Annotated in this window: 57 protein-coding genes and 1 pseudogene (1 of these 58 only partly in view); 30 read left to right on the top strand and 28 right to left on the bottom strand. The window is 72.7% G+C overall.

Features of this window, described 5'->3' with window-relative positions; translation table 11 throughout:
- Positions 1 to 128 precede the first annotated feature (128 nt).
- Positions 129 to 365, bottom strand: coding sequence for a hypothetical protein (locus PV364_RS31460; RefSeq protein WP_319663882.1), 237 nt, complete (start codon positions 363 to 365; stop codon positions 129 to 131).
- A 9-nt stretch (positions 366 to 374) separates the two neighbouring features.
- Here PV364_RS31460 and PV364_RS31465 point away from each other — a divergent pair, with 9 nt between their 5' ends.
- Both PV364_RS31465 and PV364_RS31470 read left to right on the top strand, forming a co-directional pair.
- Positions 375 to 1,397, top strand: coding sequence for a S66 peptidase family protein (locus PV364_RS31465; RefSeq protein ID WP_319663884.1), 1,023 nt, complete (start codon positions 375 to 377; stop codon positions 1,395 to 1,397).
- A gap of 164 nt (positions 1,398 to 1,561) precedes the next feature.
- Positions 1,562 to 1,939 carry a hypothetical protein gene (locus PV364_RS31470; RefSeq protein ID WP_319663885.1) on the top strand — a complete coding sequence of 126 codons (378 nt, stop codon included), beginning with the start codon at positions 1,562 to 1,564 and terminating at the stop codon, positions 1,937 to 1,939.
- A 243-nt stretch (positions 1,940 to 2,182) separates the two neighbouring features.
- Here PV364_RS31470 and PV364_RS31475 read toward each other — a convergent pair whose 3' ends face one another.
- Positions 2,183 to 2,821, bottom strand: a complete 639-nt coding sequence (locus tag PV364_RS31475; RefSeq protein WP_319663887.1) for a TetR family transcriptional regulator — start codon at positions 2,819 to 2,821, stop codon at positions 2,183 to 2,185.
- Between the two features lie 264 nt (positions 2,822 to 3,085).
- Between PV364_RS31475 and PV364_RS31480 the strand changes: the two genes are divergently transcribed.
- Positions 3,086 to 3,847: an SDR family NAD(P)-dependent oxidoreductase gene (locus tag PV364_RS31480; protein ID WP_319663888.1), complete on the top strand. Its 762-nt coding sequence runs from the start codon at positions 3,086 to 3,088 to the stop codon at positions 3,845 to 3,847.
- 182 nt (positions 3,848 to 4,029) lie between these two features.
- A complete protein-coding gene (locus PV364_RS31485) occupies positions 4,030 to 4,503 on the top strand; it encodes a cupin domain-containing protein (protein WP_319663889.1) in 474 nt (157 codons plus the stop codon).
- Positions 4,504 to 4,569: 66 nt separating this feature from the next.
- Here PV364_RS31485 and PV364_RS31490 read toward each other — a convergent pair whose 3' ends face one another.
- On the bottom strand, positions 4,570 to 6,234 hold the full coding sequence (locus PV364_RS31490; RefSeq protein WP_401978385.1) for a dolichyl-phosphate-mannose--protein mannosyltransferase: 1,665 nt from the start codon (positions 6,232 to 6,234) through the stop codon (positions 4,570 to 4,572).
- A 66-nt stretch (positions 6,235 to 6,300) separates the two neighbouring features.
- On the bottom strand, positions 6,301 to 6,477 hold the full coding sequence (locus PV364_RS31495) for a hypothetical protein (RefSeq protein ID WP_319663890.1): 177 nt from the start codon (positions 6,475 to 6,477) through the stop codon (positions 6,301 to 6,303).
- A 162-nt stretch (positions 6,478 to 6,639) separates the two neighbouring features.
- Here PV364_RS31495 and PV364_RS31500 point away from each other — a divergent pair, with 162 nt between their 5' ends.
- A complete protein-coding gene (locus PV364_RS31500; protein ID WP_319663891.1) occupies positions 6,640 to 7,227 on the top strand; it encodes a CGNR zinc finger domain-containing protein in 588 nt (195 codons plus the stop codon).
- On the opposite strand, the gene PV364_RS31505 is transcribed toward PV364_RS31500, so the two are convergent.
- The gene (locus tag PV364_RS31505; protein ID WP_319663892.1) at positions 7,224 to 7,634 is read right to left on the bottom strand and encodes an SsgA family sporulation/cell division regulator; all 411 of its coding nucleotides are present in this window, start codon (positions 7,632 to 7,634) and stop codon (positions 7,224 to 7,226) included. The two genes, PV364_RS31500 and PV364_RS31505, sit on opposite strands and share 4 nt — an antisense overlap.
- Before the next feature lie 197 nt (positions 7,635 to 7,831).
- On the opposite strand from PV364_RS31505, the gene PV364_RS31510 reads away from it, so the two are divergent.
- On the top strand, positions 7,832 to 8,302 hold the full coding sequence (locus PV364_RS31510; RefSeq protein WP_319663893.1) for a DUF5709 domain-containing protein: 471 nt from the start codon (positions 7,832 to 7,834) through the stop codon (positions 8,300 to 8,302).
- Between the two features lie 57 nt (positions 8,303 to 8,359).
- On the opposite strand, the gene PV364_RS31515 is transcribed toward PV364_RS31510, so the two are convergent.
- Positions 8,360 to 9,241, bottom strand: a complete 882-nt coding sequence (locus PV364_RS31515; RefSeq protein WP_319663894.1) for an SDR family oxidoreductase — start codon at positions 9,239 to 9,241, stop codon at positions 8,360 to 8,362.
- 204 nt (positions 9,242 to 9,445) lie between these two features.
- Between PV364_RS31515 and PV364_RS31520 the strand changes: the two genes are divergently transcribed.
- Positions 9,446 to 9,871, top strand: coding sequence for an ATP-binding protein (locus tag PV364_RS31520; RefSeq protein ID WP_319663895.1), 426 nt, complete (start codon positions 9,446 to 9,448; stop codon positions 9,869 to 9,871).
- On the opposite strand, the gene PV364_RS31525 is transcribed toward PV364_RS31520, so the two are convergent.
- The 3 genes from PV364_RS31525 to PV364_RS31535 form a co-directional block, all read right to left on the bottom strand.
- Entirely contained in the window at positions 9,846 to 10,637 is a 792-nt protein-coding gene (locus PV364_RS31525) for an NUDIX hydrolase (protein ID WP_319663897.1), read from the bottom strand. The genes PV364_RS31520 and PV364_RS31525 overlap by 26 nt on opposite strands.
- Positions 10,634 to 11,407, bottom strand: a complete 774-nt coding sequence (locus tag PV364_RS31530) for a hypothetical protein (protein WP_319663898.1) — start codon at positions 11,405 to 11,407, stop codon at positions 10,634 to 10,636. Before PV364_RS31530 ends, PV364_RS31525 begins: the two co-directional genes overlap by 4 nt.
- 83 nt (positions 11,408 to 11,490) lie before the next feature.
- The gene (locus PV364_RS31535; RefSeq protein WP_319663899.1) at positions 11,491 to 12,738 is read right to left on the bottom strand and encodes a PP2C family protein-serine/threonine phosphatase; all 1,248 of its coding nucleotides are present in this window, start codon (positions 12,736 to 12,738) and stop codon (positions 11,491 to 11,493) included.
- Between the two features lie 594 nt (positions 12,739 to 13,332).
- Between PV364_RS31535 and PV364_RS31540 the strand changes: the two genes are divergently transcribed.
- From PV364_RS31540 to PV364_RS31555, 4 genes are all read left to right on the top strand, one after another.
- Complete coding sequence (locus PV364_RS31540) at positions 13,333 to 14,211, top strand: alpha/beta fold hydrolase (protein WP_319663900.1); 879 nt, start codon at positions 13,333 to 13,335, stop codon at positions 14,209 to 14,211.
- An 89-nt stretch (positions 14,212 to 14,300) separates the two neighbouring features.
- A complete protein-coding gene (locus tag PV364_RS31545; RefSeq protein WP_319663901.1) occupies positions 14,301 to 15,179 on the top strand; it encodes a helix-turn-helix transcriptional regulator in 879 nt (292 codons plus the stop codon).
- Between the two features lie 78 nt (positions 15,180 to 15,257).
- A complete protein-coding gene (locus tag PV364_RS31550) occupies positions 15,258 to 15,803 on the top strand; it encodes a cupin domain-containing protein (protein ID WP_319663903.1) in 546 nt (181 codons plus the stop codon).
- A complete protein-coding gene (locus tag PV364_RS31555; RefSeq protein WP_319663904.1) occupies positions 15,800 to 16,573 on the top strand; it encodes an SDR family NAD(P)-dependent oxidoreductase in 774 nt (257 codons plus the stop codon). The genes PV364_RS31550 and PV364_RS31555 overlap by 4 nt, the downstream gene beginning before the upstream one ends.
- A 39-nt stretch (positions 16,574 to 16,612) precedes the next feature.
- On the opposite strand, the gene PV364_RS31560 is transcribed toward PV364_RS31555, so the two are convergent.
- Positions 16,613 to 18,538: an FHA domain-containing protein gene (locus tag PV364_RS31560; RefSeq protein WP_319663905.1), complete on the bottom strand. Its 1,926-nt coding sequence runs from the start codon at positions 18,536 to 18,538 to the stop codon at positions 16,613 to 16,615.
- Between the two features lie 564 nt (positions 18,539 to 19,102).
- Positions 19,103 to 19,693, bottom strand: coding sequence for a TetR/AcrR family transcriptional regulator (locus PV364_RS31565; RefSeq protein WP_319663906.1), 591 nt, complete (start codon positions 19,691 to 19,693; stop codon positions 19,103 to 19,105).
- 150 nt (positions 19,694 to 19,843) lie between these two features.
- Between PV364_RS31565 and PV364_RS31570 the strand changes: the two genes are divergently transcribed.
- The 3 genes from PV364_RS31570 (at position 19,844) to PV364_RS31580 (ending at position 22,208) form a co-directional block, all read left to right on the top strand.
- Complete coding sequence (locus PV364_RS31570; protein ID WP_319664019.1) at positions 19,844 to 20,767, top strand: NAD(P)-dependent oxidoreductase; 924 nt, start codon at positions 19,844 to 19,846, stop codon at positions 20,765 to 20,767.
- Between the two features lie 44 nt (positions 20,768 to 20,811).
- Positions 20,812 to 21,630, top strand: coding sequence for an SCO6745 family protein (locus tag PV364_RS31575; RefSeq protein ID WP_415924630.1), 819 nt, complete (start codon positions 20,812 to 20,814; stop codon positions 21,628 to 21,630).
- A gap of 62 nt (positions 21,631 to 21,692) precedes the next feature.
- Positions 21,693 to 22,208, top strand: a complete 516-nt coding sequence (locus PV364_RS31580; RefSeq protein WP_319663909.1) for a protein phosphatase — start codon at positions 21,693 to 21,695, stop codon at positions 22,206 to 22,208.
- 2 nt (positions 22,209 to 22,210) lie between these two features.
- Here PV364_RS31580 and PV364_RS31585 read toward each other — a convergent pair.
- The 3 genes and pseudogenes from PV364_RS31585 to PV364_RS31595 form a co-directional block, all read right to left on the bottom strand.
- Positions 22,211 to 22,669, bottom strand: a pseudogene (locus tag PV364_RS31585) (zinc-binding dehydrogenase); the annotation flags it as partial.
- A gap of 198 nt (positions 22,670 to 22,867) precedes the next feature.
- The gene (locus PV364_RS31590) at positions 22,868 to 23,737 is read right to left on the bottom strand and encodes an alpha/beta hydrolase (RefSeq protein ID WP_319663911.1); all 870 of its coding nucleotides are present in this window, start codon (positions 23,735 to 23,737) and stop codon (positions 22,868 to 22,870) included.
- Positions 23,738 to 23,763: 26 nt separating this feature from the next.
- A complete protein-coding gene (locus tag PV364_RS31595) occupies positions 23,764 to 24,156 on the bottom strand; it encodes a hypothetical protein (RefSeq protein ID WP_319663912.1) in 393 nt (130 codons plus the stop codon).
- 329 nt (positions 24,157 to 24,485) lie between these two features.
- On the opposite strand from PV364_RS31595, the gene PV364_RS31600 reads away from it, so the two are divergent.
- The 4 genes from PV364_RS31600 (at position 24,486) to PV364_RS31615 (ending at position 29,475) form a co-directional block, all read left to right on the top strand.
- Positions 24,486 to 25,706 carry a helix-turn-helix domain-containing protein gene (locus PV364_RS31600; protein ID WP_319663913.1) on the top strand — a complete coding sequence of 407 codons (1,221 nt, stop codon included), beginning with the start codon at positions 24,486 to 24,488 and terminating at the stop codon, positions 25,704 to 25,706.
- Positions 25,707 to 25,808: 102 nt separating this feature from the next.
- Positions 25,809 to 26,051: a DUF2180 family protein gene (locus tag PV364_RS31605; protein WP_319663915.1), complete on the top strand. Its 243-nt coding sequence runs from the start codon at positions 25,809 to 25,811 to the stop codon at positions 26,049 to 26,051.
- Positions 26,048 to 26,518, top strand: a complete 471-nt coding sequence (locus tag PV364_RS31610; RefSeq protein WP_319663916.1) for a Fur family transcriptional regulator — start codon at positions 26,048 to 26,050, stop codon at positions 26,516 to 26,518. The genes PV364_RS31605 and PV364_RS31610 overlap by 4 nt, the downstream gene beginning before the upstream one ends.
- Positions 26,519 to 27,345: 827 nt before the next feature.
- Positions 27,346 to 29,475, top strand: a complete 2,130-nt coding sequence (locus PV364_RS31615; RefSeq protein ID WP_319663917.1) for a SpoIIE family protein phosphatase — start codon at positions 27,346 to 27,348, stop codon at positions 29,473 to 29,475.
- A 37-nt stretch (positions 29,476 to 29,512) separates the two neighbouring features.
- Here PV364_RS31615 and PV364_RS31620 read toward each other — a convergent pair whose 3' ends face one another.
- Both PV364_RS31620 and PV364_RS31625 read right to left on the bottom strand, forming a co-directional pair.
- Positions 29,513 to 30,505 (bottom strand): alpha/beta hydrolase, encoded by a 993-nt coding sequence (locus tag PV364_RS31620; RefSeq protein ID WP_319663918.1) that lies wholly within the window; start codon positions 30,503 to 30,505, stop codon positions 29,513 to 29,515.
- A gap of 371 nt (positions 30,506 to 30,876) precedes the next feature.
- Positions 30,877 to 31,713, bottom strand: a complete 837-nt coding sequence (locus tag PV364_RS31625; protein ID WP_319663919.1) for a polysaccharide deacetylase family protein — start codon at positions 31,711 to 31,713, stop codon at positions 30,877 to 30,879.
- A gap of 119 nt (positions 31,714 to 31,832) precedes the next feature.
- Between PV364_RS31625 and PV364_RS31630 the strand changes: the two genes are divergently transcribed.
- The 5 genes from PV364_RS31630 (at position 31,833) to PV364_RS31650 (ending at position 36,884) form a co-directional block, all read left to right on the top strand.
- The gene (locus PV364_RS31630; protein WP_319663921.1) at positions 31,833 to 32,357 is read left to right on the top strand and encodes a PadR family transcriptional regulator; all 525 of its coding nucleotides are present in this window, start codon (positions 31,833 to 31,835) and stop codon (positions 32,355 to 32,357) included.
- A complete protein-coding gene (locus PV364_RS31635; RefSeq protein WP_319663922.1) occupies positions 32,354 to 33,040 on the top strand; it encodes an ABC transporter ATP-binding protein in 687 nt (228 codons plus the stop codon). The genes PV364_RS31630 and PV364_RS31635 overlap by 4 nt, the downstream gene beginning before the upstream one ends.
- Before the next feature lie 65 nt (positions 33,041 to 33,105).
- Positions 33,106 to 35,403 (top strand): ABC transporter permease, encoded by a 2,298-nt coding sequence (locus PV364_RS31640; protein WP_319664020.1) that lies wholly within the window; start codon positions 33,106 to 33,108, stop codon positions 35,401 to 35,403.
- Between the two features lie 114 nt (positions 35,404 to 35,517).
- Positions 35,518 to 36,195: a hypothetical protein gene (locus PV364_RS31645; protein ID WP_319663924.1), complete on the top strand. Its 678-nt coding sequence runs from the start codon at positions 35,518 to 35,520 to the stop codon at positions 36,193 to 36,195.
- 95 nt (positions 36,196 to 36,290) lie between these two features.
- Positions 36,291 to 36,884: a hypothetical protein gene (locus PV364_RS31650; protein ID WP_319663926.1), complete on the top strand. Its 594-nt coding sequence runs from the start codon at positions 36,291 to 36,293 to the stop codon at positions 36,882 to 36,884.
- On the opposite strand, the gene PV364_RS31655 is transcribed toward PV364_RS31650, so the two are convergent.
- The 5 genes from PV364_RS31655 to PV364_RS31675 all read right to left on the bottom strand — a co-directional run bounded on the left by PV364_RS31655 (position 36,844) and on the right by PV364_RS31675 (position 43,363).
- Positions 36,844 to 37,854: a LacI family DNA-binding transcriptional regulator gene (locus tag PV364_RS31655; protein ID WP_319663928.1), complete on the bottom strand. Its 1,011-nt coding sequence runs from the start codon at positions 37,852 to 37,854 to the stop codon at positions 36,844 to 36,846. The two genes, PV364_RS31650 and PV364_RS31655, sit on opposite strands and share 41 nt — an antisense overlap.
- Positions 37,855 to 37,899: 45 nt before the next feature.
- Positions 37,900 to 40,176, bottom strand: a complete 2,277-nt coding sequence (gene yicI / locus PV364_RS31660) for an alpha-xylosidase (RefSeq protein WP_319663931.1) — start codon at positions 40,174 to 40,176, stop codon at positions 37,900 to 37,902.
- A 174-nt stretch (positions 40,177 to 40,350) separates the two neighbouring features.
- Positions 40,351 to 41,115, bottom strand: a complete 765-nt coding sequence (locus PV364_RS31665; protein ID WP_319664021.1) for a carbohydrate ABC transporter permease — start codon at positions 41,113 to 41,115, stop codon at positions 40,351 to 40,353.
- A gap of 53 nt (positions 41,116 to 41,168) precedes the next feature.
- A complete protein-coding gene (locus tag PV364_RS31670; RefSeq protein ID WP_319663933.1) occupies positions 41,169 to 42,071 on the bottom strand; it encodes a sugar ABC transporter permease in 903 nt (300 codons plus the stop codon).
- A complete protein-coding gene (locus PV364_RS31675; protein WP_319663935.1) occupies positions 42,068 to 43,363 on the bottom strand; it encodes an extracellular solute-binding protein in 1,296 nt (431 codons plus the stop codon). Before PV364_RS31675 ends, PV364_RS31670 begins: the two co-directional genes overlap by 4 nt.
- 305 nt (positions 43,364 to 43,668) lie before the next feature.
- Here PV364_RS31675 and PV364_RS31680 point away from each other — a divergent pair, with 305 nt between their 5' ends.
- Positions 43,669 to 44,463, top strand: coding sequence for an SDR family oxidoreductase (locus PV364_RS31680; protein WP_319663936.1), 795 nt, complete (start codon positions 43,669 to 43,671; stop codon positions 44,461 to 44,463).
- 13 nt (positions 44,464 to 44,476) lie between these two features.
- Here PV364_RS31680 and PV364_RS31685 read toward each other — a convergent pair whose 3' ends face one another.
- The 3 genes from PV364_RS31685 to PV364_RS31695 all read right to left on the bottom strand — a co-directional run bounded on the left by PV364_RS31685 (position 44,477) and on the right by PV364_RS31695 (position 46,814).
- Complete coding sequence (locus tag PV364_RS31685) at positions 44,477 to 44,719, bottom strand: hypothetical protein (protein WP_319663937.1); 243 nt, start codon at positions 44,717 to 44,719, stop codon at positions 44,477 to 44,479.
- Between the two features lie 165 nt (positions 44,720 to 44,884).
- The gene (locus PV364_RS31690) at positions 44,885 to 45,985 is read right to left on the bottom strand and encodes an NADH:flavin oxidoreductase/NADH oxidase (RefSeq protein ID WP_319663938.1); all 1,101 of its coding nucleotides are present in this window, start codon (positions 45,983 to 45,985) and stop codon (positions 44,885 to 44,887) included.
- Positions 45,986 to 46,199: 214 nt separating this feature from the next.
- Positions 46,200 to 46,814 (bottom strand): TetR/AcrR family transcriptional regulator, encoded by a 615-nt coding sequence (locus PV364_RS31695; protein WP_319663939.1) that lies wholly within the window; start codon positions 46,812 to 46,814, stop codon positions 46,200 to 46,202.
- Positions 46,815 to 46,940: 126 nt separating this feature from the next.
- On the opposite strand from PV364_RS31695, the gene PV364_RS31700 reads away from it, so the two are divergent.
- From PV364_RS31700 to PV364_RS31715, 4 genes are all read left to right on the top strand, one after another.
- A complete protein-coding gene (locus PV364_RS31700; RefSeq protein WP_319663940.1) occupies positions 46,941 to 47,525 on the top strand; it encodes an ester cyclase in 585 nt (194 codons plus the stop codon).
- 85 nt (positions 47,526 to 47,610) lie between these two features.
- On the top strand, positions 47,611 to 48,075 hold the full coding sequence (locus PV364_RS31705) for a MarR family winged helix-turn-helix transcriptional regulator (RefSeq protein ID WP_319663941.1): 465 nt from the start codon (positions 47,611 to 47,613) through the stop codon (positions 48,073 to 48,075).
- Between the two features lie 160 nt (positions 48,076 to 48,235).
- A complete protein-coding gene (locus PV364_RS31710) occupies positions 48,236 to 49,255 on the top strand; it encodes an aldo/keto reductase (protein ID WP_319663942.1) in 1,020 nt (339 codons plus the stop codon).
- A gap of 66 nt (positions 49,256 to 49,321) precedes the next feature.
- Positions 49,322 to 49,741 (top strand): SRPBCC family protein, encoded by a 420-nt coding sequence (locus PV364_RS31715; RefSeq protein WP_319663943.1) that lies wholly within the window; start codon positions 49,322 to 49,324, stop codon positions 49,739 to 49,741.
- 87 nt (positions 49,742 to 49,828) lie between these two features.
- Here the strand turns inward: PV364_RS31715 and PV364_RS31720 are convergent, their stop codons facing one another.
- Positions 49,829 to 50,836 carry an aldo/keto reductase gene (locus PV364_RS31720; RefSeq protein ID WP_319663944.1) on the bottom strand — a complete coding sequence of 336 codons (1,008 nt, stop codon included), beginning with the start codon at positions 50,834 to 50,836 and terminating at the stop codon, positions 49,829 to 49,831.
- Positions 50,837 to 50,930: 94 nt separating this feature from the next.
- Complete coding sequence (locus PV364_RS31725) at positions 50,931 to 52,154, bottom strand: MFS transporter (protein ID WP_319663945.1); 1,224 nt, start codon at positions 52,152 to 52,154, stop codon at positions 50,931 to 50,933.
- A gap of 292 nt (positions 52,155 to 52,446) precedes the next feature.
- Between PV364_RS31725 and PV364_RS31730 the strand changes: the two genes are divergently transcribed.
- Complete coding sequence (locus tag PV364_RS31730; RefSeq protein ID WP_319663946.1) at positions 52,447 to 53,274, top strand: aldo/keto reductase; 828 nt, start codon at positions 52,447 to 52,449, stop codon at positions 53,272 to 53,274.
- A gap of 168 nt (positions 53,275 to 53,442) precedes the next feature.
- Here the strand turns inward: PV364_RS31730 and PV364_RS31735 are convergent, their stop codons facing one another.
- Both PV364_RS31735 and PV364_RS31740 read right to left on the bottom strand, forming a co-directional pair.
- On the bottom strand, positions 53,443 to 53,586 hold the full coding sequence (locus tag PV364_RS31735; protein ID WP_319663947.1) for a hypothetical protein: 144 nt from the start codon (positions 53,584 to 53,586) through the stop codon (positions 53,443 to 53,445).
- A 157-nt stretch (positions 53,587 to 53,743) separates the two neighbouring features.
- The gene (locus tag PV364_RS31740) at positions 53,744 to 54,013 is read right to left on the bottom strand and encodes a hypothetical protein (RefSeq protein WP_319663949.1); all 270 of its coding nucleotides are present in this window, start codon (positions 54,011 to 54,013) and stop codon (positions 53,744 to 53,746) included.
- Positions 54,014 to 54,212: 199 nt separating this feature from the next.
- Between PV364_RS31740 and PV364_RS31745 the strand changes: the two genes are divergently transcribed.
- Positions 54,213 to 54,732, top strand: the 5' portion of a protein-coding gene (locus tag PV364_RS31745) for a YihY/virulence factor BrkB family protein (RefSeq protein WP_319663951.1). It continues 422 nt past the right edge of the window; 520 of the gene's 942 nt are visible here — the first part of the coding sequence; it begins with the start codon at positions 54,213 to 54,215; its stop codon lies off the right edge, out of view.

Genomic DNA, 54,732 nt, shown 5'->3' on the forward strand with positions numbered 1-54,732 from the left:
ACCTCTCTCTGCTCTCGTTCTTTCCCCGAGCCCCGTCTCCGCGCCCCTCCCGCCCTCCTCTTGCAGCTTTTGCTTTCCTGCCGGGTTCCCCCCCCCCCCCCCCCCCCCCCCAACGGACTCCGTACGCGCTAGGAGCCCGCCCACCCCGCGGTGTTGGAGGAGGACTCGTACGAGTAGCGCGTCCGGCGTTCCCACTCCTCGCCGGTGATGTGCTCGTACGCCCGATCCGGGACGTACAACAACGCCTCCGCCCATACATGGCCAGTGACGAACGGCACGAACTCCGCCGGATCCCGAAGGACGGGGCTGTACGTGTCCCGTCCGGCGGGCAGATATGCGTGGCGCGTCGTCAGGCGTGTCGGCATACTGCATCGGTGATCGGTTCAGCGCTGCCTCACCTGCTGCGCCCTCGTGCTCTGCGGCCTGGGGATCTCGTCGTGATCGCATCCCTTTCCGGACCGCTCCACGCCGGGTACGAGCCCGACCTCGAGCAGGCCGTAGCCGTGCTCGAGGGGATGGGATTCCGCGTGCGCCGGGCACCGCTTCTCGAAGCAGGGCGGCACCGCTGGTGGAGCGCGGCTGCGCCGGCGGAGATCGCCGGCGAATTCAATGCGCTTCTGCGTGATCCTGAGGTGCGCGCCATCATCGCGCATGACGGCGGCCAGACGGCGCTCGGCTACCTCGACCTGATCGACGTCGAGGCGATCACCGCCGACCCCAAGCCCATCCTCGGCTACAGCGACATCTCGTTGCTGCATCTGGTGCTCTACGCGCGCACGGGCCTGGTCGGATTCCACGCCGACTTGGCCACCCCCGGACTCGGTGGCCACTGGCAGGCCGCGCCCGCCGCGCGCAGAGCGGAACTCGAGAAGCTCTACTCGACGCTGCTGACCGGTACGGAGCCGATCGGGGCGCTGCCGACCACACCGTCCTGGGAGTGCTGGCGTGCCGGTCGGACCGAAGGCCGGCTGATCGGCGGGGTGATCAATCGCATCGTGCTGGCGCAGGCGACGCGTTTCGCGCTGCCGCTCGAATGGTTCGACGGCGCGGTGCTGTTCTGGGAGGAGACGGGCGGCCAAGCGTCGTATGTGTGGAGCTATCTGCAGGTGCTGCGGCACTGCGGCATCCTCGATCGGATCTCGGGCATGGTCGTGGGCGTCCCGTACGCAATCGACGGACTCGACTCGCCCGACGCGTCCCCGACCCTGCCCGACCTGGTCCTCGACGTCCTCGGCGACCGTGACATCCCGGTGCTGGGCAACGTCGAGTTCGGGCACGCCGGCCCGAATCTGCCGATGCCGGTCGGCATCCGCGTCGCCCTCGATGCGCGGCAACGGAGTTTGTCGCTGCTCGAACCGGCGGTACGCCCGCTCATCGTGAGCGGACCGGGCGGCTGAGCACCGCGGATCAGGGCGCCGACGGCCTCGGCAGCGGCACGTCCAACCGCGGCAGGGGCGGCCGCAGTCGGCGCTGCAGAGGCGTCGCGCCGAAAACAGAAGCCCGAAGGCCTCTCCGTCGACATACTGAGAACGGCTGTCCCGTCGCCGAGGGAGAAGTGTCCATGGAGGACCCAGGGTTCACCGTGCTGGTGACCACATCCGGGAACGGCGGACAGCAGGCCCTGCGGGCGGTCGGAGCGGTGACCGGACTGAGCCTGTGGCGCAGCAAGCTTCTTCTGGGCAGCACCCCTGCGGTGGTTGTGGAGATGGTCCCGCTCGACATGGCCGTCGTCGCGGCCGGACGGCTGCAGGAGGCCGGCGTGTCCGCGGCCGTCCGCTGCACCTGGTGCGACAGGACAGTACCCAACGACGGGACACCGCTCGACCCGGGCCCCTGCACATCTCGCTACTGGCCGACCGCCCATTGCCGCGCGAACTCCATGACCAGTTGTGATGGCGATTTCTGCGACACCTACGGGCCCGTCGGCCTCACCCTCTGACACCGCGCCGGCGGAAGCGGCGGCGGCCGGAAGCCCAAGCCCTGGGCACAAGGGAGGCGAGGCAGCAGAGGCGAAGGCTCAGGAGCCTTCCGGCAGCCACGTTCCGAGTCGCACAACTGCGCTTCCACGGGCCGCACGCATCCAGCGTTGCGACGCACCACCTCGCACCCCTCAGGACGGGTAACCGCTGTCGCCAGGGGGTGCCAGGGGGCGCCATTGCCTGGGCCCCACGGATTCGTTCGCCTACCAGAGCGGGCCGGTGCACATGTGCTGGATGGTGGACGCCAGCGCCCGCTTCAGTACGTCGGCGTCCGCCCCGGCGATCGCGTCGAACACCAGCAGGTAGCGCCCCACGTGCAGGCCCAGCAGGTGGCTCGCCACCAGGGAAGCCCGCAGTTCGGCCCGCTCGGGGGCGATGGCCGTGACGATCGGATCCACCACGCAGGTGGTGAAGAGCTCCCGCATGAGTGTGGCCGCCTCCGGGCGCTCACACGCCGCGTGCAGCAGGGTGAGCGCGGTATTGGGGCGGCCGTCCTGCTCCCAGGTCTCCAGGAACACGTCGGCGAGACGTTCGCCGATGTGGTCGGGGCCCGTGGCGAGGACCTCGCGGACGACCGTGTCGGGGTCGAAGGGCCATTCGACGGTGGCGGCCAGCAGGCCCGCCTTCGAGCCGTAGAAGTGCACGACCAGCGAGGGCCTGACCCCCGCGTTCCTGGCGATCTCGCGCAGCGACGTCTGCGCGTAGCCCTTGTCGTCGAAGGCCGCACGGGCAGCCGCCAGGATCGTGGCGCGTGTCGCCTCGCCGTCCCGCGAACGCGTCGCACCGGGCGCCTGCGCTGCGGGGACGCCGGCGTCGGGAGGCGGGGTCTTCGTCGCTGCCATACCGGCAGTCTGGCACCGCCCGACTGAACATGTACAGTTGCTGTAGCCTACAACTGTACATGTACAGCAAGATGCGATCCCGGTGAACGCCTCCACTGATCGCCTGCTCCCGGTTGCCGGACGCGTCCGGCCGCGACGCGGCCGGCCTCCGTCGAGGCACGGCCGGCGTGGCCGTGTGCGTGGTGCCGGTTCCCCACGGCGGAACTCCGGACCGGGTGCACGTCCGTCCGCGCCGAACACATCCACGACCCCTGGGAGGTCTTCATGACAGTCAGTCAGCACAGCGGCAGGATCGCTCTCGTCACGGGCGCCGGCAGGGGGATCGGTGCGGCCACCGCCCGGTTGCTGGCATCCAGAGGCATGCGGGTGGTCGTGAACTACCTCAACAGTGAGCGGGACGCGGAAGCGGTGGTCGCGTCCATCAGGTTCGCCGGAGGCGAGGCGATGGCCGTCCAGGCCGACGTCCGTGACGCGGACGCGGTGGCCGGCATGATCGAGCGGGTCCGCGCCGAGATGGGCGAGGTGGACGTGCTGGTCCACAACGCCCTGATCCCGTTCGCCGTGAAGTCGTTCGAGCAGATGTCGTGGGACGAATTGGGCACCAAGCTGAACGAGGAGATGCGGGCCGCGTTTGTGGTGACCAAGGCCGTCGTCCCCGGCATGACAGCGCACGGCTACGGCCGGATCGTCTTCATGAGCACCGGGACGAGCCGGCAGCCCCGGGAGCGGATGATCGCGCTCGGAACCTCGAAGGCGGCCCTGAACCAGTTCGCCCGCTACGTCGCCCAGGAGATGGGCCCCCGCGGGATCACCGTCAACGTGGTGGCCGCAGGCCCGGTGGACGAGACCAGCATCGCCGAAGCCCTCGGCGACCTGCACAGGCAACGCCAAGCGGCGCAGACCGTGCTCGGCCGGATGGCCAAGCCCGACGACGTGGCCCGGGCCGTCGCCTTCTACGCGGGTGAGGACAGCGGCTTCATCACGGGCACGATCGCGGGAGTCAACGGCGGCGGGGCTTGGGACTGACCCTCGGAAAGAGCCCCCGGCGTGAACCGGTCATTCGATTGCACGGGGAAACTCCCGGACGTCCGGCCCCGACGCCGTTCCGTCCGGTGCCACAGCCTCGACCGTTTGCCACTGAACTCCGCCCGGTGACCGGCGCCCGCCGGACCGACCACCGGGCGGCACGTCCGATCGAAGGAGTCACTATGAAGCCCACGCACACCGCGCTGGTGGTGCAACCCGGTGAGGCGGCCGGGGCGTCGCTCACCGACGGCGCGTTCGAGCTGCTCGCCGACGGGGGTGCGGTCAGCGCCAGCAGGCTCACCCTCGCCACCGGTGCCGACGGGGCACCCCCGCACCACCACAAGCTGTCCCACGAGCTCTTCTATGTACTGGACGGGACGATGCTGTTCCGCCTCGGCGACACTCTGACCACGGTGGCAAAGGGCGGACTCGTCGTCGTACCGCCCGGCCTGCCGCACGTGTTCGGGGCCGCGGAGGGTGAGGTGGCCGACGTGGTCGTCGTGCTGAGCCCCGGTATCGAACGCTTCGGCTACTTCGAACAGCTGGCCGCCATCAGCCGCGGCGAGGCGGAGTTCGCGTCTCTTCTCCCCGAACAGCACCACTACGACGTGCACTTCGAGGACCTTCCCGACTGGCGGTCGGCTCCCTCGCGGTGATCCGGATCTCCGGCGCGTCGGCCGGGCCGGGCCGGCCTCGCGCCGCCGCGGGGCCGGCCCCCCAGGTCAGATCCAGGAGTCGAGCCACATGCGGGCGTGCCAGGCCGAGTAGGGGATCGTCTGCCCGGTGTAGATCGGGAAGAAGTAGATGAAGTTCCAGACGACGAGCAGGCCCAGCGTGCCCGCGGCGACGGTTCCCACGACGCGGCGTCGTTCGTCCGCGCCCGGGGGGCCGATGAGCGCGCCCAGGGCCATGGCGACGGCCAGGCACAGGTACGGGACGAAGGCGACGGCGTAGAAGGTGAAGATGGTGCGGTCCTGGTAGTTGAACCAGGGCAGGTAGCCGGCCGCCACCGCGCACAGGACGGCGCCGGCGCGCCAGTCCCGGCGCAGGGCCCAGCGGAAGAGGAGGTAGGCCAGCGCGAAGCAGGCCGCCCACCACAGTGCGGGGGTGCCGAGGGAGAGGATGGCCCGGGAGCAGCCCTCCGCGGCGCTGCAGCCGTCCTCGCCGAGTTTCGGGGACTGGTAGTAGAACGAGGTGGGGCGGCCGAGTACCAGCCAGCTCCAGGGGTTGGACTGGTACGGGTGCGGGGTGTGCAGGCCCACGTTGAACTGGTAGACCGCGTGCTCGTAGTGCCACAGGCTGCGCAGCGGGGCGGGGATCCACGACCAGGTGCCGCCGCGGCCGTCCGCCCAGTGGCGTCCGTAGCCGTCGTCGGTCATGAACCAGCCCGTCCAGGTCACCAGGTACGTCGCGACGGCGACCGGCAGCAGGGACAGGACGGAGGGGACGAAGTCCCTGCGCAGCACGGCGGCGTAGGGGCGTCGGGACCCCGCCAGGCGACGGGAGCCGAGGTCCCAGAGCAACGTCATGATCATGAAGAAGGCCAGGAAGTACAGGCCGTTCCACTTGACGGCGGAAGCGAGGCCGAGGAAGACGCCGGCCGCGATCCGCCAGGGCCGTACGCCCGTGCCGGTGCGGTCCCCTGTCGCGGCGTCAGGACCGGCGGAGCCGTCCGCGCCCACCGGGAGTGCGGCGGCCAGCCGGGCCCGCGCGCGGTCGCGGTCGATCAGCAGGGACCCGAAGGCCGCCAGGACGAAGAACATGACGAATATGTCGAGCAGGGCGACACGGCTCATCACGAAGTGCAGGCCGTCCACCGCCATGAGAGCGCCCGCGAGACAGCCCAGGGCCGTCGATCGGAACAGGCGCCGGCCTATTCGGCACAGCATCAGCACCGACACCGTGCCGACCAGGGCCGACATGAAGCGCCAGCCGAACGGGTCGAGACCGAAGCCCCATTCGCCGAGCGCGATCATCCACTTGCCCATCGGCGGGTGGGCGACGAACGTCCCGGGGTCGGTGAGCGGCAGGTTCGCGGAGTGGCCGAGGATGTCGGGGTCGGCGATCTTGCGGTCGGGCCAGGTGCCCTCGTACCCCAGCCGCAGCATGGACCAGGAGTCCTTGGCGTAGAACGTCTCGTCGAAGACCACGTCGTGCGGCCGGCCGAGGTTCCAGAAGCGGAGCAGCCCGGCGAACACGGCGACGAGCAGCGGCCCGAACCAGCCGGCCCGGGCCGTTCCGAACGGCGGCACCAGCCGCTCCCGGATGTCCGTCCAGGGGCGTGCCTCGTAGCCGAACGGCCTCAGTCCCCGCAGCCAGGCAGCCGGCCACCCGCCTCCGGCGGGACCCTGTCCGGCACGGGTCTGTGTCGCTGTGTGCGTCGTCACTCGGCCATCGTAGGGATCAGGAGCGGCACGGACGCCGCCGCCCCCGGGGACCGGGGACGTGACGGGTCACCAGACCTGGGCGAAACAGCCGATCATCGTCGCCACGGCGACGAGGCCCACGAGCACGGCGGCGAAGGTACGGGGCATGGTCATGGGGACTCCTTCTTCGGCGGGGGCTCCGGGCCGGTGCGCGGCCGCCTCGGACGAGGCGCCGCGCCGTCTCCCCGTGCTCCGCCGGTTCACGGTGCATCTCGGTTCCTGGGTGGCTCACAAGCCAGACATAACCAGTTGGACTGGTGACGATGCTGCGTCACGTCCGGCTTCCCTGTCAAGCGGTCGATGCGCGAGAATGCCGGTCGGCGCGGGGTGCTTGCCCGGAGCAGCATCACCTGTCAGAATGGTGACATGCTACACCGCTTCCCGTGCGGGACTCCGGCCCTCGACTTCGTCGGCACGCTGCGGGCCCGCCGCAACCCCGAACCCCGCGAGATGCTCACGACACCGGAGAGTCTCGACGCCTGGTTCAGCGAGTCCGGGATGGTGCACGCCGAGACGCGGTGCGATCAGGCCGATCTGGACGCCGCGGTGGACCTGCGCGAGGCGGTGTACACCCTCGTCCGCGCGGGCCTGCTGGGCCAGGACCGTGACGCCGCCGCGGTCGCCCTCGTCAACGACACGGCGCGGATGCCCTCCGCGGTCCCGCAGCTCACGGGCGAGGGACGGCGTGTGGAGGCGACCCCGCGGCAGGCCCTCTCCTCGCTGGCCCGCCAGGTGATCGACATCCTCAGCGGTCCGGAGGGGGCCCTGCTCAAGGAGTGCGGCCGGCCCGAGTGCACGCAGGTCTACATCGACCGCTCCCGCGGCTCCCGGCGCGAGTGGTGCGCCATGGAGACCTGCGGCAACAGGGTGAAGGCCGCCGCCTACCGGGCCCGCAAGAAGGCCTCCGGCGATCCGGTCGTGGCCGGCGCCGACCGCCGGGCGGACAGGGTCTAGGCCGACAGCAGCCCGCTGATGCAGGCGTCCCAGTCGATGTACCCCGACTCGGCGCCGAGGGGGACGAGAGCGATGGCGGCCGCCAGGAACGCGGCCAGCGCCCCCGTCGCCACCCGCAGCACGGCCGTGCCCGACTCCCCGCCCAGTCCGATCAGGGTGCATCCGTCGGCCCCGGGGCGTACGTGGACGTCGCCGGATCCGGAGGGCACGCGCAGGCCGGCGAGCAGCAGCTCGCGGGAGACCACCCACACCGCCTCCCCGGTGCCGGGCACCCTGCCGAAGCGCATGCGCACCGCGTAGGGCTCGTCGGCGCCGTACCGGCACTCGACGGACAGCTCCAGCGTCGGCCCGGGGCCCGCTCTCAGGCGCATGGGCAGCCGTTCGACGATCGATTCCGTTGCTTCCATGGGATGCCCCGTCTCCCGTGCCGGCACCGGCCGACGTCCACCACGACGATGGAATGCGTCTGCCCCCGCCGCCCGGCCACCGCGATGGAGGAACGGCGGGGATCGTGGGGAGGAACCGCGTGTGCCGCCCGGTGCGAGGGGTAGGCGCACCCACTCCCCCGGAACGGAGGAGATCGGCGGATGCGGAGGAGGCGGTCATGACCGACGACCCGATGGCGGACGACGTGTACCAGCCCACCGGCGGCAACGAGGAGCAGCAGGACGCGGCGCCCCTCGACCTCGAGGACGCGCTCGACGAACGCGACTACGACGACATCCTGGACGAGGGGTACTCCCCGCCCGAGCGGCCGCTGGGCCTGGACAAGGTGGGGGTCACCGCCGCCGAGCAGCGCGCCGGGGAGAGCCTCGACGAGCGTCTTGCCGAGGAGGTCCCCGACGACACGGTCTACCCCGGGGACGGGATCGGCGACCTGGCCGGAGGCGACGGCGAACCGGTCGACCCGCAGGCCGGGGCCGGGCGGGCGGGGCGTCTCGTCGCACCGGGCACGGGCACGGACGAGGACCCGGATTCCGACCTGTTCGCCGAGGACGTCGGCATCGACGGCGGTGCGGCCGGCGCCGAGGAGGCCGCCGTGCACATCGTCCCGGAGGACGACCCCTGGGAATGACCGGGGAGAGCGAGTGAGCGGCTCGGCAGCCGGTCTCACGCCGGACGGCGGCCCGCCTCAGGATGCGGTGCCGGCGTCCGGCATGTCGGCCCGGCCGCCGGGCCCCAGGACACCCGTGGCCCGGAACGGAGTCCGCTCGGCCAGCCGCGGCAGTTCCCGGCGGGAGAGCCGCAGGACGACGGACGGCAGCATCGCGCGCACCGGCTGGGCGGCCCGCAGCCACGGCGGCGCGTAGACCGCGGGGCCGCGGCGCTCGACGGCGTCGGTCAGACGCGCGGCCACGGACTCGACCGAGTACACCTTCCGCGCCGGTGGCGGCATGTGGGCCCGCAGCTCGCGCAGCACCGGGTGCTCGTCGGCGTCGCGGATCATGTCGGTGTCCGTCCAGTTCAGGTACGCGATGCCGACCGCCATTCCCTCGTGCGCGACCTCGGAACGCAGTGACTGCGCGAAGGACTCCACGCCCGCCTTGGAAGCGCAGTACGCGCTCATCAGGGGTGCCGCGCCGATGGAGGCGAGGGAGGCGACCTGGAGGAAGTAGCCCTGTGTGCGCAGCAGCGAGGGCAGGAAGACGCGGGCCGTGGTGGCGCTGCCGATGAGGTTGACCTCGATGACGCGGCGCCAGACGGCGGGGTCGGACTCCACGAAGGGACCGCCCTCGGCGATACCCGCGTTGGCGATCACGATCGCCGGATCCCCCATCCGCTCGGCCACCTCGACGGCGACGCGGCTCATGGTGGCGTCGTCGGTGACGTCGGCCTCCCAGCACAGCGCCTGCGTGGGCAGCGACGTGGCCACGGCCGCGAGGGCGTGCTGCTCGCGGCCCAGCAGGGCGACCCGGGCGCCGCGCCGGGCCAGTTCCCTGGCCAGGCCGGCACCGAGGCCGCGTGCGGCGCCGGTCACGACGGCGACACGGTCGTGCAGTACGGACTGCTTCACCGGTACTCCCCCGTCCTCGCCGCGGCGCACCGCCCGGCCGGATCACCTCGCCCGCGCCGTGCGGCCCGCCTGGGCGTCGTCGGTCGGTCCCCACCCACGATCCGCCTGCGGGTCGCGCCGCGCATCACGGGCCCCCCGGTGGGCCCTGTGCGGTGGCGAAAGCGGGGTAGACGGAAGGTAAGGACCCTCGAAGGGAGACGCGCGGTGGCCGACACATCGATGAAAGCCGTGGGCTGGGCGCGGTCCTTCCCGGTGTCCGGCGGGGTACGGGCGGGCCGGCGCTGGACCCGCGAGCATCTGGACACCCTGGAGTGGACCGAGGACGCCCCGGGCACGGTCGACGACATCCTGCTCACGGTGTCCGAGCTGATCACCAACGCCCATGTGCACGCCCGCAGCGACGCCGAACTCGTACTCACCTGGGACAGCCGGTGCCTGCACGTCAGCGTCCACGACTCGGGCGGTGAGATGCCCGCCCCGCGCCAGGCCGACGCGACCGCGACCGGTGGCCGCGGGCTGGCCCTGGTGGACGCCGTGGCCGACCACTGGCACACCCACTCCCGGCCGGACGGCAAGACGATCACCGCCTGCTTCACCCCGCCCGTCAGGCCGGAGGGTCCTGACTCCTGAGACGGCCGGCCCGCTCCCCCTCGCGGTCGGCCCAGCGGCGTACGACCGGGGCCAGGTAGTCCACCGCGCGGTCGCCGAGGGCAACCACGTCGCCCAGGGACCCGACGAACCCGATCCCGTCGAACTCCGGCTCCAGGCCCAGCGCGGTCTCGGACGCCACCAGGGCCGCGAAGCGTTCGCGCAGCAGGGCCTCGGGCCTCGGCGGGGCGAGGAACAGCACACCGACCGTGCCGTTGGCGGCGCGGGTGACGGCCCAGAGCGCCAGGTCGCCGGGCGGGACGACGGTGCCGGTCTCCTCGGCGAGTTCGCGGGCGGCGTGCCGGCGCAGCGCGGCCAGGTCCAGCGTCTCGTCAGCCGCCGGCGGTTCGGCGGATCCGCCGGGCAGCTGCCGACGGCGGAGGGCGGCGGTCCACGGCGCCATCCGGCCGATCAGCAGGCGTCCGTCCTCGTCGGGCTGCATCACGGCGACGAACAGCGAGGGAAGCCAGCCGGCCGCCCCGGGGAACCGGCGCAGGACGTGCCGCCGGTAGGTCGTCCTCGCCCAGGACAGGACGAGGGAGTCCGGACCCTCGCGGTCCAGCCCGACGCATGCCGCGACCGGCCCGTCGAAGAGCGCCGGTGCCGCCGCGACGGCCGCGTCCCAGGCACGGTCCATGGCCGACCGCAGGCCGGGCGGCAGCGCGGGGGTGTCGACCTCGACCATGCGGATGCGACGGGCCTCCAGCAGCACGACGCCGCGGGCGGGCGGCGGCACCGGCCCGGTCACGAGGCGGCCGCGGGCACCCGGACCGGGACCGGCCCGGCGAAGCCGGTGAACGTCATGACGCTCCGGTAGCGGCTGCCGTCGGGGTAGGCGAGGTCCTCCTCGAAGCGGGTGACCCGCCCTCCGGCGTCCACCCAGGCCGTGCACGAGACGCCCTTCGTCCCCGGGACGTCCTCACGTGGCGCGAGGATCGCGTAGGTGTGGGGGTCGACGTCCGCGAACGCCCCGGCGGCGATGAACCCGGAGAGCCGGTACAGCGGCCGGCCGCCGGCCCCCGCGCGGAGCCGGCGGCGGGCGTTGGCGGGCTGGCGGGCCAGCAGCTGGGCGACGGCGTGGACCTGCATGATCTGGTTTCCCGGCGGCGCCTTCGCGAGCGGGTCGCGCCACCAGCCCCGCACGGTCCGTCCGCGGTCGTCGACCTCGCGCACCCAGGCCCCGGTGGGCAGCAGCACCTCCTGGGCCTCCTTGTACCGGTCGGGTTCCACGGAGGAGATGGAGAACGCGCCGGTCGTGCGGGCGCCGAGGTTCAGGGTTCCCTCGACCCGCTGGGCCGGCGCGGACGGCGCGCCGGGGGCCCTCTCGGTGCGGAAGCGGGCCGAGTAGGGATGCGCGGCACGCCGGGCCAGGGCCTGTCCCACGGCGGAGTCCGGCAGCGGCGCCACGGTGCGCGGCGGGCGCGGGTCCGCCGTGTCCGGCGGACCGTCGCAGCCGGCCAGGACGAGCAGTGCGGCCAGGGCCGCGGGGCCGGTGAGGCGCAAGGCCGGCGGTGTCATGCGCGCAGTATGGCGCGCGCGGGTGTGCGGGAGGTGAGCCGCGGGCAACGGTTCCGATCCGGTCGCCGGTGGAGGCGTGCCGCTCAGGCCGGTCCCCGGCGGGCGGTCTGTTCCTCGCCCCGCCGGTGCGGGACGCCGGCTCGGGCCGCGGTCCTGGTGCCGGTCGCGTGCGCTGCGGGGACGCGCCGTTCCCGGGAAACACTGGTGGGTGCCCCCAGCTGCCGTTCGGCGGCACGGGCGTCGGAGCAGCGGCGGCGCACCGCCACCAATGCCACGTCGTCGTGGAGTTCCCCGTCCGTGTACGCGGTGAGGTCGGCCAGCAGGCGCTCGATGACCCGGTCCGGGCCGCCGTCCTTGGACAGGGAGGCGAACCGGTCCAGGGCCGGGTAGAAGACGCCGGCGGGGTCACGGGCCTCCAGGAGACCGTCGGTGTGGAGGAGCAGGATGTCGCCGACCTCGAAGCGGAAGGTGTCGACGCGGAAGTCCTGTCCGGGGTTCGCGACGCCCAGCGGGGGCGCCGGATGGGTCAGGTCGAGCACGTCCACCTCGTGGCCGCGCGCGAGCATCGGATGCGGGTGGCCGCAGCTGATGACACGGACGACCGGGACGTTGTCGGGGATCTCGGCCACGAGCACGGTGACGAAGCGCTCGCCGGCATGGGCGTCCCGTTCGCCGGCCTGCTCGAAATGGCGGGCCATGCTCGCCTCCAGCGCGATGGCGACCCCCTTGAGGAAGGTGTCGCGGTGCGCCGCCTCGCGGAAGGCGCCCAGGACGGTGGCGGCGTCGTCGACGGCCGCCAGGCCCTTGCCCCGGACGTCGCCGATCAGCAGGCGGACGGCGCCCTCGACCCGCTCCGCCGCGTAGAGGTCGCCGCCGATGCGCGCGTGGGCCGCGGCCGAGCGGTAGGCGGTGGCCATGTCCACGCACCCCACGCGGCACGGAAGCGGCCGCAGCAGAGCGCTCTGCGCGGTCTCCGCGACCGAGCGGACGGCCCTCAGCGTCTGCCGGTCCGTGTGCCGCATGCGCCAGAAGGCCAGCACGAGTCCGCACACCACGAGCAGGTCCAGCACGTGGATGGGCAGGATCGGCGAGTGGCCGAGGCCGTCGTGGAGGTCCACCGCCACGGAGCCGGCGCACGCCAGGACGGTCATGTGGATGGTGGCGAGCGCGCTGTAGAGCGTCGCGGTCAGGGCGGGCACCGCCACGAGCAGCGAGGCCAGGTGCACGTCCATCGGGATGAGCAGGCTCAGGAGGGTGATGACGAGCAGCACGGCCGCGGCGAGGGCGAGGGGCGCCTGCCGTCGCAGGAGCGGTCCGAGGGCTCTGTACACCGGTTGCCGCGGCGCGGCGGGCTCTGCCCAGGCCGCCGCGGGTCGTGACCGACCCGAACTCGTCATCGGAACCTCCGACCGCGCCGTCGAGGCGCTGTTCCCTTGGTCAGCACGGTGGAATGTCGGAAATATTTCCCTTTGCGGATTTATTCGGCATCCAGTGCCGAAGTCGTCCCGGTGCGGGCACCGTCTTCCACCCGGCCCGTCCGGCGGGCCGTCCGCGGATCCGCTGCCTGGCCTCACGGTGTGATCGCGCCCTGGGACCGCAGACGTTTCCTGGAAGGGGTGTCGGCAGTGGGCGCGGCGGCCTTCGCGGGTGGCTGCTGGGCCTCGCGGCGCCCGCCGCACCTGGGCGCGGGCACGGGTCTGGACGTACGCGCCGAGAACGCGCGACCGGGTGACCGCGACTGGGAGCTAGCGCCCACCTGTCGGCTGTCGTCAGCCGCGCGCGCGTCCCGATCCCACCGGGTTCCCGTCGGCCCGCGTGATGCGCCGCCCGGGGCGGCGACCCCTGCCGGGCGGTTCCCGGGCCGGTACCGTACCGACTGGACGGTACCCCGCCTGATGGTCCACGACCCGACCGAGGAGCCCCGCATGCCGCGTGCGAAAGCCAACGGGATGGAGATCGAGTACGACACCTTCGGCAGCCCAGGGCATCCCGCCCTGCTGCTCGTCATGGGTCTGGGCGCACAGATGACCACATGGCGGCCGGAGTTCTGCACCGCCCTGGCGGAGCAGGGCTTCTTCGTCGTCCGCTTCGACAACCGCGACAGCGGGCTGTCTACCGGCCTCGACGGGCACGGTGTGCCGGACATCGGCGCGGTCCTGCGCGGCGACACCTCCGGCGTGCCGTATCGGCTCGCCGACATGGCACAGGACGCCGCCGACCTGCTCGGTGCCCTGGACATCCCGGCCGCCCACGTCGTCGGGGCGTCCATGGGCGGCATGATCGCCCAGCAGTTGGTGATCGACCACCCGGAGCGCGTGCTGTCGCTCTGCTCGATCATGTCCACCACCGGGGACCGCTCCGTGGGCCGTGCCTCCGAGCGGGCCCGGGCCGTCATGCCCGGCCCCGACGCCGCGTCCCTGGACCGCGACGGGGTCATCGCCGCCGGCGTCCGGCGCGCCGCGGTGATCGGCTCGCCCGGCTACCCCGTCGCGGAGGACGCGCTCCGCGAGCGCGTCACCGCCGCCCTCGACCGCGCGCACCGCCCGGACGGCTACACCCGCCAGTACGCGGCCATCCTCGCCTCCCCCGACCGCACCGCCGGGCTCCGCTCCGTCACCGTCCCGACCCTGGTCGTCCACGGCGAGGACGACGGCCTGGTGGACCGCAGCGGGGGCGAGGCGACGGCCGCCGCCGTCCCCGGCGGCGAACTCCTGCTCTTCCCCGGCATGGGCCACGACCTGCCCGAGGCACTGTGGCCGTCGATCATCACCGCCGTCGCCCGCAACGCCTCCCGGGCGGGGTGAGGCCAGGCCGCCCCGGGGTGCCGGCGAGGGGGTCCGGCAGTACCCCTTTGCCGCCGGGGCGGCCGGAAGGCGCGGCGTAGCGTGGAGACATGGACGACCAAGCGGACCCCCGCGGGGGCGAACTCGGCGAGTTCCTGCGCTCCCGCCGGGCGAAGATCTCCCCCGAACGGGCGGGCCTGACGCCGGCACCCACGGCGCGGCGGGTGCCGGGACTGCGCCGTGAGGAAGTCGCCCAGCTGGCGGGGGTCAGCGTCGACTACTACGTGCGGCTGGAGCGCGGCCGTGCCGTCAACGTCTCCGAGAGCGTGCTCGACGCGATCGCCCGCGCGCTGCAGCTGACCGGCGACGAGCGAGGCCACCTGTTCCGGATCGCCAAGCCGGTGCGCAGCCGTCCGCGCCCCGTACCCGCGCAGCGGGTGCGTCCGGGGCTGTACCGGATCCTCGACACGCTGACGGAGGTCCCGGCCCTGGTCGTGGGGCGCCGCACGGACGTCCTGGCCACCAACCGGCTGGCCCGTGCGCTCTACACGGACTTCGACGCGCTGCCGCAGCGCGAGCGCAACATGGCGCGGTTCATCTTCCTCCACGACGAGGCACGGACGCTGTACGAGGACTGGGAGGGCGTCGCCCGCACCACCGTCGCCGCCCTCCACCTCTACGCGGGGGAGCACCCGCACGACGCCCGCCTCACCGAACTGGTCGGCGAACTCTCCCTGCGGGACAGGGACTTCCGTACCTGGTGGGCCGCGCACGACGTGGAGCGCCGCACCTTCGGCAGGAAGCTGTTCCACCATCCGGTGGTGGGCGACCTCACCCTCGACTACGAGGCCCTCGCGGTCACCGGTGACGCCGATCAGGTCCTCGGCATCTACACGGCCGAGCCCGGTTCCTCCTCCGAGCAGGCCCTCGCCCTCCTCGCCTCATGGAGCGGCGACCCTGCCCCGCGGCCCCGGTTCACGGGTTCCTGACCGCACGCGCGCCGCGCTCGCGGGCGCTCCTTCGTCTCGTAGGGTCGGCACAGCAGACCGGCAGGGGGCAGGGAAACGATGCCGCAGCACCGCGAGGACGAGAGCGCCGACGAGGTGGCCGCCCGCTACGGGCTGGAGCCGCTGCCGTTCGAGGGCGGCCGGTTCCGCCGCACATGGGCGGGACCGCCGGACGGAACAGGGCGCCCGGCGGGCTCCGCGATCCTGTTCCTGCTCAGTCCCGACGAGGACGGCTTCTCCGCACCGCACCGGCTGCCCGCCGACGAGGTGTGGCACTTCTACCGGGGCGACCCGGCCGAACTCCTGCTGCTCGCACCGGACGGGCGCTCGCGCACCCTGCTGCTCGGCGACGAGGCCGACCGCCGGGTGCAGTGGGCGGTGCCGGCCGGGACGTGGATGGCGGCACGGGTCGCACCCGGCGGACGCTGGTCGCTGTGCGGGACGACCATGGCACCCGGTTTCGTCCCCGCGGACTTCGAGGCCGGCGACCCCGGCATGCTGGCCGCCCGCTATCCCGCGCACGCCGCACTGATCCGCGCTCTGAGCCGTCCGGCGGGCGCCGCCGGACGCGCGGCAGCCGACAGCACGCACAGGGAGCAGGAATGACCGGAAGCCCCGGCTTCGGCCTCACCGGACAGGTCGCCCTCGTCACCGGGGCCAGTGGCGGCATCGGGACGGGCGTCGCCCGGTGCCTCGTGGACGCGGGCGCGTCGGTCGTGCTGCACGCCCACCGCCGGGCCGACGCCGTCAAGGCCCTGTCCGCCGGCATCACCGCCGCGGGCGGCAGCGCCCGCACACTGAGCGCGGACCTGACCCGGCCGGACGAGACGGGTGAACTCGTCGCGGCCGCGGCCGCCTGGGGCGGACGGCTGGACGCGGTCGTCCACTGCGCGGGCATCCAGCCGGTGCGGGAACTCGCCGGGATGGACGACGCCGCATGGCGCGAGGTCATCGACGCGAATCTCCACGCGGCCTTCGGGGTGGTGCAGGCCGCCGCCGCGCACATGTCCCGGCAGGGCGGCGGTTCGATCACCGCCATCGCCTCCGTCGAGGGCGGCCGCCCCGCCCACGGTCACGCCCACTACAGCGCCGCCAAGGCCGCGCTGATCATGTTCACCCGGGCGGCCGCCGGCGAGTACGGGCCCATGGGAATCCGCGTCAACACCGTCTCCCCCGGTCTCATCGACCGCCCGGGCCTGGCCGGGGACTGGCCCGACGGAGTGCACCGCTGGACCGCGGCCGCGCCCCTGGAGCGCCTCGGCACCCCCGTGGACGTCGGCGCGGCCTGCGTCTTCCTCGCGTCCCCCGCCGCCTCCTGGATCACCGGCCACGACCTCGTGGTCGACGGCGGGATCGGGGCGCGCCCCGGCTGGTGACCGGCCGCCCCGGACCCACCGGTCCGGGGCGGTCCGTCGTCACGCCGTGGCGGCCGGGACCGGCTTCGTGGCCGGCGCCGCGGGTTTCGCGGGCGTCGCCGGCTGCTCGTCGCGGTAGAAGATGTCGATGTCGACCTCCTCGCCGCCGACGATCAGCGTGTCCCACGGCCCGCTGTCGATCAGGGTGCGCAGGGTCTCGCTCCTGAGCGTCTCCAGGTGCGCCCGCAGCGTCTCGTCGTCCGGCATGCCGGGTATGCGCGGCGCGAGACGGTCGCGGATCGCGCGGAGCTGCTCCATGAGGCCGTCGATGTCGGACGCGCGGTCCAGTTCCCCGTCCAGGGCGGCGGTCTCGGCGATGCTCTGGGCGATGACCTCCTTGATGGCACGGCTGACGCCGTTCTCGTCCGTGGTGATCATGGCGTTCCAGGCGCGGCTCTTGTGCCGGTACTGGAGCATCGACATGGCCGCCTCGTGCCGGACGAAGTCGGCGTCGCGGAGCGGCCGGCCGCGCCAGGTGCCGCTGAGCGTACGGGCGAGGGAAATGGCCGAGCCCAGGCCGCTGTTGAGGCCGCGCCCGGGCCAGAAGTGGATGGCGTTGGCTGCGTCGCCGAGCAGGAAGCCGTACGTGCCAGGGGTGGACGAGGTGCCCGGGTAGAGGCGGGCGGTGAAGCGGGGGCGCTGCACCATGTCCAGCCGGAAGGCGGTGACCGCGCTCAGGTCGTCCTCGGGCACTCCGAAGAGCGCCAGGCCTTCCTTGACCCGCTTCCACAGGGCCGAACCCCTGATGAGCGCGGGCAGGAAGAGGGTGCTGTGGGTGGAGCAGTGGAAGTCGCCGTGCTCGTCGCGTCCCATGACGCAGGGGCGGGAGGCGATGCACTCCTCGAAGACCTGCCGGACGGGGTCGATGCCGACGACCTCCTTGGCCTCGGCGTCGGTGAGGCGCATGTTGAGGAAGCCCTCGCCGCGCAGGGCGTTGAGCAGGAAACGATTCTGCGCCACGGTCAGCAGCACGGTCATCGGGTCGGACAGCCCGGACTTGACGCGCAGTCCGAGGACGACGTCCTGGATGTGCTCGCCGGCCAGGGAGTAGATCGACTTGTCCGCGGTGCCGAACTTCTCGGTGAAGTACTCGCGGGTGCGGGACCGGCCGCCCTCGCAGATCGCGAGCACGTGGTCCTTGGCGACGCTCTCGCGGTGCTCGATCGCGTCGAAGCGGGCGGGCACCAGGCGGATGCGCTCCCGCTTCTCGTTCGCGAGGGCGAGCAGGGTGTCCTCGATGTAGGCGATGCGTATGTTGCGGGGGCTGAAGCCGCGGATGGAGTCGGGTCCGGCCGGCCACATCTCGGTGTAGGTGCCCTCCGTGAACAGCCGGGCCTGGACCTCCTCGGGAAGGTTCAGGTACTGGCGGCTCTGCACGGTGACGACCTGCTGCCGGCGGACATTGCCCTGTCCCTCGCTCTTCCACACGACCCGGTCGCCGTCCTGCGTCCAGCGGCCGTCGTAGACGGTGACGGAGACCCGGCGGCCCATCAGGTGCTCCAGCAGCAGGGCGAACGACAGGCCCACCGGGCCGCCGCCCGCCACCGTCACGTTCAGCACCGGGCCGGGCTCCTCGGGCTCGGCCGGCGTCATCAGCGACTGCAGGAGGGAGAGATCGAGGATCGTCTCCATCGGGTCGGCCGCCTCGAAGCAGAAGGTCTCCTCACCGATGGCGATGAGGTCGCCGGGCTGGAGCACGTGCGAGGTCACGCGTTCCCCGTTGACCCGCGTCCCGTTGCTGCTGCCCCGGTCGTAGAGCACGAAGCCGTGGTTCTCGCGACGCACCTCCGCGTGGAACCGCGAGGCGCTGACACTCGCGATCACCACCGTGTTCTCGGCCTTGCGGCCGAAGGTGAGGGGCTTCTCGCCGATACCGAACCTCTCCCCGGCCAGAGAGCCTTGACGCCCAACAATCTCAGGAGGCATAGGTCACTCATTTCCACGTCACAGTACCGATGAGAACAACGCGGGCACCGGCCGCCGAACCGCTGCGCGCCGCGTCACGCCACACGCCGGCCACCCCTCGTCCACCGGGTCCACGTGCACCGGTCCCCGATCGGTTCACCGGCTCCCGCGCCCCGGACCCGCCCTGATCATCCCGCACCGGGGAAGCCCTGCCCACCTCCCACGCACCGCCATCTGTCAGCCCTGGGCGACAGTTTCCTCCGAAGTGGCGCCAAATCGACTTATCGAAGCTCCAGTTGTCCGAAAGTCGACAAGTGGGCTGCCCGGAACCCGTCCCCGCGTCATCACCGAGTGCCCTGCGGTGCGGGCGACATGGATGCGCCGCAGAGGCGGGGCTCCCGGAGCGTCCGGTGGGGCGTCGTCACACCGGAGGCCGCGCCACGGTCGGGTGGCGAGGAGGAGAGGGGCCGCACCGGCGACCGGGGGGGGTGGGTAGTCGTCGGTGCGGCTCTGGGGAGCGTCTGCCCCGGCTCCGGCGTTCCATTCCGGCTCCCGGCCGGTGTCCCGCCCGGGAGATTCACGCCCTCATCGCGTGACGGCGGCGTCCAGGAGCGGGGCGAGCTCGCCGGCGACGGTGGTGAGGGCGCGTACGTCCCGTTCCGCGCGGGCGATCACGAGAGCGCCCTCGATGGCGCTGATCATCAAGGTGGCGAGCGGTTCGGCCCGCTCCCCCGGCACGCCCATGTCGCGCAGGGCCGCCGCGACCGGTCCGGTCCAGGTCGCGAACGCGGCGGCCGCGGCGGCGCGCACGGAGTCGGTGGAGCCGGCGCAGTCGACCGTGGCGGCGGCGACGGGGCACCCCGCGCCGAAGCCGGAGGCGCGGAACTCGTCGGTCCACTGGGCGACCATGGCGGCGAACAGGCCGCCCGGTGTCGGCTCGGGCAGACCGGCGAGGAAGCGGGCCACCCGGTTCCCGGCGTAGCGGCCGGCCCAGGCTACGGCCTCGTTGACCAACTGCTCCTTGCCGCCCGGGAAGTAGTGCTGCAGGGAACCGCGGGGGGCCTCCGCGTGGACGGCCACCTCGCGCATGCCCGTCGCCGTGACACCGCCGCGCCTGATGAGCTGCGCGGCACTGAAGACCATGCGCTCGCGCGGCCCGCGCCCGGATCCCGCCATGACCCACCTCCCGACTGCGCCCACGACCTGGCCGACGCCCGCGCCGCGGGGCAGTGCGGTCCCGCGGACGGGGTGGCGGCAGGCGCCACGATCACTATTATGACAGCCGTCATAACAGTCGGGATGGACCGGTCGGAACGGCGGTGCGTGATGGACGTGGGATTCATCGGCCTGGGGATCATGGGGCAGCCCATGGCCCTGAACCTGGCCGGGTCCGGAGTGCCGCTGGCCGTCTGGAACCGCACCGCGGAACGATGCGAGCCGTTGCGCGCGGCCGGCGCCCACGTGGCCGCCGGGCCCGACGAGGTCTTCGCCCGGTGCCGGGTCGTGGTCCTCATGCTGGCCGACGGTCCCGCGATCGACGCCGTACTGGACCGCGGCGGGCCCGCGTTCGCGTCCCGGGTCGCCGGGCATGCCGTCGTCCACATGGGCACCACCTCGCCGGAGTACTCCCGCGCGCTGGAGGCCGACGTCCGGGCCGCCGGCGGCGCCTATGTGGAGGCACCGGTGTCCGGCTCCCGCAAGCCCGCGGAGGCGGGGCAGCTGGTGGGAATGCTCGCCGGGGAGCCCGCCGCGGTCGAGGAGGTACGGCCGCTGCTCGCGCCCCTGTGCCGGGAGACCTTCGTCTGCGGGCCCGTTCCGGGCGCGCTGCTGATGAAGCTGTCGGTCAACCTGTTCCTGATCACGCAGGTCACGGGACTCACCGAGGCGTTCCACTTCGCGGAGCGGCAGGGCCTGGACACCGGGCAGTTCCTCGACGTCCTCGACGCCGGGCCGATGGCCAGCGCCGTGTCCCGGATGAAGGCGCCCAAGCTGAGGGAGCGGGACTTCGCCGCCCAGGCCGCCGCCGCCGACGTGCTGCACAACAACCGCCTCATCGCGGAGGCCGCGCGCCGCGCGGCACTCGCCTCACCGCTGCTGGACGTCTGCCACGCCCTCTTCGAGGAGACCGTCGAACAGGGCGACGGCCACCGGGACATGGTGGCCGTGCTCCGCGCGATCGAGGCCCGCACGACCGCGGGCGACCGCCGCGGGGCCGCGGCCGCGGGCCTGAGGGAAGGTGCACGGCCGTGACCGGCACCGACGCCTCCGCGACCCCGCCCCCGACCGCCCGGCGCATGTGGTGGCTCCTCGAACCCGTCCACTCCGTCACCTACTTCGCCCCCGAGGCACGTGCCGCCTCCGAGGCTGCCGGGCTGCGCGGCTTCTGGCGCGGCTACTTCGCCTGCCGCGCGGCGCCCCTGGGCCCCGTCGGCGCGGCCCCGGTCACCGCCGCCTTCTTCGCCTTCGCCCCGGGCATGGTGGCCCGCGCCCTGCCGGGTGTCTGGCAACTGGCCATGCCGGAGACGGCATTGGCGGTGCGTGCCCGGGGCGCCGGCGCCGCGCTGCGCCGGCTGCTCGCCGGGCACGAACCGGCGGCCGAGGAGGCGGTGGCCCTGCTGCGCCCGGTCACCGGCGCGCTCGACATCGCCGGCCGCGTCCTGGCCGCCGCCAACGCGGCCCTGCCGCTGCCGGCCCACCCTCTCGACGAGCTCTGGCACCACGCGACCGTGCTCCGCGAACACCGCGGTGACGGCCATGTCGCCGCCCTCGTCACGGCGGACCTCGACGGCTGTGAAGCCCTGGTCCTGCGCTCGGGCATCGACCTGCCCCGCGGCGAACTCCAGCCCCACCGCGGCTGGACCGACGACGAATGGACCGCCGCCCGCGCCCGCCTCACCGCCCGCGGCCTGCTCGACGCCGACGGCGTTGCCACCGACGACGGCCGGGCCGCCCACCGGTCCCTCGAAGCCGCCACCGACCTCGCCGCCGCCCGCCCCTGGTCCGCGCTCTCCCCGGCAGACCTCGACCGGCTCTCCGCCGTCCTGTCGGCCCCGGCCCACGCCTGCGCCGCGGCGCTCCCCTACCCCAACCCCACCGGGGCTCCGGCACCTTGAGGGTGCGGCCCGGGGAACGGCGGCGGCCGGCGGCCCGTTGTCGGTCCGGGGAGGACGCTCGGATGAAGACCCGCGACCGGGCCGGCGGTGTGCCCGGCCCCAGGACGCCCTGGGAGGAGATCACGCCCGGCCTCTGGATGGGCGGGCACGTCCGGACCGACGAGTACGGCACCGTTCACCCGGTCGTCGTGGCCTGCGGGTTCGACGTCGTCGTCAGCCTGGTCGACCTCCCCGGACACGGGCCCGGCGACCCCGGCGTCGAGCACGTGGTCGCCGATCTCCCGGACGCACCCCTCACGGCCGGGCAGCTCGCCACGGTCGCGCGCCTCGCCCGCGGGGCCGCCCGGGTCGTCCGCGACGGCCGCACCATCCTGGTCCGGTGCCACGCCGGGTACAACCGCTCAGGACTGGTCGTGGCGCAGACACTCGTCGAACTCGGCCATGACGCGGCCTCCGCGATCGCCCTCGTCCGGCGGCACCGCTCGCCGTGGGCCCTGAACAATCCCGTCTTCGAGCAGTACCTGCGGTGCGGTCTCGACGTCGCCGGACTCCTGGCCGGGCTGGAGCCGCGGCCGTAGCGTCACACCGTGACGACGACCTTCGCCCGGGCGTGCTCCACTTCCAGGTAGCGGATGGCCTCCGGCGCCTCCGACAGGGGGTAACTGCGGTCGACCACGGGGGCGATGACGCCCGACTCGGCGAGCTCGCGGAGCGTCGAGAGGTTCTCCGGGCCGGGTTCGGCGACGAGTACGAGGACGCGGCGGCGCGCGAGACGCGCGACGATCTGCCCGCGCGGCATCAGGCCCATCGGCCCGACGAGGCTGCCGCCCTTGGAGACGCCGCCGCCGGACAGCACCAGCGGGCCGGTGGGGTTCAGCACGCGCAGCAGGGTGGTCAGCGAGCGGTTGCCGACGAGATCGAGGACGAGGTCGTACCGCCGCCCGTCGCGCGCGAAGTCCTCACGGGTGTGGTCGACGACCCGCCCGGCACCGCAGGACCGGACGAGGTCCGCGGTGCGCGTGCTGCACACGCCGGTCACGGCTCCGGTGGAGTGACGGCTGCCGTCGCGGGTGTCCCGGAGAAATCCATCCCGACTTCGCGACCCTGTCGACTGTGGTCGGCGCCGTGGTGCTGTCGCGGGCCGTGGCGGCCGCCGGCCCCCGGCCACGGGTGGGGCGGGACCGCCGCAATTCGGTCCCGCCCCACCCATCTGCCGCCCGGGGGCCGGCCCGGACGGTCAGTGCGAGGCGCCGGTGCGCTCCTCGATACGGCGCAGCGCCTGCTTGAGGTACCCGGCGAAGCGCGGGTAGTTCTCGCTCATCGGGAAGTGCCCGATCTCCTTCATCTCGATGAACTCCGCCCCCCGGATCCGCTCCGCGGTCCGGGCGCCGTCCTCGGGCGTGGTGAGGTAGTCGTACTCGCCGGTCATCATGATCACCGGACAGCGCTCGCCGTCGATCTCCCCCAGCCGGCCGCGCAGGTCGTGGTCGACGGAGTAGAAGTACAGGTCGCCCTTGAACGCCTCCGAGCCCTGGCTGTAGTAGAACCAGGTGGCCCACCGGTCCTTGTCCGGCGACTGCGGGGCCATCAGGTCCCAGACGCCGCTGGCGCACACCTGGGCGGCGTTGGCGTGCGGGTGCTGCCACCAGTCGAGGTAGAAGCCGGGCGAGTAGTCGGCGCCCTCGACCGGGATGACGGCCTTGAAGCGGTCGGGATGGCGCAGGGCCAGCTGCAGGGCCACGTTGCCGCCGAAGGAGGACCCCATGAAGATCGGGTCGTCCAGGCCGAGCGCGTCGCAGAAGGCGGTGATGAAGGCGACGTAGTGGTCGGCGGAGAGCTTGTACTCCTCCTTCCACCACTCCTTGTTCAGCGGCGGGTCGGTCTTGCCGTGACGGGCGAGGTCGTAGGCGATGACGCGGTGGTTCGCGGTGATCTCCCCGTCCTCCAGGAGGCCCATCCACTGGTGGTTGTGGCAGCCGGCGGTGTGCTGGCAGACCAGCGGCTGGCCCTGGCCGCTCTCCAGGTAGAACACCTTGTACTGGACGTCCTCCACGTCGATCGTCACGTAGTGGCCGGTCACCGGCGAGATGCGGGACGGAGTGCTCATCGGGGGTCCTTTCGGCAGGCGGCGGGTCAGCCCAGCGGCCCGGTGACGCGGAGCAGTTCGAGCTGCCGGGTCAGGCAGCGCAGGTTCTGCATGAGGACCAGCAGGTCGCCCTCCAGGCGCATGTCCCGCTGGAAGGTCGCCGCCCAGATGCCGTGGTACATCGGCTTCGGCATTGGCTTGCAGAACTCGCCCCAGGTCCCGGCGCTCGCCCTGATCGCGAAGTCGTACGCCGTCAGCGGCTCCGGGTCCGTGACCAGTTCCTCCACCCGGCCGCGGTGCATCCGCACCAGGAAGCTGTGCCGCTCCATGTCGAGGAGGTACGTGCAGGAGAAGTAGGCGCCGTGGGCCTGCACCTCGGGGTCACCGTCACTGAGCCGGCGGAACTCCGCCACCGGGCCGCTCTCCGTCGCTGTCGCCATGAGTCCACTCCTCGGTCGCACCACGTCCTGGTCGCACCACGTCACTTCCCGCCCAGCCAATACCGCCTGCGGTGGCTTCGGCCCGCGACCACGCCGCACCGCCCTCCCAGGCCCACCCGGCAGGCCGAAGGCCGCACCCCGTCTCCCCGGGAAGGGGACGTGCTGTCGAGCTTTCTCCGTCGCCGGGCCGTGCGGCTCACCGAAAGCGAGAATTACCCGGCCGACGCCCTGTGGAATGCGCAAAGACGCAGGCCACACCACGTGAACAAGGCCGTGAACGGGCTTATGGTGGGAGGGCGTCCGTTCGCGGAAAGAGCTGGTGAGCCGCCATGACGACTGCATCCCCTCCCGCACGCCCCGTGCGGGAGGACTGGCAGGCCCTCGCCGATCTGTGCACGTCGGTCAGGACCGACGTGCCCCGGCTGACCGCGGGGATCGTCGACCGCATCCGCGAGGAGATCCCGGAATACCACATCGTGCCGCGCGACGAGCACGAGGCGGGCGTCCGCGAGCAGTTCGCCGGGCTCCTCACCGGCCTGATCACCCGGCGCGGGCCCTCGCCGGAGGAGAGCGAGCACGCCCGCGCCCTGGGACGCGACCGCGCCCTGGAGGGCCTGCCGTTGCAGGCCCTGATCGGCGCCTTCCACGTGGGCTACCGGGAGATCTGGAACGTCCTGCTGACCCGCGCCGACGCGCGCGGCGAGAACCTCAGCCGGCAGCTGGTGCGCCTGGTCGGCACCGTGTGGACCTGGGTCGAGCAGGCCACCGGCGCCGCGGCCGCGGCCTACAACGACACGATCCGGGCCCAGGAGGCGGCCCAACTCGGCCTGACCTACCGGTTCTTCGAGGCCCTGTACGCCCCGTCGCCCGCCGAGGTGGACGTGGCCCGGCTCGCGCACTCCCTCGGTTTCGACCCGGCCGGGACCTTCCAGGCGGTGTGCGCCCCGTCCGCGGCCTGGGCGGACGAGCAGCTCGCCGAACTGCGCGGGCGCGTCGGTCGCAGGACGGGCAACATGCGGTGCGCCAACCGGGGCGCCACCATGGTGGCGGTCGTGCAGTCCATGCCGGTCGAGGTCCTGGTCGAGGCGATGCGCCGCCATGACCCGCGGCTGCGGATCGGCACCGGGCTGGTGCGCTCCGGACTCGCCGGGGCGGCCGCCAGCATCGTCGACGCCCAGGAGGCGCTCGCGCTGGCGGGCGCCGACGGGAAAGCCGTGTCCTTCGGCAGCGCATGGCTCGCGGCGACGCTGCTCCCGCAGGCCGGCCGGCTCATGCCGCTGCTCGAGGCCGCCGCGGAGCCCGCCGCGTCCCACCCCGACCTCGCCGTCACGGTGCGGGGCTTCGCCGACCACGGCTTCTCGCTCACCGCGACGGGCCGGGCGCTGCACCTGCACCCCAACACCGTGAAATACCGCCTGGCCCGCTGGCGGGAACTGACCGGCTGGGACGTGCACACCTGGCCCGGCCTGTCGGCGAGCCTGCTGGGGCTCGGCCTGCTGGAGGCCGGGGCATTCGAGGGCAGCGGCCACGAACGGCCCCATCAGATGTGACTGAGTCCATTCTGCGACCTACGGTCGAAGGACCGCCGTGGAGGCGTGCCGCCGCCTGCGCGGACGCCTCCCCCGCCCCCACTCCCCCCGCACGGAGCCCACGTGAAGTGTTACGACTGCCTCCAGGAAGCCCGCCGGGACACCGAGGGAATCGGCATCTGCTCCCGCTGCAACCTGTTCGTCTGCGCGGACCACTCCCTTGTCATCCGGCACCTCGTCCACCAGCCGAACGGACTGGGGCGGGCCACGAGCCGCCTTCCGGCACGCAGGCTCGTCTGCACCACCTGCCGCGCCGCCGAGACGTCCGCCACCAGCGGCGACTTCGCCGGGGCGGGTCAGAATTGACCTCGCCCACACCGGCGGACGGCGCCGCGGCGCATGCGGCGGGCGACCTGCTCAAGCGCAAGGGGCTGCGCAGCACCGCACAGCGCCGGGCCATCCTGACGGCGCTGCTGGGGCACCCCCATTCCACGGCCTCGGAGCTGGAGGCCCGCATCGGCCCCGGCTCCACCGCGGGCGGCCGTCTGTCACGGCAGGGGCTCTACAACGTGCTGGACGACCTGACCCGGGCGAGGCTCATACGCTGCATCGAGCCGGCCGGCTCCCCCGCGCGGTTCGAACTGCGCGTGGGCGACAACCACCACCACCTGGTCTGCCGCGGCTGCGGGCTGATCGAGGACGTCGACTGCAGCGTCGGCGTGGCCCCCTGCCTGGAACCGGTGGAGGACAAGGGCTTCGTGATCGACGAGGCCGAAATCATCTGGTGGGGCCTGTGCGCGTCGTGCCGGGGCGGGACCGCCAGCGAGTCGTAGCGCCCGCCACGCCCCGGCGCTCCCGTTCGCGCGGGCCGACTCGCGCGGCCCGGCGGCCGTGGTCCGGTCGCGACCCGGAAGGCCCGGCCGAGGAACGACGCCGATCCCGGTCCTGAGCGGCATCCGCAGCCCCGTGACGGACTCCCCGGCTGTCGCCCGGGACGGCGGATCGCGGGCACCGTGCACACGGCGTCCTGGGCCGAGACCCGTGGTGCCGCGCGGCACCCTCGTCAGCACGACGTTCCACCACGCGTCCGGGATCGTTTGCTCAAGCCGTGGCCCCGGCGCGGGGGCCTCGCGCCCCGCATGAACGCGCTCATCGGTCCGAGGGACCGGGGGGACCGGCGCCAGGGGCACATGGACGACCTCCGGCAGCGCGCCCGGCAGGATCTGCGCTGGGCTGCGCTGGGGCCCGGCCCCCTCGCGGAGTGACCGCGGAACAGGTCCACCCGGTCCGCCTCGCCCGCCACGTGGCGTCGCGTCCCCAGCGCCCGCACCCGCAGCCGGCGCGCCGTCCCGCGTGGGAGCGGGGCCGCATGAAGTTCGTGATCGAAGCGGGCAGCGACCATGTCCTCGGCGCGGCCCCGATCGGCGTCGGCTCCCAGGCGCTGGTCGACACCGTCCACACCCGCCCCCGCCCCCCGAGGCCTTCCACGAGGTGCCCGCCGCGACGTGACCGTCCCCATGGGGTGCCTCGCTCCCCATGGGGCCCGGATGCCCCGGGTGGGTGGCGGGGATATCGTCCCGTTATGGCAGACCCCCGGTCGCGCCGCTCCGACGCTCCCCGGTGGCGACCGCGCGCGGTGCCGCCGCCAGGAGGCGAGGCGATGACGGACGGGCAGCCTCCGGAACCGGACGGCTCCCCTGCGGCCGCCGAGCTGGACCGCGCACTCACCGAGGCGGTGCGGGCCACGGGGTCGCACGCGGCGGCCGTGTTCCTCCTGGTCCCGGAGGAGCAGGCACTGCGCATGGAGGTGGTGACGGGTCTGTCGGGCCGGGTGGTCAGGCCGTGGTCCCGGCTCGCGCTGGCGGCTCCCGTCCCGGTGGCCACGGCTGTCCGGGAGGGACGCCCGGTGTGGGTGCGCGGCCACGCGGAACTCGCCCGCCGGTTCGCGCGCACGGCCTACGCCCTGCCCTACGAGCTGGCGATGATCGTCGTGCCGCTGGCCACGGACGGCACGAAGTGGGGCGCGCTGCAGATGCTGTGGCCGGGCACCCGGGCCGAACGGCTCACTCCCGGCGAGGAGTCCGCCGTCACCGCCGCCGCGGACCGGATGAGCCGGGCACTGGCCCGCGCCGCCGCGAGCGGTGACGCGCTGCGCCCGGCGCCCGCGCCCCGGGTGCTGCCCGCCGAAGCCCCCGCACGGCGCCCGCCCGCCGAGGCCCAGGCGGCGGCCGATCTCGCCGAGCGCCTGGAGGTGGGGGTGTTCTCGCTCGACCTTGACGGCCGCATCACCTTCCTCAACGCCCGCGCGGCGGAGCTGCTGGGCCGGACGAAGGCCGACCTCATGCGCACCCGTCCCTGGGAGACCCTGCCCTGGCTCGACGATCCGGCGTACGAGGATCCGTATCTCGGGGCACTGTTCAGCCGGCTGCCCTCGCGGTTCACCGCCCTGCGTCCACCGGACCGCTGGCTGTCGTTCCTGCTGAGCCCGGACGCCACGGGCATCAGCGTCCGGGTCTGGCCGGCCGGGGCGCCGGAGGGGAGCCCGGCCTGGCGCTCGGCCCCCTCGGCGACGGCGCCCTCCCGGGCCGGCGCGCTGTACCACCTGCTCTACATCTCGGCAGGGCTCACCGAGGCGGTCGGCCTCCAGGACGTGACCGCGGCCGTGACCGACCAGATCATGCCCGTGCTCGGCGCCGACGGCTTCGGGCTGCTGACCGCCGACGAGGGACGCATCGAGATACTGGCCACCCGCGGGTTCTCGCCCAGCAGCACCGCGTACTTCGAGCACCTGCCGCTGGCGGCAGGCACCCAGGGCGCACGGGTGGTCGAGACGGGCGAGCCCGCCTTCTTCTCCCGGCCGGACGAGCTCCGCCGCGCCCACCCCGACATCGCCCTCTACCGGGAGATGGACGGCTGGGCCTTCCTGCCGCTGAACGCCTCAGGACGGACGATCGGCTACTGCGTCCTCGGCTACGCCGACGGCCGCACCTTCGGTCCTGACGACCGCGCCGCGCTCACCTCGCTCGCGGGCATGATCGCCCAGGCACTGGAACGCGCCAGGCTCTTCGACGCCAAGAACCGGCTCGCGCACGTGCTGCAGAACGCGCTGCTGCCGCGATCCCTGCCGGACGTCCCGGGGCTGCGCGTGGCGGCGCGCTATCTGCCCGCGACCCGCGGGATGGACATCGGCGGCGACTTCTACGACCTGATCCGCCTCGACGGCTCCGCGGCGGCCGCGGTGATCGGCGACGTCCAGGGGCACAACGTCGGTGCCGCCGCTCTCATGGGCCAGGTGCGCACCGCCGTCCACGCCCACGCCAGCACCGGCGCTCCGCCCGGTGAGGTCCTGGCGCGCATCAACCGGCTGTTCGAGGACCTCGAGACCGATCTGTTCACCAGCTGTCTGTACGCGCGGCTCGACCTCCCGCGGCAGCGGGCGACGGTGGCCAGCGCGGGCCACCTGCCCGCGATCGTGCGCCGTCCGGGCGGCGGTGCCGACATCGTGCGAGCGCGGTCGGGGATCCTCCTCGGCGTCGAGGCCGACGCCGGGTACCCGGCCACCGAGATCCCGTTCCCGCCGGGGGCAGTGCTCCTGCTGTACACCGACGGCCTCGTCGAGCGCCCCGGCACGGACATCGGGACCGCCGTCCACGAACTCGCCGACCGTCTCGCCGCCGCACCCGCGGATTCCCTCGACGCGCTCGCGGACGGACTGATCCGCGAGGCGCGCGGCTCGGACCGGGGCCGCGACGACATCGCCCTCCTGCTGGTCGGCCCCGAGGAGCGCTGACGGGCCGTCCCGGCCCGCGCGCTCCCCGGGACGGCGGTCAGCGCAAGCGGCGGCGCAGCCGGCGGCCGACGAGGAGGGCGCCCGCGCCGGCCACCAGGGACACACCGGCGATGCCGCCGAGGCCGGTGAGTTCCCGCCGGGGCGCGGCGGAACCCGTGTCCGCCAGCGACGGGCCGGACGCGGCCCCGGACCCGGACCCGGACGCGGTGGCGGCCTGCAGGATCAGGTCGGTGACGGCGTCCGGGTGGGCGATCAGGGAGACGTGGCAGGAGTTGATCTCCACCGTGTGCGAGTGGGCACGGCGGGCCTGGAAGCGCTCCTGCTCCGGGTTGATGGTCATGTCCTGGCGGCCGACCATGGCCCAGGACGGGATGGTCTTCCAGGCCGCGACCTTGGCCGTCTCGGAGAAGGCGGTGGTGGCCGCGGGCCGCTGGGTGACGCCCAGCAGGTTGGCCTGGCGCTCCGGCAGGCAGGCGGCGAAGACCGGGTACACCTTGTCGCGCTTGAGGTACAGATCGGTGCCGCTCTGTCCGTGGCCCTCGCGGTACGGGACGGACCTGGTCGCGGTGCCGAGGGCGCTGGGGAACCGGGCGGCCAGCGACGCCCCGCTCTCGCCGACGTCGGGCATCAGGGCGTCGATGTAGACCAGCGCCTTGACCTGGGGGTGGCCGACGGCGGCCGAGCTGATCACGGCGCCGCCGTAGGAGTGGCCGGCCAGCACCACGGGGCCCTTGACGCTGTCCAGCACCGACGAGATGTAGGTCGCGTCGTTGTACAGGCCGCGCAGCGGGTTGGCGGGCGCCATGACCTTGTAGCCGCGCCGTTCGAGCCGTTCCGCGACCCCGTTCCAGCTGGAGCCGTCCGCGAACGCCCCGTGGATCAGGACGACGGTGGGCTTGGTGGCGCTTGTGTCGCCGTCGGCGGCGGCCGGGGCCGCGGACGCCGCGCACAGGGCCGCGGCGCACGCCGCCGCGGCGAGGTGCGAGCGCCGTGCACGCCGCTGTGAGCCGAGGACCGGAGATGCCGTCATGCCGTTCTCGCTTCCCTTGGGGCCTATGGCACACCAGCGTTCAGGCATCGGCGGGGCCGGGCGCGGCCATGCTGTCCGACCGGGTGAAAACGGCGTGGCATCCGGGTGAGTCCGGCGCGCCGGGGGCTCCGGGAAGGGACCGGTGAGCTCCGTGGACGCGGATCATCGCGCTGTCGGAATGCCGCAGCCGGAGCCCTGCGGGCCAGGGCGCGCCGTGCCCCCCCATCGCCCCCGGCGCGCGGGAGACGGCATCCGGCCGGCGGTCCGGCGGCGTCGGTGCGACCCCGCTTCCGGTCGGCGGCCTCGCTCCCCGGCGGTGGAATGCCCGCGTCAGGTCCTCCGTGCCGCCGCGCGGTGCGCGACGGCGCGGGTCAGGGCCGGTAGACGGCGCCGGGGGCCGGGGTGCCCGGCGCGAGCAGCTGCGGGACGGTGACGAAGGTGAATCCGCGGTGCCTGAGCCCGTCGATGATGCCGGGCACGGCGGTCAGGGTGCCCCGGTAGCCGGGGGAGCCGGCCGCGGGGACGAGGTCGTGGAGCAGGATGATGCCGTCGCGGTCCGCCTGGTCGAGGACCCGCTTGGTGATCAGGGCGGAGTCGCTGGTCTCGTAGTCCTTGGCGGTGACGCTCCACAGCACCTCGGAGAGCCCCAGCTCGCGGACGACCCCCTGGACGGTGTCGTTGGTGCGGCCCTGCGGCGGGCGCACCAGGGTGGGGCGGCGGCCGGTGAGACGCTCGATGGCCTCGTCGGGACGGTTCAGTTCCTCGCGTATCTGCGCGGCGTCGAGGTCCGTGAGGATCTTGTGGTCCCACGTGTGGCTGGCCACCTCGTGGCCCTCGGCCGCCATCCGCTTGACCGTCTCCGGGTAGCGGTCGATGTGCTTCTTGCCGAGGAGGAAGAAGGTGGCGTGCACCTTCTTCTCCTTCAGGATGTCCAGCAGCCGCGGGCTGTTCGCGCTCGGACCGGCGTCGAAGGTCAGGGCGATGCACTTGGCCTTGCGGCAGTCGACGCTCCCGAACCGCCCGGTGCCGTGGCTTCCCGCCGCGTCGCGCACCGTGCTCGGCGAGGTGGTCTCCACCTTCGTGCAACCGGTGAGCGTCAGGGTCAGGGCCACCGCGGCGGCGGACAGGGCGGTCACGGATCGGCGAAACGTCGCCGAAGCCGGTCGGGTGCGGGCGGACAGACGGGAGGGCAGGGGGGAGAAGTGCATGCCGGGGACTATACACACCACGTATACCGGACGTTCATAACGGGGTCGCCCCACGGCGGTTGCGCACCGGGCGGACCGCGTCCACATGCGGTGTATACATCGTGTGTATAGTGACACCCATGTCCATCGGTCACGCCCTTCTGGGCCTCCTGGAATCCGGTCCGCGCCACGGCTACGACCTCAAGCGCGCCTTCGACGAACGATTCGGCCACGACCGCCCGCTGCACTACGGGCAGGTGTACTCGACGATGTCGCGCCTGCTGAGGAACGGCCTGGTCGAGGTGGAGGCGATAGAGCCCGGGGAGGGCCCGGAACGCAAGCGCTACGCCATCACGGACGCCGGCGTCACCGACGTCCGGCGCTGGCTCGAGACGCCCGAGAAGCCCGAGCCCTACCTGCAGTCGACGCTCTACACCAAGGTCGTCCTCGCCCTGCTGACGGAACGCGACGCCGCGGGCGTTTTGGACGTCCAGCGGTCCGAGCACCTGCGGCTCATGCGGACGCTCACCGAGCGCAAGCGCACCGGCGACCTCGCCGACCAGCTCATCTGCGACCACGCCCTGTTCCACCTGGAAGCCGACCTGCGCTGGCTGGAACTGACCGCGGCCCGCCTGGACCGGCTGGCCGGGGAGGTCCGTCCGTGAACGACCCGCGACCGCTCCTCACCGCGACGGACCTGCACAAGACCTTCGGCAGCACACCGGCACTCACCGGGGCGGACTTCTCCGTACGGCCGGGCGAGAGCGTCGCCGTCATGGGCCCGTCCGGTTCGGGCAAGTCCACGCTGCTGCACTGCCTGGCCGGCATCGTGCTGCCGGACGCCGGCACGATCACGTACGACGGACGCGAGGTGTCCGCGATGAAGGACGCCGAGCGCAGCGCGCTGCGCCGCGCGGACTTCGGCTTCGTCTTCCAGTTCGGGCAGCTGGTGCCCGAACTGACCTGCGCGGAGAACGTGGCACTGCCGCTGCGGCTCGGCGGCACACCACGCGGGAAGGCCGCGCGGGCCGCTTCGGAGTGGCTGCGGCGCCTGGAGGTCGCGGACGTGGCCGACCGGAGGCCAGGCGCGATATCCGGCGGCCAGGGGCAGCGCGTCGCGGTCGCCCGCGCGCTGGTCACCCGGCCGCGTGTGCTCTTCACCGACGAGCCGACGGGCGCCCTGGACTCCCTCAACGGCGAACGCGTCATGGACGCGCTGACCGCCGCGGCGCGCGACACCGGGGCTGCCGTCGTCCTGGTCACGCACGAGGCGCGAGTGGCCGCCTGGTCCGACCGCGAGGTCGTCGTGCGCGACGGCCGCACCCAGGACATGGAGCGTGTCGCGTGACGGGGCGCACCACCGGCCGCGCCGGCGGCCGCGCGACGCGTCAGGGACGTCTCCGTGACCTGGCGATGGGCGCCCGGTTCGCTGTGACCGGCGGCCGCGAGGGCTGGGCGCGCACGCTGCTCACCGCTGTCGGCGTGGGCCTCGGGGTGACGCTGCTGCTGCTCACCACGGCGATCCCCACCGTGCTGTCCCACCGGCACGACCGCGAGCGAGCCCGTAACGACATGACGTCCCGCTCTGTCGTGCACGACCGGGCCGACGACACGATGCTGATCGCCGTCACCGACACCGCGTTCCGGGGAGCGGACGTCCGGGGCCGGCTGGTGCAGCCCGAGGGACCGCACGCACCCGTGCCGCCGGGCCTGACCGAGCTGCCCGACCAGGGGGCGATGGCCGTCTCCCCCGCGCTGCGGCGGCTGCTGCGCTCGTCCGGCGGCGCGCTGCTGCGCGATCGGCTGCCGTACCGCGACACCGGGACCATCGGCGAGGACGGCCTGATCGGGCCGGGCGAACTCGCCTACTACGCGGGGACGTCGGGCCTGCGTCCCGGCACGGAGGCCGGGCGGGTCGAGCGGATCCACGCCTTCGGTTCCCGCGACCCGGGCGGCGGTCCCGATCCGGTGCTGGTGCTCCTGGTCCTGATCGTCTTCGTGGTGCTGCTGATGCCGGTCGGGGTGTTCATCGCCGCCGCCGTGCGCTTCGGCGGTGAGCGGCGCGACCGCCGGCTCGCCGCGCTGCGTCTGGTCGGCGCCGACGCGCACACCGCACGACTCGTCGCGGCGGGCGAGGCGCTGGCCGGAGCGGTGGGCGGCCTCGCCTTCGGCGGCGCGCTGTTCGCACTCGGCCGCGCACTGGTCGCCCGGTTCACGGTGTTCGGCGTCGACGTGTTCCCCGGCGACGTCGATCCCGTGCCCGCCCTCGCCGCCCTGGTGCTGGTCGCGGTCCCGGTGGCCGCCGTCGCCGTGACTCTCCTGGCCCTGCGCGGCGTCGTCGTGGAACCCCTGGGTGTCGTCCGCACCGCCAGGCCGCCCCGGCGCCGGCTGTGGTGGCGGCTGCTGGTGCCGCTGGGCGGCCTCGGTCTGCTCTCCCCCATGATGGGTCAGGGCAGGGACAGCGGGAACTTCAACCAGGCCATGGTCATCAGCGGCACGGTCCTGCTGCTCGTCGGCGTGACGGCCCTGCTGCCGTGGATCGTCGAGGCGGTCGTGGGCCGTCTCGGCGCGGGCTGGCCCTCCTGGCAGCTCGCCGTCCGCAGGCTCCAGTTGAGCAGTGGTACCGCCGCCCGCACGGTCAACGGCATCGCGGTGGCGGTCGCGGGCGCCGTCGCGCTGCAGATGCTGTTCGCCGGTGTCGAGGCCGACTACACCCGGCACACCGGCCAGGACCTGAAGCGTGCCCAGATGGTGGTCGCGCTGCCCGCGGCCGATCCCGTGGACGACGCCGCACGGCGTCTGGGAAACACCCGGGGAGTGCGCTCCGCCACCGGACTGGCCGATGGCGTGCTCGGCGAGCGGCCCACCGCCCCGGATCGCTACGTCGAGTTGACGGTGGGCAACTGCGACGCACTGCGCGAGGTCGCCGAACTGCCCTCCTGCCGCGACGGCGACGCCTTCGTCATCGGGAACCGGGAGTACGACCAGGACACCGCCGAACTCGCCCACCCCGGCAGGCTCGTCTATGTGGACCCCGGCTACGAGCAGGGCGCCGCCGGACTGCGGGTGCCCTGGCGCCTGCCGCGCGCCCTGAGGACGGCGGGCCTGCGCAGCGATCCCTCCGGGTACGAGCGCGGCGGCGTGCTGGTGACCCCCGGCGCCTTCCCCGCCACCGCCACGGCGGCACTCACCGGGAAGGTGTACGTCTCCCTCGACCCGGCCGTGCCCGACGCGCGGGAGTTGCTGCGGAACACCGCGGCGCGGATCGACCCCCTGGCGTCCCCCGTCGCGTTCGCCGCCACCGAGCAGTCGCGGCGCTTCAGCGCCATCCGTACCGGGCTGTTCGTCGGTGCCACGTGCGTGCTGCTGCTGATCGGGGCCAGCCTGCTGGTGTCCCAGCTGGAGCAACTGCGCGAGCGCCGGAGGCTGTTGTCGATGCTGGTCGCCTTCGGCACCCGGCGCAGGACGCTGAGCCTGTCCGTCCTGTGGCAGACGGCGCTACCCGTCGCCCTCGGGCTCGTACTCGCCTGCGCCGTGGGCATCGGACTGGGCGCGGTCCTGCTCCGCATGGTGAACGCCGCGGTCGGCGTGGACTGGCCGGGAGTCGCCGCGATGGCCGGCATCGCGGCGGGCGTCGTCCTCCTGGTGACCTCGCTCAGCCTGCCGCCCCTGGTCCGCATGATGCGGCCCGACGGCCTGCGCACGGAGTGACCGAACCGCTGAACGGGCACGCCACGGATGTACGGGGGCCGGTGGACGCGGTGATCTCCGCACGGGGAGGAATCACCCCGTCAGGGGCGGCTTCCGGCAGGAGAGCACACCACCTTGTGCACCACCGCGGACAGCACGGCCTTCACCGGCCCCCACCCGAGGCGCCCGCCCCTGCCCGTCGCCGTCGACTGGCCGGCGGTCGAGGAATGGCTCGGGCTGCGCCTGCCGCACGACTACAGACAACTGGCCGGTCGTCACGGCCCCCTGGACTTCGGGGACTACCTCTGGATCCACGTCCCGTGCGCGCAGGAGGGCCGCTTCGACTACGGCGACTGGCTGCGCTCCACCCACCACCGGGCCAGGATCGACGCCCGCGCGCTGCCCGCGGACGAGCGGCCCGCCGTCCACCCCGAGCCGGGCGGGCTGCTGGCCTGGGGGAAGAGCCGCAGTTCCGACATGTTCTTCTGGGACACCGGCTCGTCCCCGGATCCCGACCGGTGGACCGTGGTCGTCCGGCACAGGGGCGCGGTCCCCGGCAGCGGGCTGCGCCCGTGGCACCGCTACGACCTGACGCTCACCGAGTACCTGCGGCACACCGTCCGCGCGGAGTGGTCCCTCCCCTCCCCGCCCGGCCCCCTGATCGGCCCGCTGCCGGGGACGATCGCTCGCACCGCCTTCCTGACGACCGCGCCCCCTGGGCACCTCCCCCGCCGGACGTTCCCCGGCTCACCGACGAACAACGCAACGTCGCGCTGTGGACCGGCACCGGCCTGGACGCGCTGCGCCTGCTGACACCGCCGCCCGCGACGCCGTACCTCGGCGACGGCACGTGGGACGGGCTCTTCGACGAACTCGGCACGGCGCTGCCTCGGGAGTACGTGGCCCTGATGGAGCTGTACGGGGCGGGCTGCTGGAGCGGCTGGCTGCGCTTCCTCACACCGCTGCGGACCCGCGAGAAGCGATTCGCCGCGCACGTGCGCTCCACCGCGGACGCCTACCGGCGGCTCAAGGCCGGCAACGCCGAGTGGTACCCGCTCGCGGTCCGGCCCGAGCCCGGTGGTCTCCTCCCGTTCGCCAACTCCGTCGACGCCGACTGGCTCGGCTGGCTCACCGAGGGTGACGACACCGACGCATGGCCCTTGATCGTCTGGCCTCGCCACGCCGACCAGGGGCCGCCCCTCGGCTCCGGTCTGGTCGACACCCTTCTGGCCTGGCAGCGCGGCCGGTTCCGTACCGCCGGTCTCGCCGGGTTCGACCAGGAGGAACCCCGTGGACTACGGCCGCTTCGAACGCTGGGACGACAGGGCCTACTGGTGACCGGTGCGACGGCGCTGTCGTCACATTGGCCCCGGCTGCCCGGAGGGCGGGCCCCGCGGTTCCCCCGGCCACCGCTGGGGAGTGCCGTGTCAGGCACCGCGGGGTGGGGGCACCTTCCGACACCTATGCGGCCGGAGGCGGGGCCGTGGTGGCCCGGGGGGTGAGCAGGGCCGGGAGGACGGTGGTCTCGGGGACGTCGTCGTCGGCGAGCTTGGACATCAGCAGGCCCACGGCGCGCGTGCCGATCTCGGCCGTCGGGAGGGCGACCGAGGTGATGGGCAGCGGGGTCTGCTCGGCGATCTCGTCGGGGCAGATCGCGGTGACCGAGATGTCCTCGGGCACGCGCAGTCCGATGGCGGTGAAGGCGTCGACGAGGGGCTGGGTGATCGGTTCGTTGTGGACCACCACCCCGGTCAACGACGGCTGCTCCCGCAGCAGTTGCTCGGCCATCGCCCGGGCGGCGGCAGGCGTCTCCGGGCAGGGGTGCACGCACGAGCGCAGGCCGAGCCGGTCGGCGGCGGCCGTGAATCCGGCCGCGACCCGGCGGGCGAAGCCGGTGCCGCGGACGTAGACCTCGGGGGGTGAGCCGACGAGGGCCACCGTGCGGTGGCCGAGCGAGGCGAGGTGTTCCACGCAGGCCTCGCCGGCCCCCGCGAAGTCCAGGTCGACGCAGGTGAGTCCGGCCGGATCGGACGGGAAGCCGATGAGCACGGACGGGCGGTCCATGGTCCGCAGCAACGGGAGCCTGCGGTCCTCCGACTCGACGTCCATGATGATGAACGCGTCCGCCATGGCGCTCTCGGCGACCCGCATGATGCCCTCCTCCCCCTCGCTCTGGGTGAGGAGGAGGACATCGTGGTCGTGCTCACGGGCCGCGGTCAGCACGGAGGTCGCGAACTGCATGACCACGGGCACGTGGATGCCCTTGCGCAGGGGAAGCACCAGACCGAGCACCCGTGATCTGCTGCTGGCCAGCGAACGGGCACCGGCGTGCGGCCGGTAGCCCAGTTCACGGATGCTGTTCTCGATGCGCTCCCGGGTCTCCGGCGAGATCGGCCGCTTGCCGCTCAGCGCGTAGCTGACGGTGCTCGGCGACACCTGCGCGTGCCGCGCGACATCGGTGATCTTGACCATGAGACTCCCTTGCCCCTTGTCTCTTGTCTCTTGTCCCCTGTACGGCTAGACGGAGAGGTCCAGCGTGAGAACCGCCGTGCCCGCCGCCGCACGGGCGGAGGGTCCGCCCGCCACCTCGACACCCCACGGGAAGCGGGCGTCGGAGGTCTCGGCCCGCAGCGTGGCGCCGTCACGCACGACGGTGATCTCGGCCGCGGCCGAGCCGTTCTCGCCGGGGATCCGGACGGTGGTCCGGGAGCCGTCGGCGGGCTCGAACACCCGGAGGGTCACGTCGTCCGCCCACGCGTAGTCCGGGCGGTCGGTGACCGCGCCCACCGGGATCGCGGCGCCGGGCCGGGCCAGCAGCGGCACACTGAGGTAGTCGTGCGTCTCGCGCACCCAGCGCGGGCCGGTGACCCGCTCTCCGGTCGTGAAGTGGGTCCAGGTGCCCTCGGGCACGTAGTACGACACCTCGCCGCTCGCGGAGAACACCGGCGCCACCAGCAGGTCGCCGCCGAGCATGTACTGGCGGTCCAGCGGCGCGCAGCCCGGGTCGTCCGGGAACTCCAGCACCATGGCGCGCATCATCGGGACGCCCTCGGTGTGCGCCTGGTGGGCGGCCCCGTAGAGGTAGGGCATCAGGCTCAGCTTGAGCTCGGTGAAGTGGCGCAGTACATCCACGGCCTCCTCGTCGAAGAGCCACGGCACGCGGTAGGACGAGGAGCCGTGGAGCCGGCTGTGCGAGGAGAGCATGCCGAAGGCGGTCCAGCGCTTGAACAGCCCCGCGTCGGGCAGCCCCTCGAAGCCGCCGATGTCGTGGCTCCAGTAGCCGAAGCCGGACAGGCCGAGCGACAGGCCGCCGCGCAGCGACTCGGCCATCGACTCGTACGTGGACTCGCAGTCGCCGCCCCAGTGCACCGGGAACTGCTGGCCGCCGGCCGTGGCCGAGCGGGCGAAAAGCACGGCCTCGCCCTCGCCGCGGTGCTTGCGCAGCACGTCGAAGACGGTCTTGTTGTACAGCTGCGTGTAGTAGTTGTGCATGCGCTCGGGGTCGGAGCCGTCGAAGTACGCGACGTCGGTGGGCACACGCTCGCCGAAGTCGGTCTTGAAGCAGTCCACGCCCATGTCGAGCAGGGCCTCGAGCTTGCCCGCGTACCAGGCGCAGGCATCGGGGTTGGTGAAGTCGACCAGGGCCATGCCGGGCTGCCACAGGTCCCACTGCCAGACGCCGCCGTCGGGGCGCTTGAGCAGGTAACCGGCGGCCTTGCCCTCGGCGAACAGCGGGGAGCGCTGGGCGATGTAGGGGTTGATCCACACGCAGATGTGCAGGTCGCGCTCCTTGAGCCGGCGCAGCATCCCCTCGGGGTCGGGGAAGACCCGCGGGTCCCACTCGAAGTCGCACCAGTTGAACTCGCGCATCCAGAAGCAGTCGAAGTGGAAGGCCGACAGCGGCAGGTCGCGCTCGGCCATGCCCTCGACGAATCCGGTGACGGTCTGCTCGTCGTAGGAGGTGGTGAACGATGTCGTCAGCCACAGCCCGAAGGACCAGGCGGGCGGCAGGGCCGGCCGGCCGGTGAGCGCGGTGTACTTGCGCAGGATCTCCTTGGGCGAGGGCCCGTGGATGACGTAGTACTGCAGCTGCTGGCGCTCGGCGCTGAACTGGACGCGGGAGACCTGCTCCGAGGCGACCTCGAAGGAGACCTTGCCGGGGTCGTCCACGAAGACGCCGTAGCCGGCGTCGGTCAGGTAGAACGGGACGTTCTTGTAGCTCTGCTCGCTGCTGGTGCCGCCGTCCGCGTTCCAGATGTCCACGGTCTGGCCGTTCTTGACCAGCGGCCCGAAGCGCTCGCCGAGGCCGTAGACGGAGGTGCCGACGTTCAGGCGCAGTTGCTCGCGGACATGGTGCCCGCCGTCGGCGGTGCTCATCAGCGCCATGGCCTTGGCGTCGCTGCTGGTGATGGTGCGGCCGTCGGCGTCGCGGAACTCCATCCGCCACTCGCCGTCGCGGGCGAAGCGCACACTCAGCTCGCCGGAGGTGAGGACGGCCTCCTTGTCGTCGACGGTCACCACGGCCTCGTGCGGCTGCTCGTGCAGTTCGAAGTGCGGACCGGTCTCGACGCCGCCCTCGAAGTGGGTGACGCGCACACCGATCACACCGGGCATCGGCGCGGTGCAGTCGACGGTGACGACCGGGCCCTTGAGCGTGTCGCCGCGGTGCCGGATGTGCTGGGTGGGTGCGTGGACCCGGAGCGTGCCGTTTCCGGGGACGGCATCGAGGACCTCTGCCGGATACGCCGCCGTGACGCCTTCGCGCAGCAGCCAGTACCCGTCGGTGAACTTCATGGAGATGCCTTTCCCGGTGGATGCCACCGGCGTTCTCGGTACGTGTGGGAGGCATGGGGGGCTCTGCCTCCGGCCCGGGGAGGGAGGGCGGGAGGCAGAGCGGCGGGGCGGGCCCGCGGGACGGTGGTCAGCCGCCCCGCGGGCGGGCGGTGGCGGTCGCGGCCGGCGGCCGGGTCACTTCACCGCGCCCACGGCGATGCCGCGGGTCAGGGTCCGCTGGAAGACCAGGAAGAAGACGATGGCGGGCAGCGCGCCGAGCAGGCCGGCCGCGTTGGTCATCGTCGCGTCCATCAGCCGCTGGCCCTGCAGGACGCCGAGCGCGACCGAGACGGTCTGGTTGTCGTTCGACGGCAGCATGACCAGGGGCAGGAGGAACTCGTTCCAGGTCCAGATGAAGAAGAACACCATCAGGACGCCGAGGGTGGGCCGGCTGATCGGGACCACCATCCGCCATAGGATCTGCCAGCTGTTGGCGCCGTCGATCCGGGCGGCCTCGATGACCTCCTTGGGGAAGGCCCCCAGCACCGAGGAGAGCAGGTAGGTGCCGAACGCCGCCTGGATGACGCTGAAGACGATGATCAGGCTGACCCGGGTGTCGTAGAGGCCGACCTGCTTGGACAGGTAGTACAACGGGTAGACCAGGGCCTCCTGCGGCAGCACGTTGGCCAGCACGAAGAAGGCGAGGATCCACGCGCGTCCCTTGATCCTGCCGATGCCGATCGCGTACGCGTTGAGCACCGACAGGACCACGCCGAAGACGGCCACCAGGCCGGAGATCAGCACCGAGTTGACCAGCATCTGCCCGAAGTCGACCCGCGTCCAGAAGTCGGAGAGCGCGTCGAAGTGGATGCCGTGGGGCAGGGCGAGCGGGCCGTGCGCGGAGTAGTCGGCTGGCGACTTCAGCGCGTTGTTGAGCACGATCAGGAGCGGCAGCACCATGAAGATCGCGCCGAGGATGATCGCCACCAGTACGGGGTAGCGCTTTGCCGCGGTCACTGGGCGTCCTCCGCGCGGGTCTGGAAGCGCAGGCCGACCATGGTCAGCGCCAGGATGATCAGGGTGAGCACCGTCGCGATCGTCGAGCCGTAGCCGACGTCGGTCTTCTCGAAGAACGTGGCGAACGAGAAGTACGACGGGACGATGGTCGCGTCGGCCGGACCGCCCTTGGTGAGCACGTACACGGCGCCGAAGACCTTGAGGGCGGCGATGGTGCACCAGAGCATCACCACGTAGATCTCGGGGCGGATCTGGGGCAGCGTCACGTGCCAGAAGCGCTGCCACCAGTTCGTCCCGTCCAGCTCGGCCGCCTCGTAGAGGGCCGGGTCGGCCCGCTGGAGTCCCGCCATGAAGATCACGACGGGGAAGCCCAGCTGCACCCACACCATCACGGCCATCACGCTCCAGAGCGCGAACTTCGGGTCGCCCAGCCAGTCCTGCTGGAGCGAGCCCAGGCCCACCGCCTTGAGCACCTCGTTGAGGGAGCCGTTCTCGGGGGCGAGGATCCAGCTCCACACGATGCCGGCGACCGTGATGGGCAGGACCTGGGGCAGGTAGAAGCAGGCACGCAGCACGCTGGCCAGCTTCGATCCGAAGTGCTTGCCGATGAAGTCGAACAGGGTCGCGGCGACGACGAGGCCGACAGCGGTCGGGACGACCGCCATCGCCACGACCATGGCGAGGCTGTGCCGGAAGGACTCCCAGAAGCGCGAGTCCTTCATCAGCTCCCGGTAGTTGTCCAGGCCCGCCCATGCCGGGGAGCCGACGCCCTGCCAGTGCGTGAAGCTGAAATAGATGTTCATCACGAAGGGCACGACGATGACCGCCAGGAAGGCGATGACACCGGGGATCAGGTACAGCGCGTACGGGTTGCGCAGCCGGAGGGGTCGGGCACTCATGACGTGGGCGCACCCGCGTCATAGGCCTTCTGCAGCCCGTCGAGGACCTCGTCGGGGCTCCCGCTGCCGGTGATCAGCTTCTGGGTCTCGGAGACGAGCACGTCGTAGAAGCCGGGGACCGGCCAGTCCGGGTAGAAGGCCAGACCGTCCTGGGAGGAGACCTTGTTGAAGTTCTCGATCAGTTCCTTGGAGCTGGGGTCGGTGATCGCCGTGGGCTCGGCCGCGACGGGCACGCCGCCGTTGTTGCCGAGGGTGTTCTGGATCCCCTTCTTCATCGTGATGTCGATGAAGTCGTAGGCCAGCTGCTTGTTCTTGGCGTTCTTCGGGACGACCCAGAGGTTGCCGCCGGAGCCGAGGGTGAGCTTGCTGCCGGGGAAGAGGAACGAGCCCCACTGGAACTTGTTCTCGTCGCGGAAGCGCCCGTACCACCAGCTGCCGGAGAAGAAGATCGGGGACTTGCCGCTGATGAAGGAGACACCGGCGTCCTCGGCCTTGGCGCCGCTGCTGGTCTTGGCGATGTAGCCCTTCTTCACCCAGTCCGAGAGGGTGTTGGCGGCGTACGTCCAGGCGGCGTCGTGGAAGTCGGCCTTGCCCTTGTAGAGCTCGAAGGCGTCGACCCAGCTGCGGTCGGCCTTGGTCAGCGCCAGCTGGTAGAGGTACTGGTGGGCCGGGTACTCCGCGCCTCCGTTGGCGAGCGGGGTGATGCCCTTGGCCTTGAAGGCGGCCAGCGCCTGCTCGAACTCGTCGAACGTGGTGGGGACCTTGACGCCGTTCTTCTGGAACAGGTCCTTGTTGTAGTACACCATCGTGTACTCGCCGAAGTTGGGGATGCCGTACCAGTTCCCGGAGCCCATGACGCCCTTGGCGTCGTAGCGGCTGGTGGTCGTCACGCTGGGGCTGAGCAGCTTGTCCCAGCCGTACTTGGCGACCTGCGGGGTGAGGTCGGTGAGCAGGCCCTGCTTGGCCAGCAGGCCGGCGGTGGCGTTGCCCTTGTTGTACTCCATGACGTCGGGGGCGTTGCTGGAGTTGAGCACCATCGAGGCGGTCTTCTGGACCTGTTCGAAGCCCTTGGCCTCGAACTCCACCTTGACACCGGGGTGCGACTTCTTGAACTCCGCTATCGCCTGGTCCCAGGCGACGCCCATGGCGCTGTTCGGCGCCTCGTAGTGCCAGAGCTTGAGGGTCTTGCCGTCGCCCTCCTCGCTGCCGCCGGAACTGCCGCACGACGTGATGAGCAGGACGCCCGCCAGGGCAGCTGCCGCGAGAGCTGCCGGTCTGCGCACCTTCAACATTGAAGTGACCTCCACCTGGGCTGTACGAACGGAGAGGCGCCCATCGAATGGATTCGATGCGACGCGTCGAAGCGCTTCGACGCAGGACCGTATGCAGGGCCGGGTCCTATGTCAATGGTGTTAACAAATCAACGACCAGCCATTTCCCGGCGAGCGTCCGGCAGCAGGTGAGCGGCACCGAAGCCACCCCGGCCACCCGCGATGACCTCCCTGGGGCATCCTCAGGAGGTGGCGAAGCGCTTGCCCGCGCCCTGACCGGGTACGCGAGCGGTCATCGGGGCCGTCGACATCGCAGGGAGCCGGACATGCGCATCGACCTCACGGGACGCACCGCGCTAGTCACCGGATCGACACAGGGGATCGGCGCCGCCGTCGCCGCGGGCCTCGCCCGCGCGGGCGCCAGGGTGGGGGTGAACGGACGGACGTCGAAGCGTGTCGACGAAGCGGTCGAACGGCTCCAAGTCGAGGTCCCGGACGGCGACTTCGTGCCCGTCAGTGCCGACGTGGCGACCGAGGACGGGACGTCCCGCGTACTGGCGGCCCTGCCCGACGTCGACGTACTGATCAACAGCCTCGGCATCTTCGGGGCGGTGGACGCCCTCGACATCACCGACGACGAGTGGCGGCGCTACTTCGAGGTCAACGTGCTCGCCGCGGTCCGCCTCACCCGCCACTACCTGCCGGGGATGGTCGAACGCGGCTGGGGCCGCGTCCAGTACGTGGCCAGCGACTCGGCGGTCGTCATCCCCGCCGAGATGATCCACTACGGCATGTCCAAGACCGCCCTGCTCGCCGTCGGCCGCGGCTTCGCCAAGAAGGCCGCCGGAACCGGCGTCACCGTGAACTCGGTGATCGCCGGCCCCACGCACACGGCGGGCGTCGAGGACTTCGTCCGCCAACTGGTCGACCCGGACCTGCCCTGGGACGAGGCGCAGCGGGTCTTCATGCGGGAGCACCGTCCGCAGTCCCTGCTGCAACGGCTGATCGAGCCCGAGGAGATCGCCAACATGGTGGTCTACCTCAGCTCCGACCTCGCGTCCGCGACGACCGGCGGCGCGCTGCGGGTCGACGGCGGCTACGTGGACGCGATCCTGCCCTGACGGCGGCGGTGCGTCAGCGGGCGGGCCCCGGCGGGGCGAGGTCCTCCGGCTCGCCGAACCGCGAGGGGACCAGATTGGCCTGGTGCCGGTGGGCACGGATGAGTTCGGGTGCACCGACCTCGTCCAGGCGGTCGATGTCCTGGGCCGTCGGCTCCAGTTGGGCCGCGCCGAGGTTGCCGGCCGGCGGCTCCGGCCACTCGGTGGGGTGCCGGCCGTCGGCGACACCCGCGGGCGGGACGCTGCCGGCTTCCCGCACTCCATCGCCGTCCCTCTCGGTCGGGCGAAGGTGCGGATACGGATACTCCCACGGTGACCGCCGACGCCGCGTCGCGCATGCCGCGGCGGCTCGCCGGAACACACACGAGGGGCGGGGCGCATCACGCGCCCCACCCCTCGCCGCTCCGCGCCGTCCCGTACCGCCCTACGCGCGGTGGTACTGGACGGGAGTGCCGACCTCGCCGCCGAGCTTCTGCGCGGCGTGCCGGGCCCAGTACGGGTCGCGCAGCAGCTCCCGGGCCAGGAGTACGGCGTCCGCGCGCCCCGAGGCGACGATGGCCTGTGCCTGCTCGGGCTCGGTGATCAGACCGACGGCCGCGACCGGCATGCCGGTCGCGCTGCGCACGCGCTCGGCGTAGGGCACCTGATAGCCGGGAACGGCCTCGATCCTGGCGTCCGGCACGTTGCCGCCCGTGGAGACGTCCAGCAGGTCAACGCCGCGGGCTTGCAGTTCCTTGGCGAAGCGGACGGTGTCCTCGCCGGTCCAGCCCTCGCGGTGGTCGTCCGCGTTCTCGGCGAGCCAGTCGGTCGCGGAGGTGCGGAAGAAGAGCGGCAGTTCCTCGGGCCACACGGCGCGGACCGCGTCGACGACCTCCAGGGCGAAGCGGGTACGGCCCTCGAAGGAGCCGCCGTACGCGTCGGTGCGCCGGTTGCTGTGGGGCGAGAGGAACTGGTGGATCAGGTAGCCGTGGGCACCGTGGATCTCGGCGACCTGGAAACCGGCCGCAAGCGCCCGGCGGGCCGCGTCGGCGAATTCCCGGACGATCTCCGCGATCCGCTCGGCGGTCAGCTCCACGGGGGTCGTCGAGTGCTCGGCGAAGGGAAGCGGGCTCGGTCCGACCGGGATCCAGCCGTGCGGCTCCCAGGGCGGGATCGGCGCGCCGCGGTCGACCCAGGTGCGCTCGGTGGAGGCCTTGCGGCCGGCGTGGGCGAGCTGGATCCCGGGGACGGTGCCCTGGGACTTCAGGAACTCCGTGATCCGCCGGAACGCGGCGACCTGGGTGTCGTTCCAGATGCCGAGGTCGTAGGGGCTGATCCGGCCCTCGGCGCTGACGGCGGTGGCCTCCGTGATGATCAGGCCCGTGCCACCGGCCGCGCGGGCCGAGAGGTGGGAGAAGTGCCAGTCGTTCGGCACGCCGGCGTCAGGGCCGTCCGGTGCCGCGCTGTACTGGCACATGGCCGCCATCCAGATGCGATTGGGGACGGTCAGCGACCTGAGGGTGTACGGCTCGAACAGGGTGGTCACGCGGGTGTCTCCTCTGATGGCGTCGGGGGGCCTGGGGCATTGGCGCGGGCGTCCAGGCCGCCATATCAGTGCAACAGCGCCTTACAAGCCACTACAATAATTGCAGACGCCCATAGATGCAAACGCATGCTTTCGCGGCGCCGATCACAGCCGCCGCCACGGCCGGAGGGGAGCGGAGGAGCCGGAGGGGAGCGGCCGGTCCGGCGGAGAGCGATCAGTAGAGAGTGGCGACAGCGGTGCGGTGCAGCATGTCCTCGGCCCGCCCCCAGGGCCAGCCGTTCTCGACGACGAGCGTGCGCCAGCCGGTGGGCCCGAACCAGAACCACAGCAGGTCGGCCGTCTCCTCGACGGCGCAGTGGCGCGGCGGTTCGTCGAGCCCGTGCAGATGGACGGCGACGGTGCGCAGCGCCGCCCGGTACGCGGTGGTGGCCCGCTCCCACAGCGCCTCGCCGTTCTCGTGGACCGGCAGCGCCTTGTGGATGGCCTCGTGGACCCGGAACTGGCTCTCGTTCCCGGCCCGCGTGCCGTGCGCGACGGCCCGCAGCGCCTCGGCCGGCGTGCGCAGTGTGAGCACATGGGCGACGGCGTCCCCGTACCCCGACTGCACGACGGCCGCGTCCACGATCCGGTCGAGGATGTCGCCCTTGCTCCCCACGCTGGCGAACACCGTCTTCGCCGCCACGCCGGCCGCCGCGGCGATGTCCGCGACGGTGACGCGCCCGTAGCCACGCTCGGCGAAGAGCGCCGAGGCCCGGTCGAGGATCAGCGCGCGCGTGCGCGCCGCGGCCTGCTCGCGGAGGGGGGAGACGTATGCGCGCTTCTGGGTCACCGGACCATCCTAGCCAAAATGATCACCACATTGACCTATTCAATCGGTGGTTTGTAACCTCAATATGCGCGGTTCGAACACCCCGCGCCACCGAACCCACCCGACGCGGGCGAAAGGCACACGACGATGGCGATGGACGCCGTGGAACTGGCACACGGGCTCTTCCGGATACTCGAGACGGGCGATCCCGCCCTGGCCGCCGAGGTCGTCGGCGCGGACAACCACAACCGCGAGGCCGCGGTCGCCCCCGCGGCCTGCGCGATCCCCGGCCCCGCCGGCACCCTGGCCTCGGGCGCGTGGCTGCGGTCGGCCTTCGACGGCCTGCGCTTCCCGTTCGCCGGGGTCGCGGTCAACGACCACCAGGTGTGGGTGCGACTGCGCATGCAGGGGCGGCACACGGGCCCCTTCGTCCGCTTCAAGGACGGGGCGCTCGACCAGGCCGTGCCGCCCACCGGGCGGGAGGTCGACTTCGAGCAGGTGCACCTGCTCGACATCCGCGACGGCAAGGTGGTCCGGCACGAGGCCCTGCGCGACGACCTGACGATGCTCGGCCAGCTCGGGGTCTTCCCGCCCTCGCCGGCCGTCGCGCTGCGCGTCGCCGCTTGGAAGATCTCCGGCCGCGCCGCGCGCGCCGCGGCCGAGGTCACGGACGCGGCGGCCGAGGCGGCCCGGGCGCCGGACGGCTTCAGCGCGGCCGCCTACCGGGGCTGACCAGGGTGCTTGCGTCACGGCAGCGTGACGTCCACAATAATTGCAGACGTTAATTATTGCAGACGTAGATCATCGGGAGGCGGCGATGACCGCGACGGATCCGGCCCTGACCGGGCTCTCGCAGAGCTGGTACGCCCTCTCGGCGCTGCACGGCAGGATCGAGGCGCACATCGAGCGCGCCCTGCAGGCGGGACACGAGCTGAGCGTGCGCGAGTACTCCCTGCTCGAGGTCCTCAGCCGGCAGCACGACGGACCGGGCGGCCACCTCCAGATGAAGCAGGTGGCCGAGGCCGTCGTGCTCAGCCAGAGCGCGACGACGCGCCTGGTGACCCGCCTGGAGGACCGGGGGCTGCTCAGCCGCTACCTGTGCGTCACCGACCGGCGCGGGATCTACACCGACGTCACGGAGCCCGGCCTGGCACTGCTCGCCGAGGCCCGGCCGACCAATGACGCGGCGCTGCGCGACGCGCTGGACGAGGCCGCGAAGAACCCGAACCTGGCCCCGCTGGTCAGGACGGTCGAGGGGCTGCACCTCCCGGCGTCCGTCTGAGCCCGCGGAGGATCACCGAGGCCGGTCGCGCTGCGCGACCGGCCTCAACTCACCGTGAGAAGCGGCGCCGTTCGGGGCGCACTCAGCATGGCATCCCTTTTGCGGTCGTTTGTTCCGCCGTGTCAGGCTGGACTGTCCGACACCGCTGAAGGGACCCGTCATGAGGCTCGCCTCGATCCTTCCCGGCCGCATCGGCTTCGGCACCGCCCCACTGGGCAACATGTTCCGCGCCGTACCGGACGGGGAGGCGCGGGCAACCCTCCGGGCCGCCTGGGACCAGGGCATCCGCTACTACGACACGGCCCCGTTCTACGGGGCGGGTCTGGCGGAGCTGCGCCTGGGTGAACTCCTGTCCCGGCAGCCCTCGGACACCTACGCGCTGTCCACGAAAGTCGGGCGGGTCATCTTCGACGAGAGGGAGGACCCGGGGGCGCGCGAACAGGAACTGGGCGAGAAGGAAGGCCTGTTCGAGCACGGACGGCACCTGACGATGGTGACCGAGTACACCGCGGAGGCCACCGAGCGCTCGCTCGACGACAGCCTCAAGCGACTGGGCACCGACCGCATCGACATCGTGTGGGTCCACGACATCGCGCAGGACTTCCACGGCGACGCATGGCTGCAGAAGTTCGACGAAGCGCGCACCGGCGCCTTCCGGGTGCTCACCCGGCTGCGCGACGACGGCGTCATCAAGGCCTGGGGCATCGGCACCCATCGCGTCGAACCCATCGAGCTGGCCCTGGAGTTGGCGGAGCCTCAGCCCGACGGCTTCCTGCTCGCGGGCCGTTACACCCTCCTGGACCACGAGCGCGCCCTCCAGCGACTGCTGCCCACCGCGCAGGAGCAGGGCCTCGGCATGGTCGTCGGGGGACCCTACAGCTCCGGGGTGCTGGCGGGCGGCGAGCACTTCGAGTACCGGCCCGCCTCCGCGGAAGTGCGCGACAAGGTCCGGCGGATCAAGGAGATCGCCGACCGGCACGGCGTGGGCATGAAGGCGGCGGCGCTGCAGTTCTCGCTCGCCCACCCGGTCGCGTGCGCCGTCGTCCCCGGGGCGACCCGGCCGGGCCGCATCACCGAGGACATCGCCGCGGCGCGGGAGCAGATCCCGGCGGCGTTCTGGCACGACCTGCGCGCGGCGGGACTCGTCAGCCCCGTCGCACCGCTCCCCGGCGGCGCCTGAATCCGCGCCCTGCGGCCGCAGCGTCACCCTCCGCACGCGTCCGCCGACGACACCAGGAGAACTCCCATGGCATCGACTTCGACGAGTCAGGTCGTCCCCGTCTCCCCCGCGCACGTGTGGCGGTTGATCGGCGGCTTCGGCTCCCTGCCCGACTGGATCCCCACCATCCCGGACTGCGTCCTCCTGGAGGGCGGCCGGGTCCGCCGGCTCACGACCTCCCAGGGCGAGGTCGTCGTCGAACGCCTGCTGGCCTTCGACGCGCAGCAGCGGTCCTACTCCTACACCCTCGACGCGAGCCCCTTCCCCGTCACGGGCTACCTGTCCACGCTGAGGGTGCACGAGGTCCCCGGCGCGAAGGACGCGGCGGAGGTCCAGTGGTCCGGCCGGTTCGTCCCGCAGGGGGTCGAGGACGACGACGTGATCGCCCTCTTCACCGGGATCTACCGCGACGGCCTGGACGGCCTCCTGAAGGCCCTCTCGGGCTGACGCGCGCGACCGCCACGGACCGTCCCGAAGCGCCGCGGGCACCGGCGGTGTGTGCCCGCCGGTGCCCGCCGCGCCGTACGCCCGCGGTCAGGCCGCGGGCAGCGGGGCCTCCCGCGCGACCAGGCCCTGCGCGCGCAGGTCCTGCCAGAAGGCGGCGGGGACCGGCTCACGGAGGGCGGCCAGGTCCTCCGCGATGCGGCCGGGCTTGGTGGCGCCCGGGATCACGGCGGCGGTCGCCGGGTTGGCGAGGGCGAACTGCAGGGCCGCGGCCTTGACGCCGATGCCGTGTTGGTCCGCGAGGTCCCTGATCCGCCCGACCCTGGCCAGGATCTCCGGCGAGGCCTCCGCGTACTCGAAGTGCCGCCCGCCGGCCAGCACGCCGGAGCTGTACGGGCCGCCGACGACGATGCCGACACCGGCCGCCGCGGCGGCGGGCATCAGGCGCTGCAGGGCCCGTTCGTGGTCGAGCAGGGTGTAGCGGCCGGCCAGCAGGAAGGCGTCCGGGCGCGGTTCGTCGAGGTCGAGGGTGGTCTCCAGGGGCTCGACGCGGTTGACGCCGATGCCCCAGGCCTTGATGACGCCCTCCTCGCGGAGGCGGGACAGGGCGCGGAAGGCGCCGGTGCGGGCCTCCTCGAACTTCTCCAGCCACGCGTCGCCGTAGAAGTCCTGCGCGATGTCGTGGACCCACACGATGTCGACGCGGTCGGTGCGCAGGCGCTTCAGGCTCTCCTCGACGGAGCGCAGCGTGGCGTCGGCGGTGTAGTCGTTGACGATCGTATGGGGGCGGCCGTGCTCGAAGAGGTTGCCCTTCTCGCCCAGTTCGCGCGCGGCCGGGTCGACCTCGTCGAGGATGATCCGGCCGACCTTGGTGCTCAGGACGTACTCGTCGCGCGGCTTGTCCGCGAGGGCGTCGCCGAGCCGGATCTCGGCCAGGCCCGCCCCGTACAGCGGCGCCGTGTCGTAGTAGCGGATGCCCTGGTCCCAGGCCGCCAGCACGGTGGCGGCGGCCTCGTCCTCGGGGATGGCCCGGAACATGTTGCCCAGCGGGGCGGTGCCGAAGCCGATCCGGTCGGGCAGGATGCGCGTGAAGTCCATGGGGGTTCCTTCTCGGATTGCGGGGGTCGCGGGGGATCGCGGGATTGCGCGGACAGGGGGTTGGCGGGCGCGGTACCCGCCGGCGTCGGTGGGGTCAGTGCCGGGCGGCGAGCGCGGGCTGCTCGTGGCCCTGGGAGTCGGCGACGACCCGGCTGCGGCCGCCGCCGGCGTGGCCCCGGCGCCGGTCGAGGCCGGCGGAGACCACGGCCAGCAGCAGGGCGGAGCCGGTGAGCACCGCGCCGACCACGTTGGGCGCGGTGTAGCCGAGCCCCGCGGCGATGACGATGCCGCCCAGCCAGGCGGACAGGGCGTTGCCGAGGTTGAAGGCGCCGATGTTCACGGCCGAGGCCAGGGTCGGAGCTCCGGACGCCTGGTCGAGGACCCGCTTCTGCAGCGGCGGCACGGTCGCGAAGCCCAGGGCCCCGATCAGGAAGACCGTCACGGCGGCGGCGGGCCGGCTGTGCGCGGTGAGGGTGAACAGGGCGAGCACGGCGGCCAGGGAGCCGAGCGCCGTGAAGAGCATCGGCATCAGGGCCCGGTCGGCGTACCTGCCGCCGATCAGATTGCCGACGACCATGCCCACGCCGAACAGGACGAGCAGCCAGGTGATCGAGGAACCGGCGAAGCCGGCCACGTCGGTCATCATCGGCGCGATGTAGGTGATGGCCGCGAAGACGCCGCCGAAGCCCAGCACGGTCATCGCCATGGCCAGGACGACCTGGGCGTTGCGGAAGGCGCGCAGTTCGTGCCGCAGGCTCACCCCCGCGGGCTTGGGCAGGTCCGGGACCAGCTTGGCGACGCCTGCCAGGCCGAGGACGCCGAGGGCGGCGACGAGCACGAAGGTCACCCGCCATCCGGCGCTCCGGCCGATGAGTGTTCCCAGCGGCACACCGACGACGTTCGCCACGGTCAGCCCGGTGAACATCAGCGCGATGGCGCGGGCCTTCTTCTCGGGCGCGACCAGTTCGGCGGCGACCACCGAGCCGATGCCGAAGAAGGCTCCGTGGGTGAAGGAGGCCAGGATGCGGCCGGCCAGCATGACGCCGAAGACCGGGGCGAACGCGGACACCAGGTTGCCCAGGACGAACAGGACCATGAGCAGCATGAGCATGTTCTTGCGGGACACCTTGGTGCCCAGCAGCGTCATGATCGGCGCGCCGATCATGACGCCGAGGCCATAGCCCGTCACCAGGAGGCCGGCAGTGGGTACGGACACGCCGAAGTCGGAGGCGACCTGCGGCAGCAGGCCCATGATCACGAATTCGGTGGTTCCGATCCCGAAGGCCCCGATGGCGAGGGCCAGGAGCGCGATGGGCATGGTGGGGACCTCTCAAAGATTGCGATGGCGCCTAGCTGGCGTCCACAATATTTGCAGGCGCCGCATAACGTCAAACGCGGGCCATCCGGAACGTGCAGGCTCGGCGTTCTCGCGGCACCCATGTGCGGCGCAGCCTGCCCACCCTCTCACATATGCCGCGTTTGCAAATACTGGCGTACGCAACTAGCGTGACGGCCCGAAGCGCGGAAGGTTCCCCCCTCCGCCCGGACGTTCACCCGTCCGCACTCGCTCCCACGGCCCCGGCCGGCCGTGACGCGAAAGGATCAGCGCCATGACGACACCCATCCCCCACCTCACGCTGAACAACGGCGTCACCATGCCGCAGCTCGGTTTCGGCGTCTTCCAGGTGCCCGACGCGGAGACGGCCGCAGCCGTCACCACCGCTCTGGAGAGCGGCTACCGCAGCATCGACACCGCGGCGATCTACGGCAACGAGGCCGGCGTCGGCCAGGCCCTGGCGGCCTCCGGCATCCCCCGCGACGAGCTCTTCGTGACCACCAAGCTGTGGAACGCCGACCAGGGGTACGACAGCACCCTGGCCGCCTTCGACGCCTCCCTCGCCCGGCTCGGCCTCGACCACGTGGACCTGTACCTGATCCACTGGCCCGCACCCGCCCACGACCGCTACCCGGACACCTGGCGCGCCTTCGAGAAGATCCGCTCCGAGGGACGGGCGCGCGCCATCGGTGTCTCCAACTTCCAGCCCGAGCACCTGCGGCGCCTGATGGACGAGAGCGGCGTCACCCCGGCGGTCAACCAGGTCGAACTGCACCCGCGGCTGCAGCAGCGCGAGCTGCGCGCCTTCCACGCGCGGCACGGCATCGCGACCGAGGCGTGGAGCCCGCTCGCCCAGGGCGCGCTGCTGGCGGACCCGGCCGTCACGTCCATCGCCGACCGCCTGGGCAGGACGCCGGCCCAGGTGATCCTGCGCTGGCACCTGCAGCACGGCACCATCGTGATCCCGAAGTCCGTGACGCCCGAGCGCATCCGCCAGAACCTCGACGTCTTCGGCTTCGACCTCACCGACTCCGACATCGCCGCGATCGACGCCCTCGACGACGGCGGCCGCATCGGGCCGGACCCCGACACCTTCAACTGACCGCCCGCGTACACGCCACGGCGGGGAGTCGTCGGCCGTCCTCGTGGCCGGGCCACCCGGACGACTCGGCAACTCCCCCGGGCCGAGAGCCGGTGGAACGCCGTGCCCGGGAGCTCCCCCAGCGGAGCCGGGAGCGTTCGTGACGACAGGGCCCCGGCGGCCGTCCCCCTACGGCGTCGGCGGGACGCCGCCGGGAGGCCCGGCGGGCGGCTGGGCGGCGGGCTGGCTGAACAGCCGGTCCTCCACCGCGGAGAGCACGAGCAGCAGACCCAGCAGGAACACCGGCAGTCCGAGCACGAGTGCGGCGATCATCGGGGCCTCCTCCACGTGGGGTTGCCCACGCGCCTTCCCCCCGCCGCGCGTTCCATGGCACTCCCCCGCCGACGATGTCCGGCCGCCGCCACGCCCGCGGCGGCCCGCCGTCGTCAGGCGCCTGTCGGCACGGTCCGTGCCGGCCCCTCGCCCCCGCTCACCAGCGCAGCGCGTCCTGTCCGCCGACGTGTCCGACGCGACGCTGGTGCGGGATCTGATCCGGACGGCGGGCGCGGCGTGCCGGGCGGCCGCGCGACCCGCCGTGCTCGCTCCAGCGCAGAACACCGGCGACCGCGGCCGTGGCGCACAACAGTGCGGCGAAGAAGGCGTTGAACATGCTGCCCGCCGTCACGGCACCGATGAGGGCCCCGAGCACGCCGCCGCCCAGTGCCGCGCAGAAAACGAGCCTGCGAATCTTCAAATCCACGAAGAATCACTCCCTTTCGCTTTCGTCACCACCCTTGCCCCGCTCGTGCACCGGTTATTCCAAGGATCGTCTCCATGGGTGAACCCCGCCGCGGTGCCGGTCGAAGTCGGGGAAACGGCGCATGTCGCCCCCCGGTCCGGGCAGACGCGTCACGCGGGACGGGCCCGCCCGGGACCAAGCGGGAGCGGACGGGAACGCCATGGTGGAGCAGCGAAGTGCGGCGGGCGGGCTCCACGGGACCGGGAGCCCGCGATCGCAGGACCGCCCTTACCGGGCCGCGGAGTTGCTGACCGTGGCGCGCCGCACCGCGGTGGCGCTCTGGGACGAGGACGCCTCGGAGAAGGCCGCCGCCCTCACGTACTACGGCGTACTGACGCTCTTCCCCGGCATGCTGCTGACGGTGTCGGTCATCGGCCTGGCCGACGCGTCGGCCACGGGTAACCTCATCGCGCGGGTGAGCGCCCTCGCCCCTGCCGGGTCCGGGGAGATGCTGGCGCGCACGATGCGGGGGGTGGCGCGGGAGCGGTCGGCCGCCTGGGTGCTGGCGGTCACCAGCGGGACGGCCGCGTTGTGGTCGGCGGTCAGTTATCTGGCCGTGTTCCGGCGGGCGTTGCACGCGATGAACCGGGTGCGCGACCACCGGCCGTCCTGGCGTGCCGCGCCGCGCATCGCGGCGACGGCCTCGGTGCTGCTGACGCTGCTCGCGCTGGGCCCGCTGA

This window comes from Streptomyces sp. MI02-7b (assembly GCF_033793585.1).
Taxonomy (GTDB): domain Bacteria; phylum Actinomycetota; class Actinomycetes; order Streptomycetales; family Streptomycetaceae; genus Actinacidiphila.

Coding starts and splice junctions, on each gene's coding strand:
- PV364_RS31460 (WP_319663882.1), bottom strand. CDS start 365: ATGCCGACACGCCTGACGACGCGCCACGCATATCTGCCCGCCGGACGG.
- PV364_RS31470 (WP_319663885.1), top strand. CDS start 1,562: ATGGAGGACCCAGGGTTCACCGTGCTGGTGACCACATCCGGGAACGGC.
- PV364_RS31475 (WP_319663887.1), bottom strand. CDS start 2,821: ATGGCAGCGACGAAGACCCCGCCTCCCGACGCCGGCGTCCCCGCAGCG.
- PV364_RS31480 (WP_319663888.1), top strand. CDS start 3,086: ATGACAGTCAGTCAGCACAGCGGCAGGATCGCTCTCGTCACGGGCGCC.
- PV364_RS31485 (WP_319663889.1), top strand. CDS start 4,030: ATGAAGCCCACGCACACCGCGCTGGTGGTGCAACCCGGTGAGGCGGCC.
- PV364_RS31500 (WP_319663891.1), top strand. CDS start 6,640: ATGCTACACCGCTTCCCGTGCGGGACTCCGGCCCTCGACTTCGTCGGC.
- PV364_RS31505 (WP_319663892.1), bottom strand. CDS start 7,634: ATGGAAGCAACGGAATCGATCGTCGAACGGCTGCCCATGCGCCTGAGA.
- PV364_RS31510 (WP_319663893.1), top strand. CDS start 7,832: ATGACCGACGACCCGATGGCGGACGACGTGTACCAGCCCACCGGCGGC.
- PV364_RS31530 (WP_319663898.1), bottom strand. CDS start 11,407: ATGACACCGCCGGCCTTGCGCCTCACCGGCCCCGCGGCCCTGGCCGCA.
- PV364_RS31540 (WP_319663900.1), top strand. CDS start 13,333: ATGCCGCGTGCGAAAGCCAACGGGATGGAGATCGAGTACGACACCTTC.
- PV364_RS31545 (WP_319663901.1), top strand. CDS start 14,301: ATGGACGACCAAGCGGACCCCCGCGGGGGCGAACTCGGCGAGTTCCTG.
- PV364_RS31550 (WP_319663903.1), top strand. CDS start 15,258: ATGCCGCAGCACCGCGAGGACGAGAGCGCCGACGAGGTGGCCGCCCGC.
- PV364_RS31555 (WP_319663904.1), top strand. CDS start 15,800: ATGACCGGAAGCCCCGGCTTCGGCCTCACCGGACAGGTCGCCCTCGTC.
- PV364_RS31560 (WP_319663905.1), bottom strand. CDS start 18,538: ATGCCTCCTGAGATTGTTGGGCGTCAAGGCTCTCTGGCCGGGGAGAGG.
- PV364_RS31565 (WP_319663906.1), bottom strand. CDS start 19,693: ATGGCGGGATCCGGGCGCGGGCCGCGCGAGCGCATGGTCTTCAGTGCC.
- PV364_RS31570 (WP_319664019.1), top strand. CDS start 19,844: ATGGACGTGGGATTCATCGGCCTGGGGATCATGGGGCAGCCCATGGCC.
- PV364_RS31575 (WP_415924630.1), top strand. CDS start 20,812: ATGTGGTGGCTCCTCGAACCCGTCCACTCCGTCACCTACTTCGCCCCC.
- PV364_RS31580 (WP_319663909.1), top strand. CDS start 21,693: ATGAAGACCCGCGACCGGGCCGGCGGTGTGCCCGGCCCCAGGACGCCC.
- PV364_RS31590 (WP_319663911.1), bottom strand. CDS start 23,737: ATGAGCACTCCGTCCCGCATCTCGCCGGTGACCGGCCACTACGTGACG.
- PV364_RS31595 (WP_319663912.1), bottom strand. CDS start 24,156: ATGGCGACAGCGACGGAGAGCGGCCCGGTGGCGGAGTTCCGCCGGCTC.
- PV364_RS31600 (WP_319663913.1), top strand. CDS start 24,486: ATGACGACTGCATCCCCTCCCGCACGCCCCGTGCGGGAGGACTGGCAG.
- PV364_RS31615 (WP_319663917.1), top strand. CDS start 27,346: ATGACGGACGGGCAGCCTCCGGAACCGGACGGCTCCCCTGCGGCCGCC.
- PV364_RS31620 (WP_319663918.1), bottom strand. CDS start 30,505: ATGACGGCATCTCCGGTCCTCGGCTCACAGCGGCGTGCACGGCGCTCG.
- PV364_RS31625 (WP_319663919.1), bottom strand. CDS start 31,713: ATGCACTTCTCCCCCCTGCCCTCCCGTCTGTCCGCCCGCACCCGACCG.
- PV364_RS31630 (WP_319663921.1), top strand. CDS start 31,833: ATGTCCATCGGTCACGCCCTTCTGGGCCTCCTGGAATCCGGTCCGCGC.
- PV364_RS31640 (WP_319664020.1), top strand. CDS start 33,106: ATGGGCGCCCGGTTCGCTGTGACCGGCGGCCGCGAGGGCTGGGCGCGC.
- PV364_RS31650 (WP_319663926.1), top strand. CDS start 36,291: ATGGAGCTGTACGGGGCGGGCTGCTGGAGCGGCTGGCTGCGCTTCCTC.
- PV364_RS31655 (WP_319663928.1), bottom strand. CDS start 37,854: ATGGTCAAGATCACCGATGTCGCGCGGCACGCGCAGGTGTCGCCGAGC.
- yicI (WP_319663931.1), bottom strand. CDS start 40,176: ATGAAGTTCACCGACGGGTACTGGCTGCTGCGCGAAGGCGTCACGGCG.
- PV364_RS31665 (WP_319664021.1), bottom strand. CDS start 41,115: ATGGTGCTGCCGCTCCTGATCGTGCTCAACAACGCGCTGAAGTCGCCA.
- PV364_RS31670 (WP_319663933.1), bottom strand. CDS start 42,071: ATGAGTGCCCGACCCCTCCGGCTGCGCAACCCGTACGCGCTGTACCTG.
- PV364_RS31675 (WP_319663935.1), bottom strand. CDS start 43,363: ATGTTGAAGGTGCGCAGACCGGCAGCTCTCGCGGCAGCTGCCCTGGCG.
- PV364_RS31680 (WP_319663936.1), top strand. CDS start 43,669: ATGCGCATCGACCTCACGGGACGCACCGCGCTAGTCACCGGATCGACA.
- PV364_RS31700 (WP_319663940.1), top strand. CDS start 46,941: ATGGCGATGGACGCCGTGGAACTGGCACACGGGCTCTTCCGGATACTC.
- PV364_RS31705 (WP_319663941.1), top strand. CDS start 47,611: ATGACCGCGACGGATCCGGCCCTGACCGGGCTCTCGCAGAGCTGGTAC.
- PV364_RS31710 (WP_319663942.1), top strand. CDS start 48,236: ATGAGGCTCGCCTCGATCCTTCCCGGCCGCATCGGCTTCGGCACCGCC.
- PV364_RS31715 (WP_319663943.1), top strand. CDS start 49,322: ATGGCATCGACTTCGACGAGTCAGGTCGTCCCCGTCTCCCCCGCGCAC.
- PV364_RS31720 (WP_319663944.1), bottom strand. CDS start 50,836: ATGGACTTCACGCGCATCCTGCCCGACCGGATCGGCTTCGGCACCGCC.
- PV364_RS31725 (WP_319663945.1), bottom strand. CDS start 52,154: ATGCCCATCGCGCTCCTGGCCCTCGCCATCGGGGCCTTCGGGATCGGA.
- PV364_RS31730 (WP_319663946.1), top strand. CDS start 52,447: ATGACGACACCCATCCCCCACCTCACGCTGAACAACGGCGTCACCATG.
- PV364_RS31735 (WP_319663947.1), bottom strand. CDS start 53,586: ATGATCGCCGCACTCGTGCTCGGACTGCCGGTGTTCCTGCTGGGTCTG.